The 56,475-nt window shown below is 71.7% G+C and carries 48 protein-coding genes (1 of these 48 only partly in view); 19 read left to right on the top strand and 29 right to left on the bottom strand.

Annotation, left to right across the window (positions count from 1 at the left end; translation table 11 throughout):
* On the bottom strand, positions 1-1,169 hold the 5' portion of the coding sequence (locus ACFOY6_RS06395) for an AI-2E family transporter (RefSeq protein WP_379649617.1). 628 nt of this gene lie to the left of the window's left edge; 1,169 of the gene's 1,797 nt are visible here — the first part of the coding sequence; it begins with the start codon at positions 1,167-1,169; the stop codon falls past the left edge of the window.
* A gap of 116 nt (positions 1,170-1,285) precedes the next feature.
* Here ACFOY6_RS06395 and ACFOY6_RS06390 point away from each other — a divergent pair, with 116 nt between their 5' ends.
* Together ACFOY6_RS06390 and ACFOY6_RS06385 are read left to right on the top strand one after the other, a co-directional pair.
* Positions 1,286-4,249 carry a response regulator gene (locus tag ACFOY6_RS06390; RefSeq protein ID WP_379649615.1) on the top strand — a complete coding sequence of 988 codons (2,964 nt, stop codon included), beginning with the start codon at positions 1,286-1,288 and terminating at the stop codon, positions 4,247-4,249.
* 2 nt (positions 4,250-4,251) lie between these two features.
* Complete coding sequence (locus ACFOY6_RS06385) at positions 4,252-4,638, top strand: response regulator (RefSeq protein ID WP_109518077.1); 387 nt, start codon at positions 4,252-4,254, stop codon at positions 4,636-4,638.
* Between the two features lie 51 nt (positions 4,639-4,689).
* On the opposite strand, the gene ACFOY6_RS06380 is transcribed toward ACFOY6_RS06385, so the two are convergent.
* A complete protein-coding gene (locus ACFOY6_RS06380) occupies positions 4,690-6,447 on the bottom strand; it encodes an SLC13 family permease (protein ID WP_379649613.1) in 1,758 nt (585 codons plus the stop codon).
* Between the two features lie 205 nt (positions 6,448-6,652).
* Here ACFOY6_RS06380 and ACFOY6_RS06375 point away from each other — a divergent pair, with 205 nt between their 5' ends.
* Positions 6,653-7,249, top strand: a complete 597-nt coding sequence (locus ACFOY6_RS06375; RefSeq protein ID WP_379636536.1) for a hypothetical protein — start codon at positions 6,653-6,655, stop codon at positions 7,247-7,249.
* On the opposite strand, the gene ACFOY6_RS06370 is transcribed toward ACFOY6_RS06375, so the two are convergent.
* The 5 genes from ACFOY6_RS06370 to ACFOY6_RS06350 form a co-directional block, all read right to left on the bottom strand.
* Complete coding sequence (locus ACFOY6_RS06370) at positions 7,230-7,655, bottom strand: CBS domain-containing protein (RefSeq protein WP_245906499.1); 426 nt, start codon at positions 7,653-7,655, stop codon at positions 7,230-7,232. The genes ACFOY6_RS06375 and ACFOY6_RS06370 overlap by 20 nt on opposite strands.
* A gap of 112 nt (positions 7,656-7,767) precedes the next feature.
* A complete protein-coding gene (locus ACFOY6_RS06365; protein ID WP_379636538.1) occupies positions 7,768-8,778 on the bottom strand; it encodes an SDR family oxidoreductase in 1,011 nt (336 codons plus the stop codon).
* A gap of 174 nt (positions 8,779-8,952) precedes the next feature.
* A complete protein-coding gene (gene upp, locus ACFOY6_RS06360) occupies positions 8,953-9,603 on the bottom strand; it encodes a uracil phosphoribosyltransferase (RefSeq protein WP_379649611.1) in 651 nt (216 codons plus the stop codon).
* 28 nt (positions 9,604-9,631) lie between these two features.
* Positions 9,632-10,852 carry a URC4/urg3 family protein gene (locus tag ACFOY6_RS06355; protein ID WP_379649609.1) on the bottom strand — a complete coding sequence of 407 codons (1,221 nt, stop codon included), beginning with the start codon at positions 10,850-10,852 and terminating at the stop codon, positions 9,632-9,634.
* The gene (locus ACFOY6_RS06350; RefSeq protein ID WP_379649607.1) at positions 10,849-12,120 is read right to left on the bottom strand and encodes a GTP cyclohydrolase II; all 1,272 of its coding nucleotides are present in this window, start codon (positions 12,118-12,120) and stop codon (positions 10,849-10,851) included. Before ACFOY6_RS06350 ends, ACFOY6_RS06355 begins: the two co-directional genes overlap by 4 nt.
* Before the next feature lie 163 nt (positions 12,121-12,283).
* Here ACFOY6_RS06350 and ACFOY6_RS06345 point away from each other — a divergent pair, with 163 nt between their 5' ends.
* The 3 genes from ACFOY6_RS06345 to ACFOY6_RS06335 all read left to right on the top strand — a co-directional run bounded on the left by ACFOY6_RS06345 (position 12,284) and on the right by ACFOY6_RS06335 (position 14,867).
* On the top strand, positions 12,284-12,934 hold the full coding sequence (locus ACFOY6_RS06345; RefSeq protein WP_379649605.1) for a TetR/AcrR family transcriptional regulator: 651 nt from the start codon (positions 12,284-12,286) through the stop codon (positions 12,932-12,934).
* A gap of 79 nt (positions 12,935-13,013) precedes the next feature.
* Complete coding sequence (locus ACFOY6_RS06340) at positions 13,014-13,781, top strand: SDR family oxidoreductase (RefSeq protein WP_379649603.1); 768 nt, start codon at positions 13,014-13,016, stop codon at positions 13,779-13,781.
* Between the two features lie 120 nt (positions 13,782-13,901).
* Positions 13,902-14,867, top strand: coding sequence for a 2-hydroxyacid dehydrogenase (locus ACFOY6_RS06335; protein ID WP_379649601.1), 966 nt, complete (start codon positions 13,902-13,904; stop codon positions 14,865-14,867).
* A gap of 10 nt (positions 14,868-14,877) precedes the next feature.
* Here the strand turns inward: ACFOY6_RS06335 and ACFOY6_RS06330 are convergent, their stop codons facing one another.
* Genes ACFOY6_RS06330 through ACFOY6_RS06315 form a run of 4 tightly spaced genes read right to left on the bottom strand, consistent with a single transcriptional unit; the run spans position 14,878 to position 19,989 of the window.
* Positions 14,878-17,067 (bottom strand): putative bifunctional diguanylate cyclase/phosphodiesterase, encoded by a 2,190-nt coding sequence (locus ACFOY6_RS06330; RefSeq protein ID WP_379649599.1) that lies wholly within the window; start codon positions 17,065-17,067, stop codon positions 14,878-14,880.
* Between the two features lie 59 nt (positions 17,068-17,126).
* The gene (locus ACFOY6_RS06325; protein WP_379636546.1) at positions 17,127-17,816 is read right to left on the bottom strand and encodes an ATP-binding cassette domain-containing protein; all 690 of its coding nucleotides are present in this window, start codon (positions 17,814-17,816) and stop codon (positions 17,127-17,129) included.
* Positions 17,816-18,994 (bottom strand): ABC transporter permease DevC, encoded by a 1,179-nt coding sequence (gene devC, locus ACFOY6_RS06320; RefSeq protein WP_379636548.1) that lies wholly within the window; start codon positions 18,992-18,994, stop codon positions 17,816-17,818. The genes ACFOY6_RS06325 and devC overlap by 1 nt, the downstream gene beginning before the upstream one ends.
* A complete protein-coding gene (locus tag ACFOY6_RS06315) occupies positions 18,991-19,989 on the bottom strand; it encodes an efflux RND transporter periplasmic adaptor subunit (protein WP_379649597.1) in 999 nt (332 codons plus the stop codon). The genes devC and ACFOY6_RS06315 overlap by 4 nt, the downstream gene beginning before the upstream one ends.
* 286 nt (positions 19,990-20,275) lie before the next feature.
* On the opposite strand from ACFOY6_RS06315, the gene repA reads away from it, so the two are divergent.
* From repA to ACFOY6_RS06295, 4 genes are all read left to right on the top strand, one after another.
* Positions 20,276-21,445: a plasmid partitioning protein RepA gene (gene repA / locus ACFOY6_RS06310; RefSeq protein ID WP_245906495.1), complete on the top strand. Its 1,170-nt coding sequence runs from the start codon at positions 20,276-20,278 to the stop codon at positions 21,443-21,445.
* Positions 21,442-22,431: a plasmid partitioning protein RepB gene (repB, locus tag ACFOY6_RS06305; protein ID WP_379636554.1), complete on the top strand. Its 990-nt coding sequence runs from the start codon at positions 21,442-21,444 to the stop codon at positions 22,429-22,431. Before repA ends, repB begins: the two co-directional genes overlap by 4 nt.
* Positions 22,432-22,796: 365 nt before the next feature.
* Positions 22,797-23,729 (top strand): replication protein RepA, encoded by a 933-nt coding sequence (locus ACFOY6_RS06300; RefSeq protein ID WP_367604220.1) that lies wholly within the window; start codon positions 22,797-22,799, stop codon positions 23,727-23,729.
* Positions 23,730-23,857: 128 nt separating this feature from the next.
* The gene (locus ACFOY6_RS06295) at positions 23,858-25,810 is read left to right on the top strand and encodes an AI-2E family transporter (RefSeq protein WP_379649594.1); all 1,953 of its coding nucleotides are present in this window, start codon (positions 23,858-23,860) and stop codon (positions 25,808-25,810) included.
* 21 nt (positions 25,811-25,831) lie between these two features.
* Here ACFOY6_RS06295 and ACFOY6_RS06290 read toward each other — a convergent pair whose 3' ends face one another.
* The 5 genes from ACFOY6_RS06290 to ACFOY6_RS06270 form a co-directional block, all read right to left on the bottom strand.
* Positions 25,832-26,833 (bottom strand): KpsF/GutQ family sugar-phosphate isomerase, encoded by a 1,002-nt coding sequence (locus ACFOY6_RS06290; protein ID WP_109518059.1) that lies wholly within the window; start codon positions 26,831-26,833, stop codon positions 25,832-25,834.
* 17 nt (positions 26,834-26,850) lie between these two features.
* Entirely contained in the window at positions 26,851-27,591 is a 741-nt protein-coding gene (locus tag ACFOY6_RS06285; protein ID WP_379649592.1) for a 3-deoxy-manno-octulosonate cytidylyltransferase, read from the bottom strand.
* On the bottom strand, positions 27,588-28,436 hold the full coding sequence (kdsA, locus tag ACFOY6_RS06280; RefSeq protein ID WP_109518057.1) for a 3-deoxy-8-phosphooctulonate synthase: 849 nt from the start codon (positions 28,434-28,436) through the stop codon (positions 27,588-27,590). Before kdsA ends, ACFOY6_RS06285 begins: the two co-directional genes overlap by 4 nt.
* A gap of 361 nt (positions 28,437-28,797) precedes the next feature.
* Positions 28,798-29,808 carry an NAD-dependent epimerase/dehydratase family protein gene (locus ACFOY6_RS06275; protein WP_379636562.1) on the bottom strand — a complete coding sequence of 337 codons (1,011 nt, stop codon included), beginning with the start codon at positions 29,806-29,808 and terminating at the stop codon, positions 28,798-28,800.
* A 366-nt stretch (positions 29,809-30,174) separates the two neighbouring features.
* Positions 30,175-31,314 carry a glycoside hydrolase family 5 protein gene (locus tag ACFOY6_RS06270; protein ID WP_379649590.1) on the bottom strand — a complete coding sequence of 380 codons (1,140 nt, stop codon included), beginning with the start codon at positions 31,312-31,314 and terminating at the stop codon, positions 30,175-30,177.
* Between the two features lie 152 nt (positions 31,315-31,466).
* Between ACFOY6_RS06270 and ACFOY6_RS06265 the strand changes: the two genes are divergently transcribed.
* The gene (locus tag ACFOY6_RS06265; protein WP_379649588.1) at positions 31,467-32,753 is read left to right on the top strand and encodes a family 16 glycosylhydrolase; all 1,287 of its coding nucleotides are present in this window, start codon (positions 31,467-31,469) and stop codon (positions 32,751-32,753) included.
* An 84-nt stretch (positions 32,754-32,837) separates the two neighbouring features.
* On the opposite strand, the gene ACFOY6_RS06260 is transcribed toward ACFOY6_RS06265, so the two are convergent.
* From ACFOY6_RS06260 to ACFOY6_RS06225, 8 genes are read right to left on the bottom strand one after another with little or no spacing between them, the layout of a single operon-like run.
* A complete protein-coding gene (locus tag ACFOY6_RS06260) occupies positions 32,838-34,382 on the bottom strand; it encodes a hypothetical protein (protein ID WP_379649586.1) in 1,545 nt (514 codons plus the stop codon).
* The gene (locus tag ACFOY6_RS06255) at positions 34,379-36,616 is read right to left on the bottom strand and encodes a GumC family protein (protein WP_379649584.1); all 2,238 of its coding nucleotides are present in this window, start codon (positions 36,614-36,616) and stop codon (positions 34,379-34,381) included. Before ACFOY6_RS06255 ends, ACFOY6_RS06260 begins: the two co-directional genes overlap by 4 nt.
* Positions 36,613-38,079, bottom strand: coding sequence for a glucosamine inositolphosphorylceramide transferase family protein (locus ACFOY6_RS06250; RefSeq protein WP_379649582.1), 1,467 nt, complete (start codon positions 38,077-38,079; stop codon positions 36,613-36,615). Before ACFOY6_RS06250 ends, ACFOY6_RS06255 begins: the two co-directional genes overlap by 4 nt.
* Positions 38,080-38,093: 14 nt before the next feature.
* The gene (locus tag ACFOY6_RS06245; protein ID WP_379649580.1) at positions 38,094-38,819 is read right to left on the bottom strand and encodes a glycosyltransferase family 32 protein; all 726 of its coding nucleotides are present in this window, start codon (positions 38,817-38,819) and stop codon (positions 38,094-38,096) included.
* Positions 38,816-40,003, bottom strand: coding sequence for a GNAT family N-acetyltransferase (locus tag ACFOY6_RS06240; protein WP_379649578.1), 1,188 nt, complete (start codon positions 40,001-40,003; stop codon positions 38,816-38,818). The genes ACFOY6_RS06245 and ACFOY6_RS06240 overlap by 4 nt, the downstream gene beginning before the upstream one ends.
* Positions 40,000-41,460: a lipopolysaccharide biosynthesis protein gene (locus tag ACFOY6_RS06235; protein ID WP_109518048.1), complete on the bottom strand. Its 1,461-nt coding sequence runs from the start codon at positions 41,458-41,460 to the stop codon at positions 40,000-40,002. The genes ACFOY6_RS06240 and ACFOY6_RS06235 overlap by 4 nt, the downstream gene beginning before the upstream one ends.
* Entirely contained in the window at positions 41,457-42,356 is a 900-nt protein-coding gene (locus ACFOY6_RS06230) for a WecB/TagA/CpsF family glycosyltransferase (RefSeq protein ID WP_379649575.1), read from the bottom strand. Before ACFOY6_RS06230 ends, ACFOY6_RS06235 begins: the two co-directional genes overlap by 4 nt.
* Before the next feature lie 11 nt (positions 42,357-42,367).
* A complete protein-coding gene (locus ACFOY6_RS06225; protein WP_379649573.1) occupies positions 42,368-43,876 on the bottom strand; it encodes an exopolysaccharide biosynthesis polyprenyl glycosylphosphotransferase in 1,509 nt (502 codons plus the stop codon).
* Between the two features lie 718 nt (positions 43,877-44,594).
* On the opposite strand from ACFOY6_RS06225, the gene ACFOY6_RS06220 reads away from it, so the two are divergent.
* The 3 genes from ACFOY6_RS06220 to ACFOY6_RS06210 all read left to right on the top strand — a co-directional run bounded on the left by ACFOY6_RS06220 (position 44,595) and on the right by ACFOY6_RS06210 (position 47,654).
* On the top strand, positions 44,595-45,587 hold the full coding sequence (locus ACFOY6_RS06220) for a tripartite tricarboxylate transporter substrate binding protein (protein WP_379649571.1): 993 nt from the start codon (positions 44,595-44,597) through the stop codon (positions 45,585-45,587).
* An 84-nt stretch (positions 45,588-45,671) separates the two neighbouring features.
* Positions 45,672-46,145 carry a tripartite tricarboxylate transporter TctB family protein gene (locus ACFOY6_RS06215; protein WP_379649569.1) on the top strand — a complete coding sequence of 158 codons (474 nt, stop codon included), beginning with the start codon at positions 45,672-45,674 and terminating at the stop codon, positions 46,143-46,145.
* A 12-nt stretch (positions 46,146-46,157) separates the two neighbouring features.
* Positions 46,158-47,654: a tripartite tricarboxylate transporter permease gene (locus ACFOY6_RS06210; RefSeq protein WP_379649567.1), complete on the top strand. Its 1,497-nt coding sequence runs from the start codon at positions 46,158-46,160 to the stop codon at positions 47,652-47,654.
* A gap of 19 nt (positions 47,655-47,673) precedes the next feature.
* On the opposite strand, the gene ACFOY6_RS06205 is transcribed toward ACFOY6_RS06210, so the two are convergent.
* The 4 genes from ACFOY6_RS06205 to nthA all read right to left on the bottom strand — a co-directional run bounded on the left by ACFOY6_RS06205 (position 47,674) and on the right by nthA (position 50,409).
* Complete coding sequence (locus ACFOY6_RS06205) at positions 47,674-48,609, bottom strand: diguanylate cyclase (RefSeq protein ID WP_379636588.1); 936 nt, start codon at positions 48,607-48,609, stop codon at positions 47,674-47,676.
* Positions 48,610-48,768: 159 nt separating this feature from the next.
* On the bottom strand, positions 48,769-49,101 hold the full coding sequence (locus ACFOY6_RS06200) for a nitrile hydratase accessory protein (protein ID WP_379649565.1): 333 nt from the start codon (positions 49,099-49,101) through the stop codon (positions 48,769-48,771).
* Positions 49,091-49,744 carry a nitrile hydratase subunit beta gene (nthB, locus tag ACFOY6_RS06195; RefSeq protein ID WP_109518041.1) on the bottom strand — a complete coding sequence of 218 codons (654 nt, stop codon included), beginning with the start codon at positions 49,742-49,744 and terminating at the stop codon, positions 49,091-49,093. Before nthB ends, ACFOY6_RS06200 begins: the two co-directional genes overlap by 11 nt.
* On the bottom strand, positions 49,741-50,409 hold the full coding sequence (nthA, locus tag ACFOY6_RS06190) for a nitrile hydratase subunit alpha (protein WP_379649562.1): 669 nt from the start codon (positions 50,407-50,409) through the stop codon (positions 49,741-49,743). Before nthA ends, nthB begins: the two co-directional genes overlap by 4 nt.
* A 166-nt stretch (positions 50,410-50,575) precedes the next feature.
* Here nthA and nikR point away from each other — a divergent pair, with 166 nt between their 5' ends.
* Positions 50,576-51,007 carry a nickel-responsive transcriptional regulator NikR gene (nikR, locus tag ACFOY6_RS06185; protein ID WP_109518039.1) on the top strand — a complete coding sequence of 144 codons (432 nt, stop codon included), beginning with the start codon at positions 50,576-50,578 and terminating at the stop codon, positions 51,005-51,007.
* Positions 51,008-51,064: 57 nt separating this feature from the next.
* Here nikR and ACFOY6_RS06180 read toward each other — a convergent pair whose 3' ends face one another.
* On the bottom strand, positions 51,065-51,361 hold the full coding sequence (locus tag ACFOY6_RS06180) for an HU family DNA-binding protein (protein ID WP_099097508.1): 297 nt from the start codon (positions 51,359-51,361) through the stop codon (positions 51,065-51,067).
* Positions 51,362-51,674: 313 nt separating this feature from the next.
* On the opposite strand from ACFOY6_RS06180, the gene rfbD reads away from it, so the two are divergent.
* From rfbD to ACFOY6_RS06160, 4 genes are all read left to right on the top strand, one after another.
* Complete coding sequence (gene rfbD / locus ACFOY6_RS06175) at positions 51,675-52,571, top strand: dTDP-4-dehydrorhamnose reductase (protein WP_379649560.1); 897 nt, start codon at positions 51,675-51,677, stop codon at positions 52,569-52,571.
* Between the two features lie 102 nt (positions 52,572-52,673).
* A complete protein-coding gene (locus ACFOY6_RS06170; RefSeq protein WP_379649558.1) occupies positions 52,674-53,702 on the top strand; it encodes an ABC transporter substrate-binding protein in 1,029 nt (342 codons plus the stop codon).
* The gene (locus tag ACFOY6_RS06165) at positions 53,699-55,189 is read left to right on the top strand and encodes an amidohydrolase family protein (RefSeq protein ID WP_379649556.1); all 1,491 of its coding nucleotides are present in this window, start codon (positions 53,699-53,701) and stop codon (positions 55,187-55,189) included. Before ACFOY6_RS06170 ends, ACFOY6_RS06165 begins: the two co-directional genes overlap by 4 nt.
* Positions 55,190-55,279: 90 nt before the next feature.
* A complete protein-coding gene (locus ACFOY6_RS06160) occupies positions 55,280-56,278 on the top strand; it encodes an asparaginase (protein ID WP_379649554.1) in 999 nt (332 codons plus the stop codon).
* Positions 56,279-56,475: the final 197 nt, after the last annotated feature.

The raw sequence follows: 56,475 nt of genomic DNA, 5'->3' as shown, positions 1-56,475 counted from the left end.
AAAGGCGGGCGGTCCCCCAGCATCACGTCGAGGAAGCCGAGGCTCGGCACATGCCGGCCGAGCACCACCAGACAGACGGTGAGCGGCGTGGCCAGCAGCAGGCCGATCGGCCCCCACAGGAAGGTCCAGAACGTGGCCGCCACGATGACCGCGACCGGCGAGAGGCCGGTGCTGTGGCCATAGACCGCGGGCTCCAGCACCTGCGCCATCAGCGGCTCGGCCACCAGGAAGAGCAGCAGCACCCACAGCGCCATCGACCAGCCCGGATCGACCGCGACCGCCAGCAGCAGGGGCGGCACCAGCGCGATGAAGGTGCCGATGAAGGGCACGAAGCGCATCAGCCCGGCCAGGATGCCCCAGAGCGCCGGGGCCGGCAGGCCGAGCAGCCACAGGATCAGCGCGATCGTCACGCCCATCAGGCTGTTCAGCGCCACCTGCGCCAGGAAGTAGCGCGACAGGCGCCGGGCCGCGTCGTCCAGCGCCAGGGTGGTGCGCTGCAGGTCGCTGCTGCCCGCCAGGCGGATCAGCCGGTCGCGCAGATCCTCGCGGTAGACCAGCACGAAGATGGCGAAGAGGAGGACGATGCCCGCGGTCGCCAGCGGCGCCAGCACCGGCCCGGCCAGGCTGCCGATGACGGCGAGCGGGCTGCCGCCCTCGGCGGCGGGCGCGGTGGTCACCGGCGGCGGCATCTCGGCGGCGCCCGGCGCGGCCCGGTCGGCGAGGCCGTCGCCCATCATCTGGCGCAGGTTGCGCAGCGCCGCGTCCGCCTCCTGCATCAGCTCGCCCAGCCGCAGCGATTGCAGCTTGGCCGCCATGGTCTGCTGGTAGGCGGGCAGGTCGGCCGTCAGCGAGCCGGCCTGGCGGCCCATCACCACGCCCAGGCCCAGGATCGCCGCCGCCGCCAGCAGCACCGCCGCCACCACGCCAAGGACCTGCGGCACCCGCAGCCGGTGCAGCACCACCACGACGGGCGCCAGCACGAAGGCCAGCAGCACCGCCAGCACGAGCGGCACGATCAGGTCCCGCCCCAGCGCCAGCACGGTGACGCTGAAGGCCGCTGCCAGCAGGCCGAAGATGGCCTGCAGCACGCGCAGCGTCTGCGCCTCCGGAGGGGTCTCCGGCCGCATGGCCGTGGCGTCGGCGGGGGAAGGGGGCGGCATTTCGGCCATGGCGACGTTCTCTTGGAGCGGGCTGCTGTAACGCCAGGCCATGGCAAAGGTTCAGCCCTCCCTTCAACCCGAGGCGTCGTGCGGCGTTATTCCCCGCCACCAACCGGATTCCGCCCTTGCCCAGCCTCGCCACGACGTCTTTCCTGCAACGCCAGGCTGAGCGCGCCCTGCCGCAAAACCCGCGCCCGGTTCTGATCGCCGCCTTCCTGCTTGTCCTGCTGGCGATCGGCGCCGGCGTGGCGCAATGGGCGCTCGCCGGCCGCGCCCGGGAGGCCAGCGCCGCCATCCACGCCCATGTGCTGCAGGCCGAGGCGCTGCTCTCCGCCGTGAAGGACGTGGAGACGGCGCAGCGGGGCTACGCGCTGACCGGCCAGGACGACTACCTCGCGCCCGACAGGGAGGCACGCCGTGCCATCGCGGCCCTGCTGCCGCAGCTGGAGGCCTCCGGGCTGCCGGCCGGGCGGCTGCGGCCGCTGGTGACGGCCAAGCTGGACTGGTCCGGCCAGGTGGTGGCGCTGCGCCGCGCCGGGAGCTCGGTGGAGGCGGCGCGTGCGGTCGAGACCGGGCAGGGCAAGGCGCTGATGGACGCGCTGCGCCAGGAGGTGGCGACGGCGCAGCAGGAGACGCGCGCCCTGGCCGCCCGGCAGGCCACCACGGCGGCGCGCCTCTCCGCCTGGCTGAGCGTGCTGATGCTGGCGGCGCTGCTGCTCTCGGGCCTGTCGCTCGGCCTCTACGCCATGGCACGGCGGCGGGCCGAGCAGCGTGCCACCGCCCTGCTGGACGGCGTGATGGAGCACGCGCCCATCGCCCTCGGCTTCCTCGACCGGCAGATGCGCCTGGCCCATGCCAACAAGGCGCTGACCATGCTGGGCGAGAAGGTGCTGGCCGACGGGCAATGGCCCGAGGCGGTGCGCGCGCAGCTGGCGCCGCGGCTGGAGGCGGTGCTGAAGAACGGTCAGGCGCAGTCCGACATCGCCGTGACGGTGCCACCCCCCGCCCCGGGCGGCGGGCTGGAGCGGCAGCTCCAGATCAGCCTGTTCCCGCTGGGCCGGATGGCGGAGGGCATCGGCGTCGCGGCCATGGATGTCACCGCCCGGCGCCGGATGGAGGCGCGGCTGCGCCGCAGCGAGGCCAGGCTGCGGCTGATCGTGGATTCCGTGCCGCAGATGGCCTGGATGACCGACCCCGAAGGCGAGATCCAGTGGTACAACCGCCGCTGGTACGAATACACCGGCGGCACGCCGGAGACGATGAAGGGCTCCGGCTGGAGAAGCGTGCACCACCCGGACCACCTGGAGCGGGCGGCCGAGCATTTCCGCGCCGCGATCACGGCCGGCGAGGCGTGGGAGGACACCTTCCCGCTGCGCGGCGCCGACGGGCAGTACCGCTGGTTCCTCTCCCGCGCCCTGCCGCTGCGCGACGCGCCGGACGAGGAGGCGCCGGAAGGCCGGCTCATCGGCTGGTTCGGCACCAACACCGACATCACCGAGATGCGCGAGGCGGAGGAGGCCCTGGCCGCCGCCAAGGCGGCCGCCGAGGACGCCAACATGGCCAAGAGCCAGTTCATCGCCAATATGAGCCACGAGCTGCGCACCCCGCTCTCCGCCGTCATCGGCTATTCCGAGATGCTCGAGGAGGAGGCGGAGGAGCTGGAGGGGGCGGAGGCCTTCCGCGAGGACCTCGCCAAGATCAACGCCAATGCCCGCCACCTGCTCTCCCTGATCAACGACGTGCTGGACCTCTCGAAGATCGAGGCCGGCAAGATGGAGGTGCAGCCGGAGGATTTCGCCCCGCAGGCGCTGCTGGAGGAGGTGGTGGCCACCGTGGGCGCGCTGGTGGCCAAGAAGGACAACACGCTCGAGGTCGCCATCGACCCGGCGCTGCCGCCGATGCACTCCGACCCGGTGAAGCTGCGGCAATGCCTGTTCAACCTGCTCGGCAACGCCGCCAAGTTCACCGAGGGCGGGCGGATCACCCTCTCCGCCGCCCCCGACCCGGAGGAGCCCGGCTGGGTGGTGCTGAAAGTGGCCGATACCGGCATCGGCATGACCGCCGAGCAGCTGGAGCGCCTGTTCCAGCGCTTCAGCCAGGCCGACAGCACCACCACGCGCCGCTTCGGCGGCACCGGCCTGGGGCTGGCCATCACCAAGGCGTTCAGCGCCATGCTGGGCGGCCGCATCGGGGTGGAGAGCCAGCCGGGCCAGGGCACCACCTTCACGCTGCACCTGCCGGCGGATCTGCGCCTGGTGCGGCCGGAGGCGGAGGATGCAGGGGTGCAGGCCGCCGAGGCGGTGCCGCAGCAGGATGCCCCCTCCCCCGCCGAGCGGCTGGGCGGCCTCGTGCTGGTGATCGACGACGACGCCGCCACGCGCGACCTGCTGGCCCGCTTCCTGACGCGCGAGGGCTTCGCGGTGCGTACCGCGCCGGACGGGCGGAGCGGCCTCCACCTGGCGCGCGAGATGCGCCCCGACGCCATCCTGCTGGACGTGATGATGCCGCGCCTCGATGGCTGGGGCGTGCTGTCGGCGCTGAAGGCCGAGCCAGACCTGGCCGCGATTCCCGTGGTGATGGTGACGGTGGTGCAGGAGCGCGGACTCGCCTTCTCGCTCGGCGCGGCCGACTACCTCAACAAGCCGGTGGAGTGGAGCCGGCTGAAGCATGTGCTGGAGCGCTACCGTGCGCAGCCCGCGCCCGGCCTGGCGCTGCTGTTGGACCCCGATGCCGAGCAGCGCGCCACGCTCCGCGCGCTGCTGGAGCGCGAGGGCTGGGCGGTGGAGGAGACGCCGGAGCCCGACGCGGCGCTGGCCCGCATGGAGCGCGGGCCGGCGCCCGACATGATGCTGGTCGAGGTGCAGGGCGGGGAGGACAGCGACGGCTTCGCGCTGATCCGCAAGCTGCGTTCGCGGCCGGAATGGGCCGCGCTGCCCATCATCGCCCTGACCGCCGCGCCGATGTCGGAGGAGGAGATGGCGCGGCTGCGCGGCAAGGTGCATGGCGTGATGCCGGCCGATGACGGCGTTCCGGAGGAGCTGCTGCGCGAGCTGCGGCAGATCGCCGCCACGGGTAGGAAAGGACACTGACGATGACGAAGATCCTGCTGGTCGAGGACCATGAGGAGCTGTGGGATTTCCTCTCCCGCCGCCTGCGCCGCCGCGGCTTCGATGTGGTGCTGGCGCATGACGGGCAGCAGGGCGTGGACATGGCGCAGGCCGAGCGGCCTGACATCATCCTGCTCGACATGAACCTGCCGGTGATGGATGGCTGGACCGCCGCACGCACCCTGCGCGGCATCGAGGGCACGGCGCGCATCCCGATCATCGCGCTGACCGCGCATGCCATGTCGGGCGACCGCAACAAGGTCATCGAGGCAGGCTGCGACGACTACCACCCCAAGCCGGTGGATTTCTCCCGCCTGCTGGGCCAGATCGACACCGCCCTGCTGCAGCGGGAGGAGGAGCCGCCGGCCTGAGGCCGGCGGGAAAGGCGGGGCGGGAGGAAGGCGGGGCGGCCGGCCGGCGCCCTAGCCGGGCGTCAGCCCCCATACCCAGGCGATCATCGGCACGCCGACCGCCAGCACGATCAGCGTCAGCGGCGCGCCCAGCCGGGCGTAGTCGCCGAAGCGGTAGCCGCCCGGCCCCATCACCAGCGTGTTGCACTGGTGGCCGATGGGGGTGAGGAAGTCGCAGGCGGCGCCGACGGCCACCGCCATCAGGAAGGCGTCCGGGCTGAGCCCCAGGCGCTGCGCCAGGCTGGCGGCGATCGGGCCCATCATCAGCACCGTGGCGGCGTTGTTCAGGAAGGGCGTGACGGCCATGGCGATGGCCATGATCAGACCCAGCGCACCGAGCGGCGGCAGCTGCCGCGTCGCGCTTTCCAGCCAGGCGGCGATCAGGTCGGTGCCGCCGGTGCTGCGCACCGCCTCGCTCACCGGGATCAGCGCGCCGAGCAGGATCAGCACGGGCCATTCCACCGCGCCATAGGCCTCCTGGTGGCTCAGGCTTCGCAGCATCAGCAGCAGCACCGCGGCGCCGAAGAAGGCGATGGCGACAGGCACCACATGCAGCGCCACCAGCAGCATGGCGCCAAGCAGCACTAGTATGGGCACCCAGCTGCGCCGGCTGCGGCCGAGGGCGATGCTGCGCTCCGTCAGCGGCAGCACGCGCAGCGCGGGCAGCGCGCCGCTGATGGCGGGCGCCGCGCCCCGCAGCAACAGCACGTCGCCGGCGCGCAGCCGCAGCCCGCCGAGGCGGCGGGCGATGCGCTGCCCGCTGCGGCTGACCGCCAGCAGGCCGATGCCGAAGCGCTCCGGCAGCCTCGCCCGCTCCGCCGTCTCCCCGGCGAGAGGGGATTCGGCGGTGACCACGCCCTCCGCCACGTTGGCCTCGCCCTCGGTGTGTGCGGCCACCAGCCGCAGCCCCGCGCGCGCGATGACGCGCTCCAGATCCTCCGGGTCCCCCTCCAGCAGCAGCGTGTCGCCGGCGCGGAGCCTGCCCTCGGGCGTCGGCACGAAGCGGCGGAAGCGCTCGCGGATGATGATGGCGACGCCGACGCGCCCCGGCTCCATGGCCAGCAGCTCCGCCACGCCCCGGTCCACCAGCGGGGAGCCGGGCGGCACCTGCACCTCCGTGGTGTAGTCCTCCACCGCGGGGGCGGCCTCGGCGGTGCCGCGCCGGCCGGTGGGCAGCAGGCGCCAGCCGAAGGCTAGGAAGGCCATGCCCGCCAGCGCGATGCCGAGGCCCACCGGCGTGTAGTCGAACATGCCGAAGGGCTCGCCCGTCACCTCCGCCCGCACCCGCGCCACGATGATGTTGGGCGAGGTGCCCGTGAGGGTGATCAGACCGCCGATCAGCGAGGCGAAGGCCATCGGCATCAGCAGGGCGGAGGGGCGGGTGCCGGTGCGCCGGGCCAGCTGCAGGGCGACCGGCATGAAGATGGCCAGCGCGCCGATGTTCTTGGTGAAGATGGAGGTGACCAGCACCGCCCCCGCCAGCGCCGGCACCTGGGTCGAGGCATGACCCAGATAGGGCAGCACCGGGCGCATCAGCGTCTCGATGGCGCCGGAGCGGGCGACGGCGGCGCTGACCAGCAGCGCGCAGGCGACGATCACCACCACATCGTCGGCGAAGCCCGCGAAGGCGCGGTCGATGGGGATGATGCCCACCAGCACGCCGGCCAGCAGGGCGAGCAGGGCCACCAGCTCGTAGGCGATGCGGCCCCAGAGGAACAGCCCCACCGTGGCGCCGAGGATGCCGAAGGCCAGGCCCTGGTCGAGCGTCACGGGCGGCCCTCGCGGCCGGGATGGGCGCGCGGGATGCGGAATGGCGGTGGCATGCGGGAATTCCTGTTTGGTCGCTTGGGTCGGTCGCTCGGGTCGGCTGCATGTGCCGGCCGCCCGGGCGCAACCGGCGGAAGCGCGGCGAGTTGCCAGGGAGGTTGCCCCTCGCGCCATCTCCCACCGCGCCCGTTGCAGGAACGCCGCTATCATGACGATCAGGACCCGGCGCCTACTGCAATGGCTCGGCCTCGCGGCGGATGGCCGCTCGGAGCTGATGGAGCGGCAGGCGCTGGAGCTGCCCGCCACCCTTTCCGCCGCGCCGGCGCCCGGGGCGATGCCGCCACGCCCGCTGCCCCCGCCGCCGCAGCTTCTGCTGCAGGAGCAGGTGGCCGCCAAGCTGCTGCACGGATGGCTGCAGAACCGCCATCAGACGCTGTTTCCGCTGGCCCTCAACGTGAACAACCTGCCACCGGCGCACCGGATCCTGCTCGTCCGCTGCATGCAGGCCACGGCCGCCATGACCGGCGCGCCCCCGCCCCTCGAGGCGCTGGCGGCGATCGGCGGGGGCACGGCCGAGAAGGCGGCGCTGGACGAGGCGCTCCCTCCTTTGCCCCTGCTCCTGGATTCGGTCCGGCGGGAGGAGCTCGGCGCCCATGCCTATACCGCCGCGCTGCTCTCGGCCGCCGATGGCCTGGCCGGGCAGGCCTGGCTGGACTACCTCGCGGCGGCCTTCGCGCTGCCCGCCACGGTGACGGCCGACCTGCGGCGGCGCGGCCGGCGGAGGCTCAGGCCGCGGACTCGGTGAGGCCGCGCAGCGCCTGTTGCAGGCGCGCATCCTCCACCAGCAGCCGCCGGGCGACATCGGCCAGCGTCACCCATCCCACCACCTTCCCCTGCGCATCCTGCACCGCCAGGCGGCGGAGGTTCTGTGCCGTCATCAGGTCCATGGCCTGACGCAGCGTGTCATTGGGGCGGCAGGCGATGGCGGGGCTGCTCATCACCTCCCGTACCCTGAGGCCCGCCGGGTCCCTGCCGGCCGCCACGACGCGGTAGAGGAGATCGCGGTCGGTCACCACGCCCCGCAGATCCTCGGCGCTCCCGACCGGCAGGGCACCGACGTCGAGCTCACCCATCAGCTCCGCCGCCTCCTGCGCCGTGGCCTCCGGTGCGATGAATTCGACCTCGGCACTCATGACTTCCGCGACGTCCATGCTGCTTCCCGCTGCTGAGGGATGATGTGACCGATGACGATGGGAGGGGAATCAGGGATGCCGGGATACCATCGGTCAGGGGCGGGGCCGGCCTCCCGCGGCTTTGGCCTCGTCAGCGCCCACGCCTCAGCAGCCGCCGCGAAGCGACCACCGCCGGAACCAGGAGGGCGGCGACCATGACGCCGCGCAGCAGCGCCGGGTTCACGGCGCTGACCCGTGGCTGCGCGACCGCCCCAAACCTGCCCTGCCCGGCGTGGCGCCCGGCAACGGGTGCGAACAGGTTGTCCGGCTGCCCGGGCGGACGAGCCTCGGGCGCCATCTGCCCGTCATAGCCCTGCCGGGCCAGCAGCCGGTCCAGAATACCGGGCGCCAGCATGGTGCCGATGATGGCGCGGATGCCCGACCAGCCCACCCACACTTCGCGCGGGGCGGTCTCCGCCGCCCGGCACACGGCTTCCGCCACGGCATCGGGCTGGAAAATGGGCGGCACGGGCTGGGCCCGGCGCGGCATGTGGCTGCGCGCCCAGTCGAATTGCGGCGTGTTCACGGCCGGCAGCTGCACCATGGTCAGGCGGACACGGCTTCCGTCGTGCCGCAATTCGCTGCGCAGCGCGTCGGTGAAGCCGCGAATGGCGAACTTCGCGCCACAATAGGCGGATTGCAGCGGAATGGCCCGGTAGGCGAGCGCGGAACCGACCTGCAGGATCGTGCCACGATCCTGCGCGCGCATCTGCCGGAGCGCCGCCATCGTCCCATGCACATAGCCGAGATAGGTGACCTCCGTCACGCGGCGGAACTCCTCGGGCGACAGGGCGGAGACCGGCCCGAAGACCGTGACCATCGCATTGTTCACCCAAAGCTCGATGCCGCCCAGCTCGCGCCCGAAACGCCCCGCCGCGTCGAAGACGGCGGAGGCATCGGCAACGTCGATGGCGGCCACACGGACCTGCGGCGCACCCGCCGCTTCCGCTTCACGGCGTACGGCCTCCAGCGCGCCAGCATCACGCGCGATCAGGCCCAGCTGCCAGCCGCGCCGGGCCAGGGCGTGGGCGACCGCCCGGCCAACACCTGCGGAAGCGCCTGTCACCACAGCGGTTCGTACCGGAATTTCGCCTGTTCTCACCGCCCCACCTCCGGCCCATAGAACATCCCGCCCCTCGCATGGTTTCGGGCGGGGCCGCGGCGCGCCCGTGGCGCGTGACCGTGCTTCAGGTCCGCTGGCGTGAGCGGGCGCTATCCGGCGCCTCATCCGGCGCTGCGGGGCGCGCCGCGAAGGCGCCCCCCGTCCGGCGAGATTCTACTTCGTCCCGTACAGACGGTCCCCGGCGTCGCCCAGGCCGGGGCGGATATAGGCGTGCTCGTCCAGCTCGCGGTCGATGGAGCAGGTGAAGACCGGCACGTCCGGATGGGCGCTGGTCACGACATCCACACCCTGCGGCGCCGCCAGCAGGCAGGCGAAGCGGAGCTGCTCCGCCCCGGCCTGCTTCAGCCGCGCCAGCGCCGCGGCGGCGGAATGGCCGGTGGCCAGCATCGGGTCCACCACGATCACCAGCCGCTCGGAGACATCGTCCGGCAGCTTCAGGTAGTACTCCACCGGCACCAGCGTCTCCGGGTCCCGGTACAGGCCGATATGGCCGACGCGGGCGGAGGGGACGAGGTCCAGCATCCCCTCCATCAGCCCGTCGCCGGCGCGCAGGATGGAGACGATGCAGAGCTTCTTGCCGGAGAGGATCGGCGCCTGCATCGGCTCCAGCGGCGTCTCGATGGCGGCGGTCTCCAGCGGCAGGTCGCGGGTCAGCTCATAGGCCATCAGCAGGCTGATCTCGCGCGCCAGGCGGCGGAACTCGCCGGTGGAGGTCGCCTTCTGCCGCATCAGGGTCAGCTTGTGTTGCACCAGCGGGTGCTGGATCACGGTCACGTCGCGGGGGCCGTTCGGCGCGTCGGTCATGGTCGGGCTTTCCGGGTCGGGCTTTCTGTCAGAACACGGTGCCATCGCTGGCGAGCGTCAGCGGCGGCCCGCCATCCGGCCGCATCGCGCGGGCGATGCGGCGGCCGGCGGCCCAGCTTCCCCCCTCCAGCACGCGGGCCAGCGGCAGGGCGGCGGCGTCGAGGCCGAGCCGCGCCCGCACCAGCTCCGCCAGCCGGTCGAGCAGCGCCACGGTCAGCGCCCGCCACTCGACGATGGCCGGATGGTCGGCGGGCAGGGTTTGCCGTGCCAGGGTGGGGTCGCGCAAGGCCAGCACGCCGAGATCGAGCAACAGCCCGCCATTGCGGTACTCTGGCAGGCCGGTCAGGGCGTCGAGGCCGGTGACGGGCAGGCCCGCCTCCTCCAGCACCTCGGCCAGCGAGTAGCTCAGCCATTGCGAGAGCTTGTGGAAGGGCACCAGCCCCGCCGCCGGCCCCTCCGGCGCGGCCAGCGGGTGGCGCCAGACATCGCCCAGGTTCTCGCCCTCCAGCGAGAGCCGGGCCGGCCAGACCGGCGCCAGCCCCTCCAGCAGCGCGGCGAGGATGGCGGCGGCGGGCAGCCCTTGGGGCGTGGCCCGGGCGCGCAGATAGTCGAACAACCGGCCCGGCCGTGCCGGCGCGGCGCCGAACAGCGCCGGCACCCGCAGCAGCGCGGCACCGAGGTTGCGCATCAGCGCGGCACGCCCCTCCAGCCCCTCCAGCGGGTTGCCCGGCGCGTGCTGGAAGGCGGCGCCCAGCTGTGCCGTGTCCAGCGCCAGCAGCGCCTCGGCATCCACGCGCAGCGGGTCGGCCGGGTCGCTGGAGAACAGGCCGGCGGCGAAGGCATGCAGGCTGGCCACGGCCAGCCCCTCGGAGCGGTTGGTGCGCGTGCCGTCCGGCTCGGTGAAGGACCAGGCCGGCCCCGCCCCCGCATCCAGCAGCACCGAGACGACGCAGAGGTCGATGCGACGGCGCGCGACCGCCTCCGTCCCCTCCCCCGCCAGCCGCGCCGCCAGCGCGCCCCAGCGGTCCACCCCGCCGGCTGCGAAGTGCCGCCAGCGGGCATGGTAGGGGATGCGCAGGTCCGGGTAGTTCTGCCGGATGGTCTCCGTCACGTAGTCGGCCGCCGCCGGCAGGCGGGCGGGGTGGAAGGTGAAGTGCGGCAGCGCGTCGCGCTCGGCCAGGACGAGGAGTGCGTGGCAGCGGGCGCGGATCGTCTCCGGCCGGCGCAGCAGGGCCAGCGCACCGCTCACAGCGCGCGGCCCTTGGCCACGGCCAGTTCCGCCGCGTCCGGCACGGCGGGGGAGAAATAGCCGGCCGCCTTCTTGGCATCCATCTCCACCCGCGCATCGGCCGGGATCAGTTCGTCGGGGATCGGGATGCGCTCCACCACATCGATGCCGCTGGCGGTGATCGGCGCGAACTTCATGTTGCTCATCGACACCAGCCGGTCGATGCGGGTGATGCCGAGCCAGTGCAGCACATCCGGCATCAGCTCCTGGAAGCGCATGTCCTGCACGCCGGCCACGCATTCGGTGCGCTGGAAGTACTGCTCCGCCCGGTCGCCACCCTCCTGCCGCTTGCGCGCGTTGTAGACAAGGAACTTCGTCACCTCGCCCAGCGCCCGCCCCTCCTTGCGGTTGTAGACGATGACGCCGACGCCGCCCTCCTGCGCCATGCCGATGCAGGCCTCGATGCCATGCGCCAGATAGGGCCGGCAGGTGCAGATGTCGGAGCCGAACACGTCGGAGCCGTTGCACTCGTCATGGATGCGGCAGGCGATGCGCGTCTCCGCCTGGCCGAGCTTCGCCGTGTCGCCGAAGAGATAGACCGACATGCTGCCGATGGGGGGCAGGAACACCCGCAGGTCGGGCCGCGTCACCAGCTCGGGGAACATGCCGCCGGTCTGCTCGAACAGGTTGCGTCGCAGCGCGGTCTCATCGATGCCGAAGCGGGCGGCGATACCGGGCAGCCACCACACCGGCTCGATGGCGATCTTGGTGACGCGCACATCGCCATTGCCCAGCAGCACCGCGCCATCCGGCGCCAGTCGCCCGGCCCGCACCGCATCGGCCAGTTCCGGCATGTTGATGTGCGCGCGGGTGACGGCGATGCTGGGGCGGATGTCCAGCCCCGCCGCGAGCTGCTCCGCGTAGAGTTCCGGCACCATGTGCCCGAAGGGGTCGAGCGAGACGATCCTCGCCGGGTCCCCCCAGGCCGGGAAGGGGCCGATCGGCTGGGCCGGGCGGGTGTCGCGGAAATCCGGCCGGTGGTCGGCGCGGAGCTGCCCCGAGGCCACCGCCAGCGCCCGGTACAGCGCATAGGAGCCCGCATGGGTGCCGATGGCGTTGCGCGCCGCGGGGTCCTGCGTGGTGGCGATGACGGGGCCACGCCGCGCCGGCTCGGCCGCGCCCCAGTGGAGCGGCAGGGCCTTGGCGCCGCCGCGCTGCGGATGGGAGGTCAGGATGATCGGGCGCGGGGCGGTGCCCTTGCCGTCGCGCAGTCGGTTCAGGCCGGTCATCGTCGCGCTACGCCTCGCTCTGTGCGGCACCGGCGGGCCGCGCCCGGCGGGGCGGCTTGGTGCGTCGGCGATATGACGCTAGAAGAAAGCTGACCAAATGGTCAATAATTTCCCAAGGCCCCCGATTGGCCCATTTGCAAGGCAGCAGGCCGGAATTCTGATCATGACGCAGGCAGGGAATGCACAGATCGGCCCGCGTGCCCGCCAGCGCCAGGCGCGCATCGCGCAGATCCTGGCCGGGGCCGAGCGCGTCTTCGCCGAGGCGGGCTTCGAGGGGGCCAGCATGTCGGAACTCGCCGCCGCCGCCGGCCTGCCCAAGGCCAACCTGCACTACTACTTCGGCACCAAGGAGGCACTCTATACCACCCTGCTCGACAGCATTCTCGCCCTCTGGCTCTCGGCCACGGACAGCATCCGCCCTGAGGCGGAACCGGCCGAGGCGCTCACTGCCTATATCCGCGCCAAGATGCGCTGGTCGCGCGAGCGGCCGCAGGCCTCCCGCGTCTTCGCCAACGAGGTGCTGCACGGCGCGCCCTATCTGCGCAGCCACCTGGCTGGGCCGCTGCGCGCGCTGGTGCGGGAGAAATCCACGGTGCTGGAGGGCTGGATCGCGGCGGGCCGCATGGCGCCGGTGGACCCGCCCCACCTGTTCTTCAGCATCTGGGCGATGACCCAGACCTATGCCGATTTCGGCGCCCAGATCGGCGCCGTGCTGGACCTGCCGGAGCCGGACGCCGACTGCTTCGCCCGCGGCACCGACACCATCCTGCAGCTGGTGTTGCGCGGCTGCGGACTGGAGCCGCCTGGACGCTGAGGGCGGCGCCCTGGCCTTGCCCTGCCGCGCTCCACCCGCCACCCTGGCCGCGAAACGAAATCCCCGGGGAGGGACCCAGATGACGGCAGGACTTTTCGACCTGACGGGGCGCCGCGCGCTGCTGACCGGCTCCAGCCAGGGCATCGGGCTCGCGCTGGCGCGCGGCCTGGCCGAGGCCGGCGCGCAGGTGGTGCTGAACGGCCGCGACCCGGCGAAGCTGGAGGCCGCCCGCGCGGGCCTCGCCGCTTCGGGGCTCGCCGCCGAGGTCGCGGCCTTCGACGTGACCGAGGCGGCGGCGGCCGAGGCGGCGCTGGCGGAGATCGAGGCGCGGCTCGGCCCGGTGGACATCCTGGTGAACAATGCCGGCATCACCCGCCGCATGCCGGCGCTCGACGTGCCGCCGGCGGTCTGGCACGAGATCCTGCGCACCAATCTCGACGGGGTGTTCTTCGTGGCCCAGGCCGCCGCGCGGCGCATGACGGCGCGCGGGCGCGGCAAGATCATCAACATCGCCTCGGTGCAGAGCGACCTGGCGCGGCCCGGCACCGCCCCCTACGCCACCAGCAAGGGCGGTGTGCGGATGCTGACCCGCGCCCTCTGCGCCGAGTGGGCGGCAAGGGGCGTGCAGGTGAACGCCATCGCCCCCGGCTACTTCGCCACGGAGCTGACGCGGCCGCTGGTGGAGGATGCGGAGTTCACCGCCTGGCTCGCCCGCCGCACGCCGGCCGGCCGCTGGGGCCGGGTGGAGGAGCTGGTGGGCGCCTGCGTCTTCCTGGCGGCGCCGGCCTCGGACTTCGTCAACGGGCAGATGCTCTACGTGGATGGCGGCATGACGGCGGTGGTCTGAGGAACGCCCCCGCCAGGGCCGGAAGGCCGCTGCATCCCGGCTTGCCGCCGGGATGATTTCTCCGCACGCTCCGGCGGATACGGCTTCCTGCCCTCTTCGTCCTCGCTCCCGGATCACCCGATGCCCCGCAAGATCATAGTGCTCGACCCGATCACGGCCGAAACCGCGCGGCGGATGCGTGCGCTGCTGCCGGCCGGCCTGGAACTCGACTACGCGCGCAGCCGCGACCCGGCCCATCTGCGGGAGATCGTGGCCGATGCCGAGTTCCTGGTCTCCGGCCAGATCGCGGTGGACGCCGCGCTGCTGGCCGCGGCGGGCCGGGCCAGGCTGCTGCACAAATGGGGCGTGGGCGTCGACAATTTCGATCTGGCGGCGGCCAGGGCGCGCGGCATCACCGTGGCCCGCACCACCGGCAGCAATGCCGTGCCGGTGGCCGAGTTCACCCTGGGCCTGATGATCGCCCTGCTGCGCAACCTGGCCTTCGGCCATGCCACGCTGCGCGCCGGCGCGTGGCGCACCACCACCCTGCCCAAGCCCAGCTTCATGCTCACCGGCAAGACGGTGGGAATCATCGGCTATGGCGCGATCGGGCAGAATGTCGCGCGCCTGCTGAAGCCTTTCGGCTGCCGCATCCTCTACAACAAGACCCGCCGCCTGGACCCCGCGGAGGAGGCCGCGCAGGATGTGCGCTTCGCCCGTGTTCCGGAGGTGCTGGCCGAGAGCGACGTCGTCTCGCTGCACTGCCCGATGACGCCGGAGACCGCCGGGATGATCGACCGGGCCGCGCTGCGGTCCATGAAGCGCAGCGCCGTGCTCATCAACGTCGCCCGTGGCGGGGTGGTGGTGGAGGCCGACCTCGTCGCCGCGCTCGAGGCCGGCGAGATCCTGGGCGCCGCGACCGATGTCTACGAGACGGAGCCGACGCCGGCGGAGAACCCGCTCCTGCGGTTCGACAACGTCGTGGCAACGCCGCACATCGCGGCCCTCGCCGCCGACAATTTCGAGAAGGGCATTCGCCAGATCTTTGGCAACATCGAGCGCGTCCTGCGCGGCGAGGCCGTGGCGGCGGCGGATTTCGTCTGCTGAAGCCGCCCTCTCATTCCGCCGCCAGCAGCGCCCGCACGGCGTCGGCGGGCATGGCCATGCCGTAATGGTGGCCCTGGCCTACGTCGCAGCCCAGCCTCTGCAGCAGCCGGTGCTGCGCGCCGCTCTCAACCCCTTCCGCCACCACCTCCAGGCCCAGCCCATGCGCCAGCTGGATCAGCATCTCGACGATCAGCCGGCTGCCGCCCTCCTGCTCGACATCGTCGATGAAGGATTTGTCGATCTTCAGGGAGTGGATGGGGAAGTCGCGCAGATGCACCAGCGAGGCATAGCCGGTGCCGAAATCATCCAGCGCGATCCGCAGGCCGGCATCGTGCAGGCGTTGCAGGATGTGAGTCACGGCGGGCCTCTGCGGGCCGAGGAACACGGTCTCGGTCACCTCGATCTCCAGCGCCTCGGGCGGCAGGTCGCAGGTGCGCAGCCGTTCCAGCACGCGCTCCACCAGCCCGTCCGACAGCACGTCGGCCTCGGTGACGTTCAGCCCGATCCGCGTGGGCGGAAGGCCGTCCAGCCGCCAGTTCGCCAGGTCGCGGGTGATGGCCGCCAGCATCCGCATGCCGATCAGCTCGGCCGTTCCCGGCTCCTGCAAGGCCGGCCAGAACTGCGCCGGGCCGCTGACCGTGCCATCCGGCTCCAGGACCCGCATCAGCGCCTCGAAGCCCATCAGCCGGCCGCTCGTGAGGCACAGCTTCGGCTGGTAGAACGGGCGTAGCCGGTCCTCCGCCAGGGCGCGCTGCACATGGTCGATGGCCGCGCGCCGCTGCTGGAACTGCGTGGCGATGGATGGCGAGAACAGGGTGATGCGCGCCTTGCCCTGCCGGCGCCCATCGGAGAGCGCCATGTCCGCCTGCCGCAGCAGCCCGATCGGGCTTGCGGCATCGTGCGGCCAGCGGGCCACGCCGATGCTGACGGAAAGCGGCCGCCAGCTCTTCTCGCCCGGCAGGCGGGTCTGCAGGGCGGCGACCATGCGCTGCGCCATCTCGCGGATTTCCGGCAGGGTGCCGGGGTTGGGCAGCAGCAGGGCGAACTCATCGCTGCCCGTGCGCGCCGCGAAGCCTGGCTCCGCGACCAGGCGGCGCAGCCGCTGCGCGACGCCGCTCAGCACCTGGTCACCTTCCTGATGACCGTGGCGGTCGTTCAGATCCTGAAAGCCATCCAGGTCGAGCACGTACAGCGCCGCCTCATGGCCCTCCGGCATCGCGCGGAGTGCCTCGAGCCGCTCGAACAGCGCGGTGCGGTTGCCCAGGCCTGTCAGGCTGTCGGTGTGCGCCAGCTTCCGGAGGCGGCCCATCATCCGCCAGCCTTCCGTCACATCCTGCACGATGCCGAGGACCCGCACCGGCACGCCCTGCTCCGTCTCGATTTCCGCCAATGCGCGCACACGCCGATGGCGGCCGCGGGCCGTGACGAAGTCCGCCTCGAAATCGAGCGGCCCTTCACCCTTGATGGTGGTGTCCATCATCTCCTGGATCCGGGCACGCTCATGCTCCGGATAGAACTTCAAGGCGCCCGCCAGGGAGATGGGCGTGCCGACCGGCAGGTCATGCAGCCGGTAGATGATCTCGGACCAGTAGACCTTCTGGCTTTGCAGGTCGATCTCCCAGGCGCCGAGCTGCGCCATCCGCGCCGCCTGGTGGAGCAGGCGGTTGTGCCGCCGCAATTGCAGGCCATGCTGGCGCAGCTCCATCAGCACGTCGCGCAGCCGCACCTCCTGCATCCGGTCGTGCAGCAGGGCCTGCGCGACCAGCGCGAAGCGCCGCATCGTCTCATGCTCCCCCGCTCCGGCCCGGCGCGGGCTGCCGTCCATCGCGCAGAGCACCCCGAGCGCCACGCCGTTCACGGTCAGTGGAATGCCGATATAGAAGCGTGTTCCTCCCGGCTGCACGGCCATCGGGTGATCATGGAACTGCGGATGGGACCAGGCGTCCTCGACAGCGAGCAGATCATGGCCGCGCAGCGTGGCGTCGCAGAGGGCATTCAGCCGCGGAATCTCCCCGACGCCCAGGCCCACCGAGGCACGCGGCACAAGGCGGTCCGGCCCGGCGAGGGACAGCATGGCCATGGGGCAGCGCATCGCCTCGGCGAACACGCGGATCAGGGCGTCGAACTCGGGCCCGGCGGCCTCCTCTCCGAGGCAGGGCATGCGCCGGGGATTCTCATCGGCGGCGTTCGGCGAGGCCATGGCTTCTCCCAGGACAGAGGCCGCCTGCGGCCCGGAGACACGCAGCCGCGTCGCCACTCTCACCCCGCCGGCAGGGCGGGCACGACCCGCCCATCTTCCATGGTCACGATCCTGTCCGCCATATCCAGAATGCGCGGATCATGGGTCACCATCAGGATGGGCACCTGACGCTGCCGCGCCATGCGCCGCAGCAGGACGGCCACCTCCTGGCCGCTGGCCTTGTCCAGCGCCGCCGTGGGCTCATCGGCCAGGATCAGCCCCGGATCGCCCACCAGCGCCCGCGCGATGGCGACACGCTGCCGCTGGCCGCCCGAAAGCTGGGAAGGAGGCTTGTGCCGGTGATCCTCCAGCCCCACGGAGGCCAGCATCGCATCGGCCCGGGAGAGGCGCTCGCGCTCGGTAAGGCCGGCCTGCAGCTCCAGCGCCATGGCGACATTCTGCCGGGCGTTGAGGAAGCCGAGCAGATTGTGGTTCTGGAAGATGAAGCCGATGCGCCGGCGCAGGGCGCGGCGCTGCCCCTCCCCCGCCCCGGCCAGCTCTGTCTCCAGGACCCTTGCGCGGCCGGCCTGCATGGCCCGCAGCGCGCCGATCAGGGTGAGCAGCGTCGTCTTGCCGGAACCGGAAGGTCCGGTCAGCAGCACGATCTCTCCCGGCATCACCCGCAACGCGACGTCACGCAGCACAGCCCGCCGCAGCTCGCCTTCGCCGAAGGCGTAGGAGACCTCCTCCAGCACCACGGGGTCGGCCATCAGAACATGTCCGCGGGCTGCGCATCCCGCAGCTTGCGCATGGCCAGCAGGCCGGCGGCGGCGCACATGCCGAAGATCAGGCCGAACACCAGCCCGGCCCGCGACCAGCTCATGCCCAGCGGCAGGAAGGTGGCGCTGCCGACCACGTCGTAGAGCACGGCCGAGACGACGGCCCCCGGCACAAAGCCCAGCACGGCGAGCAGCAGCGCGGCGCTGAGCACCACCCGCGCCAGATAGCCATTGCTGTAGCCGATCGCCTTCAGCGTGGCGTATTCGCGGAGATGGCCGGCAATGTCGCTGAACAGGATCTGGTAGACGATGACCATGCCGACGATCAGCCCCATCAGGCTGCCGAAGGTGAAGATGAAGCCGATCGGTGTCGCTTCCTCCCAGTAGCGGCGCTCCCAGGCCACCAGCTCGGGCTGCGTCAGCACCACGACATCCTCGGGCAGAAGGGCCTTCAACCGCGCCTGCGTCGCCACGGGATCGGCGCCCGGCTGCAGGCGCAGCGCCACGAGATCGACATTGGCGACCGAGCGGTTCGGCAGGAGGCGCCGGAAATTCGTCTCGCTCAGCACCAGGTTGCCATCCGCGCCGAAGGAGGGGCCGATATCGACCAGCCCCATCACGTTCATCTGCCGCCCGCCGATCTGCACCGGCAGCGGCGTGCCCGGTTGCGCCGCGAGCAGCCGCCCCACATCGCCGAATTCCGGCCGGGAGCGGCGGTCGAACGCCACGGCGTCGGGCTGTTTCAGCCGGTCGGCCAGGGCGGCGAGGCCGTTGAAGCCCATCGCATCGCTCTCGATGTCGAAGGCCACGAGCTGGATGGCCCGCCGCGTGCCGCTCTCCGGGTTCCGCCAGGTCACCTGCGCCATGTAGACCGGCACGGATTGCCGCACTTCAGCCAGGGCCAGCGCCTGCTGCGCCCGGATGCGTGGCAGCGGTTCCGGCCGGAAGCTCGCGGTGGTGAGCGGGTTCATCAGGAAAAGCTCGGCCCGCATGGCGGAAAGCAGGGCGGTGGCTGAGTCGAACAGCGCGGCGCGGAAGCCGATCTGCATGAACACCAGCACGCAGGCGAACATCACGCCGGCCATGGCCGCCAGCAGGCGTGCCCGCTCGGCGCGGAGCTGGCGCCAGGAGAGGCGCAACGGCAGGTAGAGCGACTGCAGGAGGCTCATGGCCGGATCGCCACCTGGACCTGCATGTTGGACCGCCGCCTCAGAAGCGCTGCGCCGGCCTCGTCCAGCCTCAGGCGCACCGAGACGGTGCGGGCGTCGACCGCAGCGACGGGATCGGTTCCGGCCTGGACGGTGCGGCGCACCTGCCAGCCGATCTCCGTCAGCAGGGCGGAGAGCCGCTGCGCCTCTCCGGGCACGATGATCTCGGCGGGCTGCCCGAGCCGCAGGCGCGGCAGATCGGTCTCATAGACATCCGCCACCACCTCCATCCGGCGGAGATCGGCCAGCTCCAGCAGCCCGTCCTCGCCGATGCGGTCGCCCGGCCGGGCGTGGATGCTGAGCACCGTCCCGGCGATCGGCGCGTAGAGGCGGCTCAGTGCCAGGTCTGCCTGGGCCACCCGCAGCCGGGCCTGCGCCGCCCAGATCTGGGCCTCGGCCACGGCGACGTCTTCCGGCCTGGCGCTGCGCAGGCGCGCGAGCACGGCTTCCGCCTCGGCCGCCTCGGCGCTGGCCCGGGCTGCCGCGAAACGGCGGCGCTCCGCCTCGGCCTGCCCGCCCGCGCCGCTGGGCACCAGCTGCTCGGCGCGGAGGGCGTCCCGACGGGCGCTGGCTTCCACCGCCCGCAGGGCTTCGAGCCGGGCGCGCTGGGCATCGATTTCCTCGGAACGGCCCGCCGCCTGGACCAGCGCCATCTGCCGCTCCGCCTCGGCCAGGGCGGCCTCGGCCTGGCGGAGCTGGGCGGCCTTCTGCTCGGCATCGGCCAGTTCGGCCAGAAGCTGGCCTTCTTCCACGGTGTCGCCCTCCACCACCAGGAGGCGGGCGAGCCGCGTGACGCTCATGCCGCCCGGCACGCCCAGGCGGCGGATGCGCGAGGCCGGCTCGACACGGCCCAGCGCTCCCACGCCCACGGGCGCTGGCGTGGTGGCCGGGGCGGGCGGCGGGTCTGCCGGCCACACCACCAGCGCCGCCAGCACCGCCGCCAGGCTGGCAGCCACGGGAACAATCCAGAAGCGTCGCTTCATACGGTGCGTCTCGACTTGGCCGATAGATACTCTGCCGTGGTCCGTACGCCAGCCCGGCAGGCCTCAGGCAAGCCGGCCGGGCCGCCCCGGTCATTGACAGCTGTCAATGACGCGCGTTGACAGCTGTCAATGAGGAAGGTGGGAAAGGCTTTGCGGCGGATCGACATTCCGATGATATACTAACGCTGAAATGCCTCTTTGCCGGAGAAAAGCGTCGGTCATGCATTCCCCTGAGGACAACGCCCCGGCGCCGGCGGCCATGGACACATTGATCAGCCAGGATGCCCAGGCTCTCAGTGCACAGCTGGCCCTGCTGCGCAACCGCATCTTCCCGCCCGTGGCCCAGAAATCGCTCCGGCGCTTCAGCAGCGGCGAGGCCGCGGCCCTCCTGCAGATCAGCGATTCCTATCTGCGGCAGCTGGCCCTTGCGGGGGAAGGCCCGGCCCCGGCCAAGAGCAGCGGCGGCCGGCGCGCCTACACGCTGGAACAGATCAACGAGCTGCGCGGGCTGCTGCGCGGCAAGGGGCGGCCGGCCCTGCCGCGCCGCCGGCCAGGAGACCATCTGCAGGTCCTGGCGGTGGCCAATTTCAAGGGCGGTTCGGGCAAGACCACCACCAGCGTCCATCTGGCCCAGTACCTGGCCTTCCAGGGGTACCGCGTGCTGGCGCTGGACCTCGACCCGCAGGCCAGCCTCTCCGCCCTGTTCGGCTACCAGCCCGAGCTGGATATCGGCGAGAACGAGACGATCTACGCGGCGCTGCGCTACGACCGGCAGCAGCGCCCGCTGCGCGAGGTGATCCGGCCCACCTATATCGACGGGCTGCACATCGTCCCTGCCAACCTCGAACTGCATGAGTTCGAGCACGACACGCCCCGGCTGCTCGCCCAGTCGGAACGCTCGCGGGAGACGCTGTTCTTCACCCGCCTGACCGAAGCGCTGGCGAGCGTGGAGGCGGATTACGACGTGGTGGTGATCGATTGCCCGCCGCAGCTCGGCTTCCTCACCCTCGCCGCCCTGTGCGCCGCCACGGGCGTGCTGATCACCGTGCATCCGCAGATGCTGGACATCGCCAGCATGTGCCAGTTCCTGCTGATGACGGCCGACCTGCTCGCGGTGGTGCGGCAGGCCGGCGGCAATCTCGACTATGACTTCCTGCGCTATCTCGTCACCCGGTACGAACCGCAGGACGGGCCGCAGACGCAGGTGGTGGGGTTCCTCCGCAGCCTGTTCGGCGCGCGGGTGCTGACCAATCCGATGGTCAAATCCACCGCCATCTCCGATGCCGGCCTCACCAAGCAGACCCTCTACGAGGTGGGGCCGCAGAATTTCAGCCGGGACACCTACAACCGGGCCGCCGAGGCCCTGGACGCGGTGAATGGCGAGATCCGGCAGCTGATGCTGCAGGCCTGGGGGAGGACCAGCCGATGAAACGCAAGAACACGTTGCGCGACCTGCTGAGTGCCGGGCCGGAGGCGGAGGCGGCGGCGCAGCCCACCACCGCCCGTGTGCCCTCCGGCGCGGTGCGCGCCATGGGCCTCAGCCTCGGCCACCTGCGGGAGGAGGCGCAGGCGCTGCGGGCCAGCATCGAAGCGGGCGACACGGTGGTGGAGCTGGACCCCGCCCTGGTGGAGGGCTCCTTCGTGAACGACCGCCTCGCCGCCGACAGCGAGGGGGAGTTGCGCGCGCTGGTGCAGAGCATCGCGGAATCCGGGCAGCAGGTTCCGGTGCTGGTGCGCCCCCACCCGGACAAGACAGGGCATTACCAGATCGCCTATGGCCACCGGCGGCTGATCGCGGTGCGGCGGCTGGGGGTGCGGCTGAAGGCGGTGGTCCGTGCCCTGAGCGATGCCGAGCTGGTCGTCGCCCAGGGCAAGGAGAACATCGAGCGGCGCAACCTGACCTTCATCGAGCGCGCCCTGTTCGCCGCGCATCTGGAGGCGCATGGCTTCGACCGCCCCACCCTGCACGCCGCCCTGGCCGTGCAATCGGCCGAGATGACGCGCTACCTCCAGGTGGCGCGGAGCATCCCGCGGGCCGTCATCCTGGCGATCGGCCCGGCGCCCCGGACCGGCCGGCCCCGGTGGCTGGAGTTGCAGCGCCTCTTCGCGCAACCGCAGGCGGAGGACATGGCGGCGCAGGTGGTGGCAGGCCCGGGCTTCCGCGCCCTGAGCAGCGATGCCCGCTTCCAGCGCGTCTTCGAAAGCCTGCGCCATGGCGGGGCAGCGCCGGAGGCAGGCCGCTTCTGGCACAATCCCCGGGGAGAGCCGGTGGTGCGGATCGAGCAGAGCGCCCAGGGAATGCGCCTGACCATCAATGAACGGCTGGAGCCGGAGTTCGGCACCTATGTGGCGGAGCAGCTGGAAGCCCTCTACCAGGGCTTCCGGTCCAGCCGCGAAGGACGCAAGGCGCGCTGAAGGGGTGTGGACTTTGCCGACCGGTCCTCCGGTGCAGCCCTCGTCCATCGCTGCAGGACTGTGGACTCTGCCGACCGGCGGTTCGCGGAACGCCGCGGGAAACAGGGATTTCCGGCGCCAGGAGCACCATCCGGAGTCGCAGCCCCCCTCCACAGGGCACAGCGTGGACTCTGCCGACCATACCGTGGACTCTGCCGACCCGCGGCCACCGCGATTCAAAGGTTTAGTCGGGTTATCCCGTGGACTCTGACGGCACAGAGCAAATAGAAGAATCAAATACTTCCAAATAGCTATGGTCGGCAGAGTCCACATCGACAGCGGCGCCCGATTGCGCCAGTTTGCCGGGCAATTCGCAGCGGATGGTCATGGGCAAGGTTCATCATCTCATCGAAGCCTATGGGCGGCAGGCCACCCGTGACCTGCTGGACGGCCGGCGTGCGCCCCGCATCGTGGAGGCAGCGGCGTCCTGGTCGTCTGATGAGGAGATGGGCACCGGCTACATCCATTCCGGATGGTGCCAGACAGCGCTGCCGCACCGCCGCCCGCAGGATGACAGCGCGATCTGGAAGCTCGAGACGGACAGCATGACGCTGCTGGTCGAACCGGGCGTCAGGCTGAAGGCGGACGGCACGCCTTGCCATGTCGGCGTGCCTTTCGGCGCCATCGCCCGGCTGATCCTGATCTACCTGCAATCCGAGGCGCTGCGGACGGGGTCGCGGGACATCCAGCTCGGCCGGTCGCTGCGCGACTTCCTGGGCCGGCTCGGGGTGTCCGTGGGCGGCAAGACCACGAAGCTGGTGCGGGAGCAGGCCGACCGCATCAGCCGCTGCCGCCTGTCCTTCCACTTCACGCGCAACGGCGCGACCGTGCTGGTCAACCAGAACATCGTCGACATCGCCATGTTCGTCGACGACCCGACGAACAGCGCGGCGGGGCAGGGGGATCTCTTCGTCGAGACGGCCCGCCTGTCGGAGAGCTTCTTCCACCAGCTGCGCCAGCACGCGGTGCCGCTGGACGAGGCGGCGATCCGGCACATCCGCAATTCCTCGATGGCGCTCGATGTCTATTGCTGGCTCGCCTACCGCCTGCATGCCCTGCAGGGCGACAAGATGGTGAGCTGGGGTGCCCTGGCAACGCAGTTCGGCGCCGGCATCCGGCTGCGCAAGCACTTCAAGGCCGCCTTCACCGAGAACCTGCAACTGGCCCAGGCGGTCTATCGCGACGCCCGGGTGACGCTGACCCCGGACGGGCTGCTGCTGCAGCCCTCGCCGCCGCCCGTGCGCAAGCTGACGCGCTGAGACGTACCGGGTCGGCAAAGTCCACACCCGGCCCGGGAAATTTCGCCTCCGACTCAGCCGTTAGCGCCACCATGGCGTTTACCGCGCAGGAGCTCCCGCTCCATACCCGAGCCGGAGGCACTGAGCGCATGCCCGACATCCGAATTTCCGACGCGGCACCATCGGCCAAGGTCGCGCCCGCCGAGGCTCCCGACATACGAAGCCTGACAACCCTGGCCGGAGCCGTCGTGGTGGTGGCGGGCCTCTACCTCGGGCGGGACGTGCTGATCCCGGTCACGCTGGCCATCCTGCTCAGCCTCGTCCTGTCTCCGCTGGTGCGGCTGCTGCGGCGGGCCAGGCTGGGTCGGGTCGGCTCGGTGATCCTGGCGGTGCTGGTCGCGATCGGTGTCCTGGTGGCGGCCGGGATCGTCATCGGCGCCCAGCTGGCGGAGCTGGCGCAGAGCCTGCCGCTCTACCAGCACAGCCTGCAGCAGAAGATCGACACCCTCCGGCAGATGACGGTGGGGCGCCTGGGCGAGGTGCTGGAACGGATCGGCGGGGAGGCCACGCGCACGGCCCCCTCCGTCGTGCCGCCCGTCACCCCGCAGGGGGGCACGGAACCGCCGCCGGTGCGGGTCGAGGTGCTGGAACCTGCCCTCACGCCGGGCCAGATGGCGACCAACCTGCTCTCGCCCCTGGCCGGGCCGCTGGCGCAGACCGGCATCGTCCTGGTGGTCACGGTGTTCATCCTGGTGCAGCGGGAAGACCTGCGCGACCGGTTGATCCGCCTGTTCGGCTCCACCGATCTGCACCGCACCACCGTGGCGATGGATGACGCCGCATACCGGCTCAGCCGCTTTTTCCTGGCGCAGCTTTCCATCAACCTGGGCTTCGGCGCCGTCATCGCCGCCGGGCTGCTGCTGATCGGCGTGCCGAGCCCGCTGCTCTGGGGGCTGCTCGCGGCGCTGCTGCGCTTCGTTCCCTATGTCGGCGCAGTGCTGGGCGCGGTGCTACCGATCGGGGTGGCCGCGGCGGTGGATCCTGGCTGGTCCATGGCGCTCTGGACCGCGGTGCTGTTCCTCGCCATCGAGCCCTTGATCGCCCATGTGGTGGAGCCGCTGGCCTATGGCCACAGCACGGGGATGTCCCCCGTCTCAGTCGTGGTGGCGGCGATCTTCTGGAGTTGGATCTGGGGCCCGATCGGGTTGATCATCGCGACCCCGCTGACGCTGTGCCTGGTGGTCCTGGGCCGGCATGTCGACCGGCTGGAATTCCTCGACGTGCTGCTGGGCGACCGCCCGGCCCTGACGCCGGTGGAGAATTTCTACCAGCGCGCCCTCGCCGGCGACCCGGACGAGGTGCAGGAGCAGGCGGAGCTGCTGCTGCGCGAGCGCTCGCTCTGCTCCTACTACGACGAGGTGGCGCTGAAGGGCCTGGCGCTCGCCGCCAGCGATGTGCGCCGCGGGCTGGTCACGCCCGGCCAGCTCGCCCGCATCCGCGAGGCGGTGCAGGATCTCGCGGAAGGGCTGGGCGAGCTGCCGGATGTCGACCCGCCGGCCGTGCCGCCCAGCGGCAATGGCGGGCGGATCCTGCGGCTCTCCTCGGCCGAGCAGCGCCTGCCCGCGCCTGTGCCGATGAAGCTGCCGGACGCGCGGGACATCCCGCCACCATGGCGGGCCGAGGGAGCGGTGCTGTGCGTGGCCGGCCGCGGGCCGCTGGACGAGATTTCCGCCCTGCTGCTGGCGCAGATCCTGGGCAAGCATGGCCTCGGCGCCCGGGTGGTGCCGCATGCGGCGGTGTCGCGGCGCGACATTGCGCGGCTGGACACCCGGGGCGCGCTGATGGTCTGCGTCTGTGTCGTGCAGATGCCGGGCGCGCCGTCGCATCTGCGCTACCTGCTGCGCCGCCTGCGGCAGGTCTTGCCGCAGACGCCGATTGTCGCCGGCATCTGGACGGGGCAGGAGGCCGGGCTTGACGAAAGGCTGCAGGACAACCTCGAAGCCCGGCACATCGTCAGGACGCTGCGGGATGCGGTGCTCGCCTGTGCCCGCGCCGCCGTGGAGGAAGCCGATCAGGACGCACGGCGTCCGGCATCTCCCTGACGGCGCGAGCCATGGCGGGCGTCAGACGACGCCGGCGCGCAGGAGGTCGTGGATGTGGACGATGCCGACCGGCACCCTGTCCTCGACCACGAAGGCGCTGGTGATGGCGCTGTTGCTGAGCTCGGCGAGCAGGGCGGATGCCAGCATGGCGGGGTGGATGGTGCGCGGCGACCGCGTCATGATGTCGTCCACTAGGCTGTCGACGAAGCCCTGGGTGAAGGCGCGGCGCAGATCGCCGTCGGTGACGACGCCGATGAGATGCCCTGCGCCATCGAGCACGCCGGTGACGCCGAAGCGCTTGGAGGTCATCTCGACGATGGCCTCCGAGAGCCTGACCCCGGAGCGGACCAGGGGCATGTTCTCTCCGCCATGCATCAGGTCGCGCGCCTTGCGCAGCTTGGCGCCCAGCTTGCCGCCCGGGTGGAACTGGCGGAAATCCTGCGCGCTGAAGCGCCGCAGCGAGAGCAGGGCGACGGCGATGGCGTCGCCCATCGCCATCTGCATGGTGGTGGAGGTGGTGGGAGCCAGGCCGTTGGGGCAGGCCTCCGGCATCGCCGGCAGGATCAGCGGCACGTCGGCGGCGCTGCCAAGGGCGCTGGCGGCGCGCGAGGTGATGGCGATCAGCGGCACCCCGAAGCGCTTGCAGTAGACGATGATGTCGGACAGCTCGGGCGCCTCGCCGGACCAGGAGAGGGCGAGGACGGCGTCCTCGTGCTGGATCATGCCGAGATCGCCATGGCTGGCCTCGGCGGGGTGGACGAAGTGCGAGGGCGTGCCGGTGGAAGCCAGCGTGGCCGCGATCTTGCGCCCGACATGGCCGGACTTGCCCATGCCGGTGACGATGACGCGGCCGCTCTTTGCCTGCGCCTTCTGGATGGTGCCGATGGCCTGGGTGAAGCTGTCGCCCAGCGGCCCGTCGAAGGCGGCACGCAGCGCCGCGAGGCCGCTGGTCTCGACCTCCAGCGTCTCGCGCGCGGCCTGCAAGGGGGAGGTGGCCTCCAGCGCGCTTTCCAGCGGTGCCATGTCGTCTCTCCTGCTGTTCAGGCCGTGGCCGGCCGCGCCAGGAGCGCGCGCGCGCGCTCGAGGTCATGGGGCGTGTCGACGCCGAGCGGCACCTCGGCCACCTGCATGGCGTCGATGCGCATGCCATCCTCCAGCGCGCGCAGCTGCTCGAGCTTCTCGCGCAACTCGAGCGTGGAGGGGGCGAGGGTGACGAAGCGCTCGAGCGCGGCGCGGCGCCAGGCATAGAGGCCGATGTGGTGGTAGAGCGGCCCCTCGCCCCAGGGCGCCGTGGCGCGGGTGAAGTAGAGGGCGCGGAAGCGACCGCCGCCCAGCGGGCTGCCGACCATCTTGACGACGCTGGAGGCGGTGCGCTCCTCCTCCAGCACGATCGGGGCGACGGCGGTGCCGATGGCCACCTCCCTGTCGGCCAGCGGGGCGGCCGCGGCGCGCAGCGTGGCCGCGGCCACGGTGGGCAGGTCGCCCTGCAGGTTGATCACGGCGTCGAAGCGGCGGTCGGGGTCGATGCGGCCCAGCGCCTCGCAGACGCGGTCGGAGCCGGAAGGATGGCCGGCGGCGGTCATCACCGCCTGGCCGCCGGCGGCCCGCACCGCCTCGGCGATGGCCGGCGTGTCGGTGGCCACCCAGATGGGCGCGAGATCCGCCTCGACGGCGCGGCGCCAGACATGGACGATCATCGCCTCGCCATGGATGTCGGCCAGGGGCTTGTCCGGCAGGCGGGTGGCGGCGAGGCGGGCCGGGATCAGGATGACGGGGTTCATGCGGCCGTCTGCTCCGGCCGGGCCTTGGTCAGTCGGTCGATCGCCTGCAGCTCGCGCAGCAGCCCCTCGAACTGGCGCAGCGGCACCATGTTGGGGCCGTCGGAGGGCGCGCGATCGGGGTCCTGGTGGGTCTCGATGAAGAGGCCGGCGACACCGACGGCGACGGCGGCGCGCGCCAGGACGGGGACGAACTCGCGCTGCCCGCCGGAGGAGCCGCCGAGGCCGCCGGGCTGCTGCACCGAATGCGTGGCATCGAAGATGACGGGCGCGCCGGTGCGGGCCATGATCGGCAGGCCGCGGAAGTCGGAGACCAGGGTGTTGTAGCCGAAGCTGGTGCCGCGGTCGGTGAGCAGCACGTTCGGGTTGCCGGCGCCGGTCAGCTTCTCGACCACGTTCACCATGTCCCACGGCGCCAGGAACTGGCCCTTCTTGACGTTGACGGCGCGCCCCGTGGCGGCGGCGGCCAGCAGCAGGTCGGTCTGGCGGCACAGGAAGGCCGGGATCTGCAGGATGTCCACCGCCTCGGCGACGGGCGCACACTGGGCCGCGTCATGCACGTCGGTCAGCACGGGCAGGCCCAGGCTTTCGCGGATCTCGGCGAAGATGGGGAGGGACCTCTCCATGCCCAGGCCACGCTGCGCACTGGCGCTGGTGCGGTTGGCCTTGTCGAAGCTGGTCTTGTAGACGAGGCCGATGCCGAGCCGCGTGGAGATCTCCTTCAGAGCGGAAGCCATTTCCAGTGCATGCGCCCGGCTCTCCAGCTGGCAGGGACCAGCGATCAGGGCAATCGGCAGCCTGTTGCCGAACCGCACGGAACCGGCTTCAACAATGCTGTTGGTATCCATCAGGAAATCCTCTCCGGGCGCGAAGCGCCTATCCATCCGTGCATTATAAAGCAGAATGCTGCTCACGCCGCGACCGGAGCCCGGCAACTGCATTGCTTCCATGCGGGGTTTGTGAACTTATTCCTAACTTTTGCTCGGCTCCGGCTCATTGGCGGGTTCCGATAGCCGACTCCATCCCGCGTCGGTGCCGGGATGATGGATCAGGCGCGTTATGCGGCAGGGCGCTCCGGCCTCGCGGAACAGGTCAGCCATGGCAGCAGGATCGTAGCATAAGAGGCACCCATGCCGGCCCTGAGCCCGACACCCCAGGGTGCCGCTTATGGTCTCCGGGCCCGCACCAGCCCGGCCGGCAGGCTCCGGCTCAGTTCAGGCGATTATAGCCGCGGTACCAGCTGACGAACCGTGCCAGCCCTTCCTCGATCGGGGTGACCGGCGCGAAGCGTACCGCCGCCTGCAAGGCGGAGACATCGGCGTAAGTCCGTTCCACATCGCCAGGCTGCATCGGCAGCATCCGCCGCTCTGCCTTGCGACCGATGATGTTCTCCAGCACGTCGATGAAACGATCCAGCTTCACCGGCGTGTGGTTGCCGATGTTGAAGATGCGATGGGGCACGCCAGGATCGATCCGCCCCGGCTCGCCGGCCGTGGCGACACGGTCGGCGGGCGGCTGCACCACCAGGCGCCGGATCGCCTCCACCACCTCATCGATATAGGTGAAATCGCGTTCCATCCGGCCATGATTGTAGATGTCGATGGAGCGCCCGGCAAAGATCGCGTCGGTGAACTTGTAATAAGCCATGTCCGGCCTGCCCCAGGGTCCATAGACCGTGAAGAAGCGCAAGCCGGAGGCGGGAATGCGGAACAGGTGGCTGTAGGTTTGCGCCATCAGCTCGTTCGCGCGCTTGGTCGCGGCGTAGAGCGAGACCGGCCGATCCACCGGGTCGCTTTCGGAGAATGGCACCTTGCTGTTGCTGCCGTAGACTGAGGAGGAGGACGCGTAGACCAGGTGGCGCACCGGAAAAGCCCGGCAGGCTTCCAGGACCGACAGGAAGCCGTCGATGTTGGAGGATGTGTAGGCGGCAGGATTTTCAAGCGAGTAGCGCACGCCCGCCTGGGCCGCCAGATGCACCACGGCATCCGGTGCGAACCGCTCGAATGCCGCGCGGGTTGCCGCCGCGCCGGCGAGGTCGATGCGCTCGAAGGCGAAGCCCGGCCGGCCGGCCAGATCCTGCAGGCGCGCTTCCTTCAGCCGCGTATCGTAGTAGGGGGTCAGATTGTCGAGGCCCAGAACCTCGAACCCATCCTGCAGGAGCTGCACGCTCACTGCACGGCCGACGAAGCCCGCAGCGCCGGTGACGAGAATGCGCTTCATGTCCTCCCCTCAGGGTCGGCCGCTGGAACAATGATGGAACCGGGTGCCATGTATGTCGTCCGTGCTGGGCTTGAAGCCCACGCCTAGCACGGCGATGGTCCTGCCCTCCACCGGGCCGCCGCAGGTGGCGATGGCGCGCCGGCCATCCGCCCGCCGCGGGATTCTTCGGCGGCCTACCCGATCCCCGCCTTGATCACTGCGCCGCCGGCTTCTTCATCCCCTGCATCGGGGATCCCGCGCCCAGGCTCCAAGGCCCCTCCGGCACATCCCCGCGAGAACGCCTCAGCAGAGCTGAACGGACGCTGAGCGCAAGCGTCCACGCTCATCATCCTGCGCAGGACTGGCAGGTTTCGGCTCCGCACGATGTCAGGCCAGGCCGAGGGCACGCAGCATGGCGTGGTCGACCCGCAAACCGTGCCGGCCCCGGCGCACCACGCCGAACCCTCCACTGTAGTCCCACACCGTCCAGCCCTGCACGTGGCGGGACAGGGCGGCCTGGATGTCCGCGAGGTAGCGCAGGCGGTCGGCCAGGTTCACGCCCCCATCGCGGAAGACGCCGAACTCCGTGCATACCAGCGGCACGCCGTGCTGGCTGGCCCACTCGCCGGCTTCCGCGAGCAGGGCCTCGAGCGCGGCGCCGTCCCATCCCGCACCTTCCCGCGCCTCTGCCGCGATTGCCTGCCGGTCCGCCGCGGGCGCGGCCGCCCCGGCCGCCCTGACATCTGCGGCGCGCAGGGGATAGGGCACGCCCTTGATACGCGCATAGGGCTGCGCCCACGCCGCGCCCTGATGCGTGAACAGCATCGGCGTATAGCAGTGGAAGCTGTAGATCAGATTGCCGTCCTGCAGCGGATCGAGCTGGCGGAGGTCGCCCACCGTGGAGAAATTCCCGCCGGTGACAAGGATCGTGTGTCCGGGGGCTTCCGCGCGGATCGCCTGGACCAGCACGGCCTGCAGCCGGGGCCATCGCGGCCCGAGGGCTTCGCCCGGTTCGTTGAGCACCTCAAGGACAAGGCTTTCCGGGTCGAGCGGCGCCAGTAAGCGGGCGATGACCGCCCAGGTCTCGGCGAACCGTTCCGGCTCGCCGGGCACGGCCACGAGGCGCTCACGGAACATGTCCGGCGGGTGCATGTCCAGGATGACCGCCAGCCCGCGCGCCTGCGCCGCCGCGATGTCGCCCGCCAGCCGGTTCGCCAGGCGCCGCGCGGCCTCCGGCCGGCGCGGCATTCCGGCGACGGCGGGAGACATGTCGATCGGCAGCCGCACATGGCGAAAACCGAGCGCCGCGATCTCAGCCAAGGTCTCGCGGCCTTCCGCCTCACCCTTCGGGGCTGCCAGCGGATCGCGCCAAAGGCTGAGATTCACCCCCCGCCCCAGCCGCCTGGCACGGCGCCACGGCACATCGCCGGTATCCGGCACGAAGGCCGCACGGGGCGCTCCCGGCTTGGGCAGGGATGCGCCGAGAGCCGCGCCCAGCAAGGCCCGGCGTTGGACGGAACGGTACATCGTCTTCCCCACCCCCTCACTCGGCCTGCGCAACAGGACATTACTAAACAATAACGTGTAAGTCAGAATTTATTTCTGGTGGGGAACAGAGTCCAAAGTGCAAGTAAATTCTGTTGCACTCACGCAATCGAGATTCAGCTTGCGAGTGCTGGGTGTGCCCTGTAAGCGTTCGTTGCTCCGGATTCGCAATCCGGAGTTGCAACGAACTGCTTACGGAGTATTTTGTGGCCACTGTCCCCAGCACCACACCGAAACTGACCTTCCAAGAGGATTTCAGCAACCCGATTGACATTAGTCCCAACGGACGAGACTCGACAGGCCAAGGAACTTGGAAATCGCAGTGGTTCTGGGATTCGAGATACTCGGACGACAAAACGGATGGAGTCTATTTTTCTGACTCGTCCACCGGGTACAATCCATTCTCGCAATCGAACGGCGTTCTCAAGATTACTGCGAAGCCGATCGACCAGACCGGGGTGCCGAACGAGCCCGACTGGGTGACCCATGCATCCGGCATGCTGCACACGGACGAGATGTTCTCGCAGCAATACGGGTATTTCGAGTTCCGTGCGAAAAATGCCCCGGGCGACGGCTTTCTCAGCGCGCTGTGGATGATCCCCTCCGACCATTCCTGGCCGCCCGAGATCGACGTCTCCGAGGTCAGCGGGGGCGAGCCCAACACGGTCATCAACACCGTCCATACCCAGACGGGCAATGCCCGTTCCGACTGGACCGACGCCGCGACCTCCACCACGGCCGAGTTCCACACCTATGGCGTGGACTGGGGCCCGAACGAGATCGTCTACTATCTGGACGGCCAGGAAACCTTCCGGACGCCGACGCCCTCCGACGCCAACAAGCCCATGTACCTCACCCTGTCGCTGCATGTCGGCGCCGATGGCGCCTGGCACGGCAATGCCGATGACGGGGCGACGGCTTCCATGGAGATCGACTACGTGAAGGCGTGGGAGTGGGGCGGCGGCATTCCGGCCGGCGCGGTCGGCTCTGCCGAGCCGGACAGCGCCACGCCCGTCCCCCCGCCGGTCGCGCCGGTGGAGGAACCCGCTCCGGCGCCGAGCGTGCCCGGGCGCGTCATCGACGGCAACGGCCGCAGCAACACCCTCACCGGCACCGACGGCGATGACCAGATCTATGCCGGTGCGGGCAACGACACCATCACCGGCGGCAAGGGCAACGACCAGATCTGGAACGGCCCGGGCCGCGACACCAACGTGTTCCACAAGGGTGACGGCAACGACATCATCCAGGACTTCGCCAACGGCACCGACAAGCTGAAGCTCGTCGGGCTGCAGCGCGGTGACGTGGACTGGGCGCAGGAGAGCCATGACGGCGTCTCCGGCACCCTGCTGCATGCCGGTGCCGATGAGATCTGGATGCCGAACGCGGCGGTCACCGCCGCGGACCTGATCTTCGCCTGAGCCGGCCCGGAGGCCCCGGCGACCGGGGCCTCCCCCTGCCGCCCGGGGCGTTCCCGGTGCGGGGAGCCATCGGCCGGCCCGGCGTCACGCCCGGGCCGGCCGCCCGCCCGGCGGCTGATTGGCCACCAGCGCCCCCGCGAACAGCATCGCGACCCCGAGCGCGTAGACCGTGTAGGCCTCCTCCTGGAACAGGCCGTTCACGATCGTCATGGCCACCCCAATGAAGATGGCGTCCGTTGCCTGGGGCCGGGCGTGCCGCCATCCACGCCGCGGCCTGGCCGCCGCCAGAAGCGCGGCGAAGGCCGCGAGGTGGAGAAGCAGGCCCAGGCCCAGCTGGTAGAGCAGCACGCCGATGGCGCTCTCCAGCGCGAAATCCGCCCCGTTGTTCTGGAGGTCGATCATGTCGACGCCGGCGCGCGCCGTGTCCGACAGGTTGCCGCCCACGCCGATGCCGTGCCCCAGCGGGTTGCGCAGGAATCCATCGACGCCGCCGATCAGCCCGATGACATGGAAATCCCCGCTCTGCAGGCCGACATGGATCACCGCCGCCGAATACGTCACGACGGACACCGCCATGACCGCCAGCAGCAGGCGCGCCCGGCCAGCCCAGTGCCAGAAGAGCCACAGGCCCAGTGTCATGACCAGGGTGAGCATGGCGCCCTTCACGCCCATTGCGGCCAGGACCGCCGCCGCCAGCACCACGCTGCCGTACCACCGCAGGGCCAGCGCGGCGATGCCGCCCATGGCGATCACATAGGCATAGCTGATCGGGTGGATGTTCGGGCCGCCGAAGCGGAAGGACAGCGCGGTCGCCTCGCTGCCCGTCACGTTGAACAGGACGCTGGTGCGGGTCGCGATCAGGTCGCGCGCGGTGTGGAAGGGCCAGTCCAGCTCCGCGGCGGTGTATTTGAGGTTCATGAAGGGGATGCCCCCCGTCATCTCGTAGAACCAGGCCGGATCGGCCACCTCCAGCGCGCTGTAGCCGAGCCCCGCGGCAAGCGAGACCAGATAGCCGATGGCGAGGCTGCGGAAGCCCCAGACGCGGCCGGCATCCAGCCCCACCAGCAGCATCAGCAGCATCCCGGTGGCCGCGCGCAGGTACACGGCGGCCGAGGCGGGGGAGGAGAGCAGGGCGCCGTAGGCGGCATAGGCGGTGGACAGGGCGATGGCGGCGCAGGCCAGCAGGACGATGCGCCGCGCCGGCGCCGCCGCCCCGCGGCGCGAGAGCAGCAGGCGGGCCGCGGCAAGGGCGCCCAGCAGCCCCGTCGCCATGAACCCGGTCCCGAGCAGGACCTGGAAGGAGCCCGGCTGCATGCCGTCGCAGAAGAAGGCGACCATGGCGTTCTGGTAGAGCGCCAGCTGCCAGTACACGACCAGCCCGGCGAGCGGCAGCCACGCGTAGAGCAGCAGCAGGCCGCCCAGGGCCACGGCCGAGGCGAGCGGCCCCAGCTCCCGCACCAGCAGCACATGCGCCGCCAGCAGCGCCAGCCCCGCCGCCTGCCAGCCGAGCGCGTGGGCGATGGCCAGCCCCAGCGGCATGGCGCCCGGCGTGGCGCTTGGCGTGGCGCCCGTGACCGGCCGCGCCGCCGGGTCCGGGCGGAGGCCGGCGGGGGCGAGGGTGGCGCTCATCCGCGCGCCAGATAGTAGCGGCGCATGCGGCGGGAGAAGAAGCTGGCATCGCCGTGCCGGTACTGCTCGTTGTAGCGGGTATCGACCATGCTCATGGCGACTCCCGCCAGCGCGGCGCCGGCGATCCGCAGGCTGCGCAGCGCCGCGGCGGCCTCATCGGCGCGGGTGTGCTCCCAGCGGACCAGCAGCACGGATTGGGAAGCCATACGCGCCAGGGCCGGCACGTCGCCGCCGATGGGAACGGGCGGCGCGTCGATGATCACCAGCTCGGCCTCCGCCTCCATCTGCCGCAGGAGCCGCTCCATGGCCCCCGAGGCCAGGAGCTGCGTCGGGTTCGGCGGCCGGGGCCCGGGGGGCAGCCAGCGGTAGTCCCCGTCCGGCACGGGCCGCAATGCGGCGTGCAGGGTCGTGTCCGCGCGGAGCACGTCGGAGAGGCCGGCCTCGGCCGGGCCGCGGCGGCGCTGGCCGCGCAGGTCGGCGTCCACCAGGATGACCCGCATGCCCCTTCCCGCCGCCTCGGCCGCCAGGGCGCGCGCGACCGTACTCTTGCCTTCGCCCGGATTGGCCGAGGTGACGAGCAGGCTGCGCGGCGCCACCCCGCCGGGCCGGGGGCGCACCAGATGGGCGCAGAGGCCGGCGATGGCCTCGCGGAACATCGCCTGTCCCAGCCGGTCCCAGCGGCGGCGCCAGAGCGGGATGACGCCGAGCGGCACGACGCCCGCATCGCCGAGATCCTCCACGCTGCGCATGCCCCGCGCCATGGCTTCCCGGGCAAGCGCGGCCACGCCGCCGGCGCCGAGGGAGACGAAGGCCAGCAGGGGGAGCAGCAGCCGGAGGTTCGGCGCGTAGGGCAGGCGGGGCACCGTTGCCTCCGAGACCACCCGCGCGCCGGTGTCGCGGAGCCGTGCCTCCGCCCCGAGCTCCCGCGCGCGGACCAGGAAGTTCTCCGCCACGAGGCGGTCCGCCGAGACGTCGCGCTGCAGCTCCTGCAGCCTCACCTCCACGCCATCCGCCTGCGCCACCTCGCCGCGCAGCGCCCTCAGCCGTTCCGTGAGTGCCCGGTAGTGCGTCTCCGCGACGCCCGCCTCGTTGCGCGTGCTCTGGAGGATCCTGTCGGCCTCCCGGGCGATGTTGCGCCGGATATCGGCCAACTCCGCGTTGACTGCCTGCAGGGCGGGGTGGGAGCGCCCGTACTGCGAGGCGAGATCCGCCAGCCGGGCCGCCGACTGCGCCTCCTGCACGCGGAACTGCTGGATGGTGCGGGAGTCGAGGACGCTCGCCAGGCCATCCATGTTCCGCGCCGCCATCGCCGCCTCGGCGTCGCGCAGCCGTGCCGCCAGCTCGGAGCGGCGGAGGCGGAGGGCGGTGATCTGGCTGGCGACCTCGGAAATCTCCTGCTGCACGAGGTTGGCGCTGAGATCGGTGCGGGAGAGGCCGTTGACCACGCCGTTGGTGGCGCGGAACTCGACCACCGCGCGGGCCGAGGTGTCGATGCGGGCGCGCAGCGCGGCCAGCTCCGAATTCATCCAGGCGCTGATGGACCGCAGCTCCGCCGCCCGCAGCTCGGCCCGCATTTCCAGATAGGCCTCCGCCACGCCATTGGCGATCGCGGCCGCCCGCTCCGGCACCCGTGCCGTCGCCGTGATCTCGATGGCGCGGCTGCGCCCGATGGGGCCGACGGTGACGTTGCGGTCCAGGCTCTGCACGGTCGCGTCGAGGCCGCCCGCCTCCGCGCGCTGCACGCCGAGGAGCGCCAGGAGCCGGTGCACCGGTTCCTCGGACCAGCGGCCCAGCAGCCCGATGAGACTGTCGGCCGCCGCCAGCAGGCGGGAGGGGCGCAGCAGCGGGTTGAAGTCCGGGTCGGCCTCCAGCCCCAGCCTGGCCACGACGCGCCGCAGCAGCTCCCGCGAGCGCAGCACCTCGAGCTCGTCCGCCAGCATCTCCGTGGCCGGCGGCGTACTGGCGGTGACGCCCGGGCGCTGGAAGACCACGGTCTTCGGCGCCTCCAGCAGCACGGTGCCCGAGGCCCGGTAGGCCGGGGGAAGCGCCAGGAGGCCGACGAAGCCGCCGGTGAAGACCAGAAGCGTGACGGAGAGGATCAGCCATTTGCGGCGCCGCGCGGCCGCCCATGCGCTGGCGGCGACGTTGCGCTCGCGCTCGACCGCCCAGGACGGTTCGGGCGGTGCGGCCGCATCGGCGCTGAGGCGCAGGGTGTAGGGGGCTTTGGTGCTCATCCTCTCAATCCTGCTGCGGGCTTCCGGATCGGGCGGGCGCCGGGGCGCCGGAGCCAGTCCGCGGACGGCAGCCGGCGCGCCAGCCGGCGGAGCAGGATGCCGGGGCTCAGGGAAATGCGCTTTCCATCCACCAGGAAGCGGCCATCGGCCATGGCGGCGATGGTGTGCAGCCCGTGCGGGAACGGCCCTTCCGGGTCCGGCGACAGCACGGCCACCGGCTTCTCGCGGTAGGAGGAGGGCGTGCATTCAAGGATCTCGTTGACCACCAGCGCGGCGCCGTAGGAGGCGGCGCAATCCTGCGCAGGGCGCAGCAGCCGGCCGCCCACCGCCAGCAACGGGCCGGCCGGGCGCGAGGACCTGATGTCGATCTTCACCGGATTCGCCGGATGCGGTGTCCACGGCCCCTCGAGGCTCTCCGCGAACATCAGGCAGAGATTGTCGTGCGGGCCGAAGGAGACATCCGTGTAGGCCAGCCAGCAGAGGCCGCCATGGCGGAAGAAGGTCGGGTCCGCCATCTCCACCTCCTCGGCGACGGTGGCCACGGCGCGCGGCGGCGCGTCCGGCGAGAGCTCGAAGATCACCTGCCGGCGGCTCGCCGCCATTTCGGGGGTGCAGAACACCCGCCCATCCTCCTCCCAGCAGAACGGGTAGGAGAGATGGCCCCTGACCTGCACGGGGAGTTCCTCGGCCAGCACCGCGCCGGCCTCGGCCCCGAGCCGCAGCGCGCGGAGGCGCCCGAGGCCGGTCGCGTGGTCGAAATACTCGCACAGCGCCATGCCCAGGCGTCCCGGCCAGGGAAACGGGTCGGCGTGGTAGCCCTCCGCGCTGGGCGGCACGGTCCAGCGGATGCCGGGCATGATCCGGCTCCTCCCCAGCTCCTCCGGCGCGACCTCGGTGACGCCGACCGCCCAGTTCTCGCTGGTCAGCTTGTCGCGTGCCCGCTTCAGCCCGTAGGCGAGACGCCAGCGCCCCGGCCAGTCGGCGGCCTTGCGGGGGAGGGGCGCCCAGGGCCGCGTGGCCCGGCCAGGATGGCGGATGGCCTCGGCCACCAGCGCCGCCGCCGCCTTCATCGCCGCTTCCCTGAGCTCGGGATGGGGGCGCCAGGCGCCGAGATGCGCCTCGGCCAGGACCCTCCCCGGTGCGCCCGCGCGGGAATCCTCCACGAGATGCAGGGACAGCAGGCCCGGCGCCCGGCAGCATTGCCGCAGGCCGAAGCGGGGGGAGCACAGGAACTCCCCATGCTCGTCGACGATCCGCCATGCCCGCCCGCCGGCAGCGGCCAGCTTCCCGGGCGCGACCCGCAGCAGCACGGTTTCGGCACCATCGGCGTCCGGCGGTGCGGAGGCCGGCTCCGCCTCGACCGCCACCCGGACTGCCGGGCCGAGCGAGCGTTGGAGCTTCTCGGCGAAGGCAGCCACCGCCGCCCCGCCTGCTATCCGGAGTTCACGCTGCCAGGGCGACATGCTCGGCTTCCTCCTCAGGTGTGAAGGCTATGCAGGACGCGGGAGACCCGGCTGCGCGCCGCCTGGGCGAGCCGGATGTGACGGGGCAGGCTCGCGCTCCAGGAGCGCTCCCAGTGATGCACCGCCAGGGTGTCCTCGGTGATGCAGTCGGGGGTGAACTCGCCGCCGTGGGGATAGGGGAAGAACACCCGCCACGGATAAATCCGGATGTCGCCGATCCAGGCCTCCGCCTGCACATCGGCCGTCTCCGCGCGCAGCCCGTGGCGCCGCATCAGCCGGGTGACGAGCTTCGGGCCGGAGCGCGTCGGCCGGTCGAGGCCGAAGGGCAGGCTGCGCAGGCGCAGCGCGGCCTCCAGCGCCTCGCCGATGAACCAGTGGCCCGGCACGGCGCCGAGGCACCCGTTGGCGAGCAGGTCGCTGGGCTTGGGGGAATCCTGGAAGCTCAGGAAGCACTGGTTGTCGAGCAGCGGGTCCAGCGGCTTCAGGACCTTGAAATCGGTGTCGAGGTAGATGCCGCCATGGCGGTGCACCGCCAACAGCCGCGCGATGTCGGACACCCTTGCCCATTGCCGCCGCCGATAGGCCTCCCGCAGCGGCGCGTGGGAGAAGTCGATGTTGCGCTCGCTCCAGTGCACGAGCTCCCAGTCCGGATGCAGGTGCCGCCAGTGGTCGACGAGGACGCGGTAGCGGTCCGGCATCGGGCCGCCTACCCAGACGTAATGGATGCGTTTCGGGATCATGTTCTGGGCACCCTGGAGAAGGCCACGGAGAAACCCGGGAAGGCGCCGAGCCGGGCGCGCAGGCGTGCCATCACCAGGATGCAGGCATCGGAGGCGAGGGCGGCCAGCCCGAGCGGCGTGCGCGCGTGCACCAGCGTGCCGAGGTGAAGGCAGGTGCTGGCCAGGCGCTGCTTGTAGGCCTCGTCGCCGCAAAGGAAGTCGACCTCGGTGAAGCCGTGGTCGATGGCCCAGGCAATCTCATCGATCATGGCCAGCGTGCCGGGCGAGGCGCGGTGCAGGCTCTGCTCATAGGCGCTGCCAAAGCCGAGCAGGCGGCCGCCCTCGGCGATGGAAAGCGTGACGGCGGCGATGCTGTCCCCGGCCTCCAGCACGAAGACGCGCAGGCATCCGCGCGCCTCCAGCGCCGTGGCCAGGCTGCGCAGCATGGTGCCGTCGTCGCTGAACAGCGGGGAAGCGAGGCCGGTGCGCCGCAGCCAGTCCAGCTTCATCTGCCGCAGCCTCTCGACCGCCGGCCACAACTCTGCCCCGCGCAGCACGCGGAAGCGGACCGGCCCGCTCTGCGCCAGGACCCTGCGGCGTCGCCGGTAGTTCTGTCGCTCCCGGGGGGCAAGGAATTCCACGAACCCCGCGCCGCTGCTCCAGGCGCCGAGGCGGAGCGCCGACGCGACGGTGGAGCGGTGGCCCGGCCACAGCCGCAGCCGGCCCTGCCCGAAGCGCACCAGCACGCCGCCGGGCCGCAGATGGCTGAGATAGGCGACATCGAAGCCGCCCTGCGCGCGCGCCGCGCGCCACAGGGGAAGGATGAGGTCCTCGCGGGAAGGGGCCAGGAGCGCGTCGCAATAGTCGCTGACATCCTTCGCCGCCCATTCCAGCACCCGCAGCCCGTGGCGGCGGCGGACCGCCAGCGGCAGCACGCCGACCAGCTCGTCGCCATCCCATGCCAGGGCGATGTGGAGCCGGAACCCGGAGCGGGCGGCGCCGCCATGCCACCACGCCGAGATCCAGTCATGGGACTGGAAGGTGCCGGCGCCCGCCTGGGTCTCCAGCGCGCGCCACGCCGGGCCCAGCGCCGCGAGGCGGTCCGGGTCGCGCAGGATCTCGATCAGGGCGCCGCCGCCGCCCGCCGGACCCGCCGGGGGGGAAGCGGCGGCCCGCCCGGCCCGCAGCCTCGGGAATGCCATCATCGGCTGCCTCCGTGCGCGAAGAAGGCCAGGCGGGCGGAGCGTATCCCGCCGCTCACGTAGCGGGGGAGCAGCACCGTCTCCAGCAGGGCCAGGTAGACCAGGCCGCCGGCCATGCCGGCCAGCCAGGAACTGCCGCCGGACAGCCGGTCGCCGGCGAGCATCGCGGCCACCATGCCCGCCCCCGCGGCGGCGAGGCGCAGCGCGTTGCCGACCAGCGGCATGAGGCTCCTGCCCGAGATCTGCTCCAGCACGTACAGGTGGATGGGCACCAGCAGCGCCGAGACCACGGCCCAGGCGACGCCCACCGCGACGATGCCGAAGGGCGAGGCCAGCGCGTAGGCGATGGCGGCGAGGACCAGCTGCCCGCCGGCCAGCCAGGCATAGGCGCTGGGGCGGCCAAGTGCGGAGAGCGCCTGGCCGGTGAAGGCCCAGAGCGGCACGGTGGCGCCGCCCAGGGCCATGGCCTGCAGAACCGGCACGGCATCCATCCATTGCGGACCGAAGGTGAAGGGCACCACCGCCGGCGCCAGGAAGCCGAGGCCGATCGCCAGCGGCAGCCAGATGGACAGCGAGGCGGTGACGAGGCGGACATACTCGTCCCGGAAGGCCGCCTGGTCGTGCGCGAGCCGCGCCAGCACCGGCATCATCAGCAGGGCGAGCGGCGACATGGCGATGAACCCAAGCGCCTGCATCATCTTGAGCGCGAGATTGTAGTGGCCCACAGCCACGACATCGAGCATCACGCCGATGATCAGGTTGTCGACCTTGTCGGCGATGGCGGTGAAGATGCCGGCCATCATGAAGGGGCTGCTGAAGCCGGCGAGCCGCTTCAGCGACCGGCGCGAGAAGCGCAGCCGGGGAGTCCAGCGGATCGTCGTCCACATCACGACGAGGATGACGACGGCCTGGATGAGCTGGCACGCCACCAGCGCCCAGACGCCCCACCCCGCCATCGCCAGCGCGATGCCGCACAGCCCGCCGATCACGTAGCCGCTGATGGCGCGCAGGGCGAAGATGGCCATGCGCATCTCCCGCCGGCAGAGCGCCGAATGGACGCTGACCAGCGCGCGCAGCAGGCACAGCACGGACATGGCCTGGAGGACGGGCGAGAGGGAGGCGTCGCCGAAAGCCGCCGAGAGGGTGTGCGCGCTCAGCACGAGGAGGATGGTCAGCACCGCGCCCAGCGCCAGGTTCGTCCAGAAGGCGGTGCTGCGGTCATCCTCGTCCGGCGCCTCGCGCTGGATCAGCGCGTCGGCGAAGCCCTGGAACAGCACCGTGTTGGCCATCGCGGTGATGGCGAGGGCGAGGGCGAAGACGCCATACTCGCCCGGCGTCAGGATCCGGGTGAGGATGACGTAGAGCAGCAGCGCGAGGCCCTGGCTGCCGCCCACATCGAGCATCGTCCAGAACAGGGCGCGCAGCGTGCGGCCATTGGCGTCGCTCCGCCCACCGCTCATCGGCCAGCTCCGCGGCCCGCAGGCCCGGGGCGGGCACGGTCCCTGGCGGCTCTGCCGAAGCGGAGGGCGAAGCGCCCGTAATCCACCAGGTAGCGGCGCCAGAGACGCCTCGGCTCGCGGGCGAGGCGGTAGAGCCAGCGGAGATTCGTCCTGTCGATCCAGGCCGGATAGTATTCGAGGCCGCCGGCGGTCTGGTCGAGATAGCCGCCGCAGGTGAAGCCGACGCCGTGCCACCCCGCGGCCCTGAGGCGCAGCAGGAACTCCTCCTGCGGCCCGCTGCCCATGCCGCAGATGACGATGTCGGGTGCCGTGTCGTGCACCGCCCGGACGGACGCCGCCATGTCGCCGTAGCCATGCCACGTTCCCAGGATGCGCAGCCCGGGAAACCGTTCGGCGATGCGGTCCGCGGCGCGCCGGGCGACACCCTCCCGGCCGCCGACCAGGACGACGCCGCTGCCGTATTCGGCCGCAAGGTGCAGGACCGGCAGGGCGAGGGAGGTCGTGTCGAAGCTGATACGCGCCGCGCTGGAGCCGGAGAGGTATCCGGTCGCCAGCGCCATGGCGATTCCGTCCGGCAGCACCAGGTCGAAATTCTGCAGCGCGACGCGCAGCCAGATGCTCCGCTCCGTCGCGGCCACGGTGGCCGGGTTGACGAAGGTGACCAGGAAGGCCTGGCTTCTCGCCCGCGCCGGCAGCCGCATCTGCCTGCGAACGGCCTCCACGGCGGTGGAGAGATCGCGGCAGGCATCGACGACGACACCCAGTGTCAGCGTGCGGTGCACGGCGTGCCGGGTGGGCGCATGGATCTCGCTCTCGGCGTTGGCCGGGCTGGAGGCGCCGGCCGTTCCGTCGGCGGAGCGCGTCGTCCAGGGGGGAAGCTCCGGGGCTGTCCGCACCACGGCTTTCCTCAATCGGCCCGGAAGCTGGCGAAGCCGCCGAGCACGGTGCGCAGCAGCACCTGGAAATCCAGGGCAAGCGACCAGTGATCGACGTACCAGAGGTCGAGCATGATCCGTCTCTGCGCCCGCTCCAGCGTGTCCACCTCGCCGCGCGCGCCATTGACCTGGGCCCATCCGGTGATGCCGGGCCGCACCCTGTGGCGCAGGCGGTACTGGCTCACCACCTCCGCATAGGGCCTGCCTTCCACCTGCATGGCCAGCGCGTGCGGGCGCGGCCCGACCAGGGACATGTCGCCCCGGAGCACGTTCCAGAGCTGGGGCAGCTCGTCCATGCTGGTGCGCCGCAGGAAGCGGCCCACATGCGTCACGCGCGGGTCGCGGGCCCGGGTGCGCGTGGCGCCCGATGCGTCGCATCCCTTTATGTACATGGACCGGAACTTCAGGACCTGTATGGGCCTGCCGCCCAGGCCGACCCGCCACTGGCGGAACAGGACCGGCCCTGGCGATTCCAGACGGATGGCCATCGCGATCAGCAGCAGGAGCGGCGCCATGAAGGCCAGGGCCATCAGGGCGAATGCCACGTCGAGGCCGCGCTTGACCGACCACTCGGCGCTGCGGACCGGATGGGGCAGGATCTCCACCACGCCGAGGCCGGACCAGCGGAACGCTTCCTCGAGCGTGGGGTCGAAGGACATCGGATCGGCGAGGAAGCAGAGCCGCGCGGGCGCCTCGGCCAGGGCCCGGCCCACATCGGAAAGGCGGTTCGCGTCAAGCCCGCCCGTGGCCAGCACCACGACGTCGACCTGCTGGCCGAGGATGAGGTGCCGCAGCTGCTCGATCTCGGCATCGACCGCGCCGCCCACCCGGGCGACCACGACCGCGCCCTGCCCGGACCGGTGCCTCAGCCCTGCCTCGAAGGTGGCGAACCGCGCCGCCGGGCCGACCAGGGCCAGGCGCATCGGCACTGTCTGCCGCAGCCCTATCAGATAGGCCGTCATGGCATGGGCCGTGGCGCTGAGCGGCATGAAGCCGCCCAGCAGCCAGAGGAATTCCGCGGTGGCATCCGCCCGAAGCAGGACATGCTCCGAGAGGGCGATGATGAGCGACGTCGCGGCCGCGGCAAGCGCCGCCCGGAAGAACAGCCGCCGCGTCGTGGCGCCGGAGGATTGCTCGAGATCCGCCAGTGCGACCCGGTTGAGCAGGGCGGAGAGCAGGGTGCCGCCCAGCACCAGGAGCGCATGATGCGCGACCGGGAATGGCGCGCCCGGTTCCCAGCCCGGAACAGGCACGGAAAAAAGAATGAGGAGCAGAAAATCGACGCACCACGGGAACAGCCTGCAGAAGGGAAGGTCCGCCCAGCCCTGCGCGGCGCGAAGGGCATCGATGGCCCCCGGCCTGCCGCCTCGCAGGCCGGATGCCGGCACCATCCTCGGAAGTTCCTGATGCGAAGGCGTTTCCACCCCTGCGACGCTGGGCTCGGGCAGAACGTAGGAGGGGGCGCGCGGGGTGCGTGTCATTGCTGAGCCTCGATCACCTTCGCTGTGCTGCATGCTCCAACGAGATTACATTTGCTTACCATAACGAAATAAGTTCCGACAACGAAACTTTTAGTTTCTTTTCTTCGCCGGAATATAAATTTTGAATTTTTCAGTGTGACTGGTGGAAACCGGACAACCTCGGCGTGTGCTGTGTTCAGGGTCTGTCCGGCGGGCTTCTTGCGCTTTGATCCGGCCGTATTTCCCGGCTGCGGGAGGTGCTGCCGCGGCTGACCGGTTCCGGCACGGGCGGGGGCAGGTCCGGCGGATCTCGTCCTGCTTTCCGCTCTCCCACGGAGTGCCGCGGGCCGGCGATCAGCGCGTCGTCGGCGGCTTCATCCGCTGGAGCCGCAGGGGCGCCTGCAGCCGCATCTTCGCGGGACCGCCCGGAGGCACGCACAGCCGCCAGCCTGCTCCGAAAGGGGCTGCCCCCTCCCGCATCGGCCCTGCCAGGGGCGGCTGAACGCCAGGCTGCGCCTCTCCGTCTCTCTGCCTGCGCGCGCGGCGGAGGGGGGGCCGTTCCTGCCCGGCCATGCCGGCGCGCAGATTGGCCCGGGCTTTACAGCCGGCCGGCCGGCCATGCCGTTGGCGTCCGGATCCTGCGATCCCGCTGCATGCTTGCCCAGACCGCGCGCCGCCCCTTAGTCTATCATCGTACAAGGAGAACGACCCGCCGAAGCGGGCGTTGGGGAGAATGTCCATGAATGAAGTGTCTCGCCGCGGCCTGATGGCCTTCGGTGTGGCGGCGGGTGCCGCCGGCCTGCTGGCGCGTCCCGCCCTGGCCCAGTCCCGCTACCCGACCCGCCCCATCACCCTGCTCTGCCCATGGGGCGCCGGCGGCGGCACCGATGCCACGGCCCGCATCATCGGCGCGCTGCTGGAGAAGGATCTCGGCCAGCCGATCAATGTGGTGAACCGCACCGGCGGCAACGGGGTGGTCGGCCATTCCGCCATCGCCACGGCGCAGCCCGATGGCTACACCATCGGCATCATCACGGTGGAGATCGCCATGCTCCATCATGCCGGGCTGACCAACCTCACCTACAAGGACTACCGGCCGCTCGCGCTGATGAACGAGGACCCGCCGGGCGTGCAGGTCAGCGCCTCCTCGCCCTACAAGGACATCAAGGAACTGGCCGACGCCATCAAGGCGGCGCCGGCGGGCAAGATGAAGGCCTCCGGCACCGGCCAGGGCGGCATCTGGCACCTGGCGCTGATCGGCTGGCTGCAGGCGATGGGGCTGAAGCCCGACCATGTGCGCTGGGTGCCCTCGAACGGCGCCGCGCCCGCCATGCAGGACCTGGCCGCGGGCGGCGTGGACATCGTCACCTGCTCCGTGCCCGAGGCGCGGGCCATGCTCGACGCGGGCCGGGCGCGCAGCCTCGCCATCATGGCGCCGCAGCGCAACCCGCAATTCGACACGGTGCCGACGCTGAACGAGAAGCTCGGCATCAGCTACTCCACGGGCGCGTGGCGTGGCATCGCGGCGCCGCGCGGCCTGCCGGACGAGATGGCCAAGACCATCACCGCGGCGCTGGAGCGCGCCTACAAGGCCAAGGAGTTCACCGACTTCATGAACGCCCGCGGCTTCGGCACGGTCTGGGCGGACCCGGACGGGTTCGCCACCTTCATGGGCCGCTCCGACGCGGCGATGGGCGAGGCGATGCGCGCCGCCGGGCTGGCGCGCGGCTGACGGCCCCGTGCCGCGCAACTGCCCTGAGCCACGCTTTTCCTGCCCCGCGCGGCCTCCGGCCGCGCCTTGCGGAGCGCATGCGCGATGCGGGTGAACGATGCCGTGCTCGGACTGGCCCTGCTGCTGCTGGCCGGCACGATGATCTGGCTGACGACCTACTTCCCCTCCTTCCCGGGCCAGGATTACGGCCCGGAGCTGTTCCCGCGGCTGCTCGGCGGCGGGCTGGTCCTGTGCGGGCTGCTGCTGGTGGGGCGCGGCCTGGCGGCGCGGCGGCGCGGCGAGGCCTGGGTCGAGCTGGCGCCCTGGTGGTTCCGGGGAGGGCAGGCCCTGTCCTTCCTCAGCATGCCGCTGGCGGTGGTGGCCTATCTTCTCTTCGCCGAGACGCTGGGCTTCATCCTGCTCGCCTTCGCCCTGCTGCTGGCGCTGTTCCTGTGGTTCGGCGAGCGCCCGGTACGGGCCCTGCCGGTCGCGCTGGTGGCGACGCTGGTGGTGCACTGGTTCTTCAGCGGGATGATGCGCGTGCCCCTGCCGCGCGGCCTGCTGAATGACATCCTCTGAGGAAGGGCGGCAATGGACCCGATCCTGACGGCCTTCGGCCTGGTCTTCGACCCCTCGGTGATGCTGGTCATCCTGGGCGCGGCGGTGTTCGGCATGTTCGTCGGCGCCATGCCGGGGCTGACGGCGACGATGGCCACGGCGCTGCTGGTGCCGGTCACCTTCTTCATGGACCCGGTGCCCGCGCTGGGCGCCATCGTCACCGCGACCGCCATGGCGATCTTCGCCGGCGACATCCCGGCGGCCATGCTGCGCATGCCGGGCACGCCCGCCTCCGCCGCCTATGCCGACGAATCCTACCTGATGGCCAGGAAGGGCCAGCTCGACCTCAACCTCGGCGTCAACGTGGTGTTCTCGGCGCTGGGCGGCATCGTCGGCGTGTTCTTCCTGGTGCTCTGCGCCCCCTCGCTCGCCGAGATGGCGCTGAACTTCTCCTCCTTCGAGTATTTCTGGCTGGCCTGCCTCGGCCTCACCTGTGCGGTGTTCATCGGCACAGGCGACCCGCTGAAGGGCTTCGTCTCGCTGCTGCTGGGCCTGGCGATCGTCTGCATCGGCATCGACCCCGCGGCGGGGGTGCCGCGCTTCACCTTCGGCAATGTCGACCTGATGTCGGGGGTCAACTTCATCGCCGTGATGATCGGCGCCTTCGCCGTGTCGGAGCTGCTGCGGGGCGCGGTGGACCTGCACCGGCAGGGCCATGTCATTGTGCCGCAGGTCGGCAACGTGTTCCGCGGCGTGGGCGGGGTGATGCGGCGCTACTGGCTGAACTTCATCCGCGGCTCGCTCATGGGCACGCTGATCGGCGCGCTGCCGGGGGCGGGGGCGGATATCGCCGCCTGGGTCTCCTACGCCATGGCCAAGCGCTTCTCGCGCACGCCGGAGAAGTTCGGCACCGGCCATGTGGAGGGGGTGGTGGAAGCCGGCGCCTCCAACAACTCCGCCGTGGCGGGCGCCTGGATCCCGGCCCTGGTCTTCGGCATCCCGGGGGATTCCATCACCGCCATCGTCATCGGCGTGCTCTACATGAAGGGGATGAACCCCGGCCCCACGGTGTTCACCGAGAACCCGCAGTTCATCTATGCGGTGTTCATCATCTTCATCCTGGCGAACATCATTATGGTTCCGCTCGGCTGGGCGGCGATCAAGAGCATGAAGCAGGTGCTGCGCATCCCGCGCACCATCCTGCTGCCGCTGATCCTGCTGTTCTGCATCGTCGGCGCCTTCGCCATGACCAACAGCAACTACGGCATCGTGCTGATGCTGATCTTCGGCGTGCTGGGCTGGTTCATGGAGGAGAACGGCGTGCCCGTGGCGCCGATGATCCTCGGCCTGGTGCTCGGCGAGATGCTCGAGCAGAACTTCATGACCTCGATGATCAAGTCGGACGGCCTCTGGCTGGCCTTCTTCGAGCGGCCGATCGCCGGCGCGCTCGGGGCGCTGACTCTGCTGATCTGGCTGCTGATGCTGGGCCGCGGCGCCCTCACCGCCCTGCGCCGGCCGGCGCAGGCGTGAGCCGGTGCAGGGGCGGGCCTCAGCCCGCCTCGGCCATGGGATTGGCGAGGGCAGAGGGGAGCGGGCCGGGGCTCATGCGCACTTGGTTCCTGCCGCCCCGCTTGGCGGCGTAGAGCGCCTGGTCGGCCCGGCGCAGCAGGCTCTCGCCGCTTTCCGCCAGGCCCAGGGTGGCGACGCCAAGGCTGATGGTGACGGGGATGGGCCGCCCCTCCTCATCCTGCAGCGCCAGGCCAGCGATACCCTGGCGCAGCGCCTCGGAGAGCTGCACGGCCTGGGTCAGGCCGGCGGCTGGCAGCAGGGCGGCGAATTCCTCGCCGCCGAGGCGGCCCACCAGGTCCGTCTGCCGCAGCAATCCGCCGCAGGCCGTGCCCAGGCCATGCAGCACCCGGTCCCCCGCCGGGTGGCCGAAACCGTCATTGATGCGCTTGAAGTGGTCCACGTCGAACACCGCCAGCGAGAGCGGCGTCCGCTCCTCCCGGGCCCGTTCCACCGCCTCGTCCAGGCAGGCCAGGAAGTGGCGGCGGTTGGCCAGGCCGGTCAGCGAGTCGAAATGCGCCAGCTCGTACAATTCGCGCTCGACGGCGCGCAGCTTCAGCATGTTGCGCAGCCGGGCGAGCAGCTCCACCTCGTCGGCCGGCTTGGTCAGGAAGTCGCTGGCACCGGCCTCCAGCGCCTCGTACAGCGCGCTGCGCTGCTCGAGCGCCGTGATCATGACGGCCGGCACCGTCTGGCAGCGCGGCAGCTGCCGGAAGGCGCGCAGGAAGGCCACGCCATCCATCTCCGGCATCAGGTAGTCGACGAACAGCACGTCCGGCGGCTGCGCGGCGGCATCCTCCAGCGCCAGGGTCGGCGAGGCATGCGTGACCGAGACCGTCTCCGCCACCCGCGCCACCAGGGCGGCCAGCCGCAGCCGGTTGGTTACGCTGTCATCGACGATCATGATGCGGAACGGCATGGCGATCTGCCTTTCTGGCCAGATGGGAAGCGCGGGGGGAGGAAAGGCGCGGAGAACCTGCCCCGCACGGCCGTGGCCCGGCGGAAATAGTGGCGCCCAGGCTGCGCCGCAATGGCCGGCAGGGCCGGAGCGCGCCTTGACCCCGCGGCGGCGCGCCGCTCAACCCGGCAGCAGGATGGGCTGGCCGTGCGGCGTGGCGGCGGCGGCGCGTGCCCAGGCTTCCTGGCGCTCCGCCAGCTCGGCCGTGGAGAGAATGCCCTTCTCAGCCAGCAATTCCTCGAGCGCCGCCAGCCAGTGCGCATAGTAGGGCGCCTCGCAGGCGGCGAGGTGGCGGCCGAGCGCCGCCGTCCATTCCGCCCAGGTGAAGCAGCCGGCCTGATGCGCGGCCACCGCCATGGCGAAGGCCTGCGCCTCCCAGGGCTCGCGGAACACCGGCCCCGCCACGTCGCGCGGCAGGCCGGGGGCCTCGGCGGGCATGGCTTCAGGCTTCAAGGTAGGACTCCCAGGCATCGATGGAGACGGTCAGGTCCGGGTCCGCCCCTTCGCCCCACAGTTCGGCGGCGGCGAAGCGGACGGTGTAGAGCCATTGCGGCGCCTCACCACGGCCATGCGCGTTGCTGTCGGGGAAGACGAAGACGCCCTGCACCCGGTCGACCACGCCCCGCCGGCCGCGCGCGTAGCGGGGCAGGCGGGTATGCTCCGGGGTGTGGAAGTGGCGGGTGCGCACCGCCGCGCCCACCGCGAAGCGCGCCGGCGCCGTGGCCGGGCGGTCATAGGGCGAGCCGCGCATCAGCGCCGGCTCCACCGCCTCGGCCCGCAGCGGTGGCAGCGCCGGGCCGGGCGCCCGCATCCGCCCCTCGCGCAGCTCCTCCGCCGTCACCAGGCCGCGCGCCAGCAGCAGCTTCTCCAGCCCCTTGATCCAGATCTCGTAGTAGCCGGAGGTAAGATACTCGCCGGGCGGCAGGGTCTCGCGCGCATGGCGGCTGGCATCGATGTTCCATTGCCCCAGCGCCCCGGCGGCAAGCGTCACGGCCAGGGCGCGCTTCTCCCAGGCGGCGTGGAAGCGCAGATGCTCCGGCTCCGGCCGCACCGGGCCGAAGCCCATCATGCCGCCCAGGTCCTGCGCGCCGTTCATGCGCGGGCTTCTGCCGCGGTTGCCTCGGCGGGCGGGCGCGCCAGGGCGGTGCCGATCATGGAATCGCGGCTCACCAGCGCGGCCAGCCGTTCCTCGCTCCAGCCCTCGGTGCCGGCGGGGCGCATCGGGATGACGAGGTAGCGCGTCTCGGCGGTGGAATCCCAGACGCGGATGCGCGTCCCCTCCGGCAGCGCCACGCCGAACTCGGCCAGCACGCCGCGCGGGTCCATGACCGCGCGGGAGCGGTAGGCAGGCGCCTTGTACCAGGCCGGCGGCAGCCCCAGCACCGGCCAGGGGTAGCAGGAGCAGAGGGTGCAGACGACGAGGTTGTGCTCCTCCGGCGTGTTCTCCACCGCCACCATGTGCTCGCCCTGCCGGCCGGTGAAGCCCATGCCGTGGATGGCCGCCGTGGCGTCCCGCCGCAGATGGTCGCGGAACGCCGGGTCGGCCCAGGCGCGCGCCACCACCCGGGCGCCGTTGCGCGGGCCGATGCGCGTCTCGTAGGTCTCGATCAGCGCGTCCAGCGCGGCCGGGTCGGCATAGCCCTTCTCGACCAGCAGGGATTCCAGGGCGCGCACCCGCAGCGCCATGCCGGAAAGCTCGCTGCCCTCATGCTCATGCTCATGCTCATGCACGTGCGCGTGGCCATGGTGATGCCCGGTCATGCTGGCGCTGGTCCCTCGCTGCGTTCGGCCGGCGCAGGGTGCGTCCTTCCACCCGGTCCGGTCAAGCAAGGCCCGGGCGCCGGAGACCCCCCTCGCGCGAGGCATGGCTGGCGGTGGGGCCGGCGGCCGCGATACGGTCCGGCGGAAGCGGGATGAGGGAGTTGCGATGCAACGGGTGACTGTCACCCTGGACGACGCGCTGGCGGCCGAGCTGGATGCGGTGGTGCGCCGGCGCGGCTACCAGAACCGCTCGGAGGCGATGCGCGACCTGCTGCGGAGCGGCCTGCAGCAGAGCGCCGGCGCGGAGGGCGCGGCCGGGCCGAGCCTGGGGGCGCTGGTCTACACCTATGCCCATGAGCAGCGGGACCTGGCGCGGCGGCTGACCGGCGCCTTCCACGACCATCACGGCCTGTCGGTGTCGTCGCTGCACCTCCACCTGGACCACGAGATGTGCCTGGAAGTGGCGGTGCTGCGGGGCGAGGCCGGCGCGCTGCGCCACTTCGCCGAGCATGTGATGGCCGAGCGCGGGGTCCGCCACGGCCGTCTGGTGCTGTTGCCGGACGATGCCGGCGAGACGCCCGTCCTTCGGAGAGGGTGAGGGCGGGCAGGGGAGTGGCGCGGCCGGGGCGGGTGCCGCCGGCCGCGCCGGTTCGGGTCAGTCGCCCAGGCGCTGCTTCAGGTCCTTGGCGGGCTTGAACTTGACGGACTTGCTGGCGGCGATCTCCACCACTTCACCCGTGGCGGGGTTACGCCCCTGGCGCGCGGCGCGCTGGCTGACGGCGAAGCTGCCGAAGCCGGCCAGGCGAACCTCGCGGCCAGCGCCGAGGGCGTCGCCCACCGTGGCCAGAACGGCCTTCAGCAGGGCATCAGCCTGGGTCTTGGGCAGGCTGGTCGCGGCGGCGGCGGCGTCGACCAGGTCCTGGCGGCTGAGCGGGCGGGTTTCTTCGGTCAAAAGGCAAACTCCGGCAGTAATGAGGTAACGCGCGCAGGAGAGACACACTCCGCCGGGGGTGGTCAAGCGCGTGCCGCTGGGCTGGGGGGGCGTCAGCCCCCACCTTCACGCCTTTTTTGTGTATCGGGGCGGAAAGCGGCCCACAGGATTGCATCCTGTTCATCCAGGCCGGTCTCCCGTGCCGCCGGATCTCACGGAGCCGAGGGCTACCAGGGCCGGGAGCCATTCCCTAAAAGAGCCCTCCGCAAACGGGGAGCCCTGCCATGCCCAGCATCACCGACCGCCGCCGCGCCACCCAGATGCGGGTGGCCTGATGCGCGTCCTCGTCGCCGGGCGGACCGGCCAGCTCGCCCTCGCCCTCGCCCGCCGGCTGCCGCAGGATGGCCATGCCGTCACCGCCCTCGAGGCGCCGGAGCTGGACCTGACCGACGCGGCCTCGATCGCCCGCGCGGTGGAGCAGGCGGCGCCGGAGGCCATCATCAACGCCGCCGCCTACACCGCCGTGGACCGCGCCGAGGACGAGCCGGAGCTGGCCCTGGCCATCAACGCGACCGGCGCCGGGCTGCTGGCCGCCGCCGCCGCGGCGCGTGGCCTGCCCTTCCTGCACGTCTCGACCGACTACGTGTTCGACGGCACGAAGGGCGCCCCTTACGTCGAGACCGACCCGACGGCGCCGGCCAGCGTCTATGGCCGCACCAAGCAGGCCGGCGAGGCGGCGGTGATGGCGGCCAACCCGCGCTCGGCCATCCTGCGCACCGCCTGGGTGTGCAGTGCCGACGGCAACAATTTCCTCAAGACCATGCTGCGCCTCGGCGCCGAGCGCCCCGCCCTCTCGGTGGTGGCCGACCAGCACGGCGCCCCCACATTCGCCGCCGACCTGGCCGACGCCATCGCCCGCATGCTGCCGCGCCTGGCGGCGGCGCCGGCGGGCGACCCGGCCTTCGGCCTCTTCCACCTGACCGGCGCGCCCTGGACCACCTGGCACGGCTTCGCCGCCGAGATCTTCGCCCAGGCCGAGAAGCGCGGCGCGAAGGTGCCGGCGCTCTCCGCCATCACCACCGACCAGTACCCGACCAAGGCGCGCCGCCCGGCCGATGGGCGGCTCGACTGCAGCCGCATCACCGCCGTGCACGGCATCCAGCCCGCCGACTGGCGGCAATCCCTGGCACGCTGCCTGGAGCAGCTGCTCCCCGCTACGCCGGGGCGCTGAGGGCCCGGGCGAGGGGCTGAGGCAAGGGGGCGGGGCCGGGCGCGGCCCCGTGGCCCGGCTCTTGCTGGTCCTGCGGCACCCTTGGAACCGGGAGCCCCGCCGATGACCGCCTCGCCGAAGCCCTCTCTGCCGCGCCGCCTGATCCTGGGTGCCGCACTCGCCCTGCCGGCGCTGCGCACCGCCCGCGCCCAGGCGCCGCTGCGCTTCGCGCTCGACTGGGCGCTGCAGGGCAACCACGCCATGTTCTCCCTGGCCGAGGACCGGGGCCTGTTCCGGCGCGAGGGGCTGGCCGTGCGGATGGACCGCGGCTTCGGCTCCGGCGACACGCTGGTGAAGGTGGGCTCCGGCGCCTACGACATCGGCTTCGCCGATTTCTCCGGCGCGGTGAAGTTCAACGCCGAATACCCGCAGAACCGGCTGGTGATGATCTACCCGGTGTTCGACCGCACGGCGGCGGCCATCGTCACGCTGCGCGGGCGTGGCATCGAGAAGCCGCAGGACGTGGCGGGCCGCCATCTCGGCGCGCCGGAAGGCGAGGGCAGCCGCCTGCTCTTCCCCGCCTTCGCCCGCGCCGCGGGCATCGACACGGGCCGCATCCGCTGGACCTCGATGGCCGCCAACCTGCGCGACACCATGCTGCGCACCAACCAGGTGGACGCGGTGAGCGGCTTCCTCTTCACCGTGCACTTCAACCTGGTGGGCCTCGGCATCCCGGAGGAGCAGATCCTCGGCTGGCCCTATGCCGAGCACGGGCTGGACCTGCCGGGCTCCGGCCTGTTCGCCCGCGCCGAGTGGCTGGAGCGCAATGGCGAGAGTGCCGCGCGCTTCGTGAAGGCCTCCATGGAGGGTCTGAAGCTGCTGCTGAACGATGTGCCCGCCGGCATGGCCTCGCTGAAGAAGCGCGAGGCGCTGTTCGACGAGGCGCTGGAGACGCGGCGCTTCGCCATGACGCGGGACCGGTCCATCATCACCCCCAACAGCCGCGCCCAGGGGCTGGGCTCGCTCGAGATGGCGCGGGCCGAGGCGCTGGTGCGCGTCAACGCCGAGGCCTATGGCATCGGCACCCCGCCGGAGGCCGCCAGCATGTTCACCGACCGCTACCTGCCCCCCCGCTCGGAGCGGATGCTGTGACGGCGCGGCTGCTGGTCCGCGGCGCGCGGGTCCTGGCGCCGGACGCGCTCTCCGCCCCCTTGGCCGAGATCCTGGTGGAGGGGGGCCGCGTCGCCGCCCTGCTGCCGCCCGGCAGCGCGGTGGAGGATGCGGAAGCCTTCGACGCCACGGGACGGCTGGTCATCCCCGGCCTGGTGAACGGCCACACCCATGGCCATGGCGGCCTGGCCAAGGGGGTGGGCGACAAGTGGGACCTGGCGCTGCTGCTGGCCCATGCCCCCTGGGTGGGCGGCGGCCGCGGCGTGGCCGAGCTGAAGCTCTCCACCCAGCTCACCGCCGTGGAGATGCTGAAGAAGGGCTGCACCGCCGCCTTCGACCTGCCGGCCGAGTTCCCCGGCCCCACCCCGGAGGGGCTGGAGGCGATGGCCGAGGCCTATGCCAGCGTCGGCCTGCGCGCCGTGCTGGCGCCGATGGTGGCCGACCTCACCTTCTTCCAGGCGACGCCCGGCCTGGTGGAGGCGCTGCCCGAACCGCTTCGGGCCCGCGCCGAGGCCATGCGCATGGCGCCGGCCGAGGCGACGCTCGCCACGCTGCGCGCCGCGGCGAAGGGCTGGCGGCACGGCGCCGCCGGCATTGCGCTCGGGCTCGGCCCCACCATCCCGCTGCACGGCTCGGAGGCCTTCCTGCGCGGCTGCGCGGCGCTGGCCGACGAGTTCGGCCTGCGGGTGCAGACCCATGTGGCCGAGGCGCGCTACCAGGCCGCCGCCGGCGCGGTGCGCTATGGCGCCACCCTGCTGGAGCACATGGACCGGATGGGGCTGGTCGGGCCGCGCTTCTCCGTGGCGCACGGCGTCTGGCTGACGCAATCCGACCTGGAGCTGCTGGCGGCGCGGGGGGCCGGGCTCTCGCACAATCCGGGCGCCAACATGCGGCTGGCCTCCGGCATCGCGCCGGCGCGGGCGGCGCTGCGGGCGGGGGTGGCGCTGGGCATCGGCACGGACGGCTCCTCCTCCTCCGACAACCAGAACATGTTCGAGGCGATGCGCCTCGCCGCCTTCGCCTCCCGGCTGTGGGAGGAGGCGGAGGAGGAGGACTGGCTCGGCACCGCCGAGACCGTCCGGCTGGCCACCGCCGGCTCCGCCCGGCTGCTGGGGCTGGAGGCGGGAGAGATCGCGCCCGGCCGGCTGGCGGATCTGGTGCTGCTCGACCTCGCGCACATCAACTGGGCGCCGTTCAACGACGCCGCCAACCAGCTCGTCTGGACCGAGGATGGCAGCGCGGTGACCGATGTGATGGTGGGCGGCGCCTGGAAGCTGCGCGACCGCCGCGTGCTGGGGCTGGACGAGGCGCGCCTCGCCGCCGAGGCCAATGCCGCCGCCGAGCGGCTGCGCGGCGTGAATGCCGGGGTGCGGGAATGGTGCGAGGCCATTGCCCCGCATGTCGCCTGCCACTGCCGCGCCCTGGCGCGGGGCTGGACGCGCTCCCGCCGCCTGCTGCGCGCGGAGTGAAGGGTGGCTTGACCGCCGGCGGCCCGCATGGTGCAGCCAGGAGAAATGCACGCCCCCGCCCGGGGCGCGCGAGCCATGGGAGGAAGGGCGATGCTGGACCCGGTTCTGGTGGAAGTGACGCGCGGCGGCCGGGTGGAATCCCGCCATGCCGGCGCCTTCGCGGTGGTCGATGCCGAGGGCGGGGTGGTGCTCTCCGCCGGTGATATCGAGCGGCCCATCTTCCCGCGTTCCGCCGTGAAGGTGATCCAGGCCCTGCCGCTGGTGGAAAGCGGCGCGGCGGACCGTTTCGGGCTGGACGATGAGGCGCTGGCCCTGGCTTGCGCCTCGCATGGCGGGGAGCCGCGCCATGCCGCCGTCGCCGCCCGGATGCTGGCGGCCGCGGGGCAGGGCGTGGCGCAGCTCGAATGCGGTGCCCACTGGCCGAGCCATGCCGGCGCCGCCCGCGCCCTGGCCTGCACCGGCGCCGAGCCCAGCGCGCTGCACAACAACTGCTCGGGCAAGCATGCCGGCTTCGTCTGCCTGGCCTGCGGCACGGACACCGCCCCGGCGGGCTACATCCAGCCGGGCCATGCCGTGCAGCGCCAGGTGAAGGCGGCACTGGAAGGGGTGACCGGCTTCCGCCTGGAGGAGGGCAGCCACGGCATCGATGGCTGCTCCATCCCGACCTACGCCATTCCGCTGCGCGCCCTGGCGCTGGGCTTCGCGCGGATCGGCACCGGGCACGGGCTGGAGCCCGTGCGGGCGGCCGCCGCGGCCCGGCTGCGCGCCGCCGTGGCCGCGCACCCCTTCATGGTGGCGGGCAGCGAGCGGTTCGACACCCGGGTGATGGAGGCGCTGGGCGCGCGGGCCTTCGTGAAGGTGGGGGCGGAGGGCGTCTTCTGCGCCGCGCTGCCGGAACTCGGCCTCGGCGTGGCGCTGAAATGCGACGATGGCGCCTCGCGCGCCGCCGAGGTGGTGATGGCGGGCCTGCTGCGCCGTCTGCTGTCCCTGGGCGAGGCGGAGGAGGCGGTGCTGGCCCCATTGGCCGCGCCTGTGCTGCGCAACTGGAATGGGCTTGAGGTGGGCCGCATGCGGCTGGCGGAGGGCTGAGCCGCCGGATCATGCGTCAGCCGCCGGGCTGGGCTGCGGGCAGCCGGCTCGGAAATCGCCGGCGGGGCGCCGAATCCTGTTTGACAGGGTACCGCCCAGGGCCTAGAAGGCGCGCCCTGCTGTGTTGTTGGTTTGTGGCGCGGCGGGTTTTCGGAAGAAAGCTTCAGTTCTGGCATTGACGGGCGAAGTAATCGCCA

The organism is Teichococcus aestuarii, from assembly GCF_042651065.1.
GTDB lineage: Bacteria > Pseudomonadota > Alphaproteobacteria > Acetobacterales > Acetobacteraceae > Pseudoroseomonas > Pseudoroseomonas aestuarii.
The sequence above is the reverse complement of the archived record's forward strand: the minus strand, read 5'-3'. Positions and strand labels throughout refer to the sequence as shown.

Excerpts from the sequence above, each read along its gene's own strand:
- ACFOY6_RS06385 (WP_109518077.1), top strand. The coding sequence starts at position 4,252 with ATGACGAAGATCCTGCTGGTCGAGGACCATGAGGAGCTGTGGGATTTC.
- ACFOY6_RS06375 (WP_379636536.1), top strand. The coding sequence starts at position 6,653 with ATGACGATCAGGACCCGGCGCCTACTGCAATGGCTCGGCCTCGCGGCG.
- ACFOY6_RS06370 (WP_245906499.1), bottom strand. The coding sequence starts at position 7,655 with ATGGACGTCGCGGAAGTCATGAGTGCCGAGGTCGAATTCATCGCACCG.
- upp (WP_379649611.1), bottom strand. The coding sequence starts at position 9,603 with ATGACCGACGCGCCGAACGGCCCCCGCGACGTGACCGTGATCCAGCAC.
- ACFOY6_RS06350 (WP_379649607.1), bottom strand. The coding sequence starts at position 12,120 with ATGACCGGCCTGAACCGACTGCGCGACGGCAAGGGCACCGCCCCGCGC.
- ACFOY6_RS06345 (WP_379649605.1), top strand. The coding sequence starts at position 12,284 with ATGACGCAGGCAGGGAATGCACAGATCGGCCCGCGTGCCCGCCAGCGC.
- ACFOY6_RS06340 (WP_379649603.1), top strand. The coding sequence starts at position 13,014 with ATGACGGCAGGACTTTTCGACCTGACGGGGCGCCGCGCGCTGCTGACC.
- ACFOY6_RS06335 (WP_379649601.1), top strand. The coding sequence starts at position 13,902 with ATGCCCCGCAAGATCATAGTGCTCGACCCGATCACGGCCGAAACCGCG.
- ACFOY6_RS06330 (WP_379649599.1), bottom strand. The coding sequence starts at position 17,067 with ATGGCCTCGCCGAACGCCGCCGATGAGAATCCCCGGCGCATGCCCTGC.
- ACFOY6_RS06325 (WP_379636546.1), bottom strand. The coding sequence starts at position 17,816 with ATGGCCGACCCCGTGGTGCTGGAGGAGGTCTCCTACGCCTTCGGCGAA.
- devC (WP_379636548.1), bottom strand. The coding sequence starts at position 18,994 with ATGAGCCTCCTGCAGTCGCTCTACCTGCCGTTGCGCCTCTCCTGGCGC.
- repA (WP_245906495.1), top strand. The coding sequence starts at position 20,276 with ATGGACACATTGATCAGCCAGGATGCCCAGGCTCTCAGTGCACAGCTG.
- repB (WP_379636554.1), top strand. The coding sequence starts at position 21,442 with ATGAAACGCAAGAACACGTTGCGCGACCTGCTGAGTGCCGGGCCGGAG.
- ACFOY6_RS06300 (WP_367604220.1), top strand. The coding sequence starts at position 22,797 with ATGGGCAAGGTTCATCATCTCATCGAAGCCTATGGGCGGCAGGCCACC.
- ACFOY6_RS06295 (WP_379649594.1), top strand. The coding sequence starts at position 23,858 with ATGCCCGACATCCGAATTTCCGACGCGGCACCATCGGCCAAGGTCGCG.
- ACFOY6_RS06290 (WP_109518059.1), bottom strand. The coding sequence starts at position 26,833 with ATGGCACCGCTGGAAAGCGCGCTGGAGGCCACCTCCCCCTTGCAGGCC.
- ACFOY6_RS06285 (WP_379649592.1), bottom strand. The coding sequence starts at position 27,591 with ATGAACCCCGTCATCCTGATCCCGGCCCGCCTCGCCGCCACCCGCCTG.
- kdsA (WP_109518057.1), bottom strand. The coding sequence starts at position 28,436 with ATGGATACCAACAGCATTGTTGAAGCCGGTTCCGTGCGGTTCGGCAAC.
- ACFOY6_RS06275 (WP_379636562.1), bottom strand. The coding sequence starts at position 29,808 with ATGAAGCGCATTCTCGTCACCGGCGCTGCGGGCTTCGTCGGCCGTGCA.
- ACFOY6_RS06270 (WP_379649590.1), bottom strand. The coding sequence starts at position 31,314 with ATGTACCGTTCCGTCCAACGCCGGGCCTTGCTGGGCGCGGCTCTCGGC.
- ACFOY6_RS06260 (WP_379649586.1), bottom strand. The coding sequence starts at position 34,382 with ATGAGCGCCACCCTCGCCCCCGCCGGCCTCCGCCCGGACCCGGCGGCG.
- ACFOY6_RS06255 (WP_379649584.1), bottom strand. The coding sequence starts at position 36,616 with ATGAGCACCAAAGCCCCCTACACCCTGCGCCTCAGCGCCGATGCGGCC.
- ACFOY6_RS06250 (WP_379649582.1), bottom strand. The coding sequence starts at position 38,079 with ATGTCGCCCTGGCAGCGTGAACTCCGGATAGCAGGCGGGGCGGCGGTG.
- ACFOY6_RS06245 (WP_379649580.1), bottom strand. The coding sequence starts at position 38,819 with ATGATCCCGAAACGCATCCATTACGTCTGGGTAGGCGGCCCGATGCCG.
- ACFOY6_RS06240 (WP_379649578.1), bottom strand. The coding sequence starts at position 40,003 with ATGATGGCATTCCCGAGGCTGCGGGCCGGGCGGGCCGCCGCTTCCCCC.
- ACFOY6_RS06235 (WP_109518048.1), bottom strand. The coding sequence starts at position 41,460 with ATGAGCGGTGGGCGGAGCGACGCCAATGGCCGCACGCTGCGCGCCCTG.
- ACFOY6_RS06225 (WP_379649573.1), bottom strand. The coding sequence starts at position 43,876 with ATGACACGCACCCCGCGCGCCCCCTCCTACGTTCTGCCCGAGCCCAGC.
- ACFOY6_RS06220 (WP_379649571.1), top strand. The coding sequence starts at position 44,595 with ATGAATGAAGTGTCTCGCCGCGGCCTGATGGCCTTCGGTGTGGCGGCG.
- ACFOY6_RS06215 (WP_379649569.1), top strand. The coding sequence starts at position 45,672 with ATGCGGGTGAACGATGCCGTGCTCGGACTGGCCCTGCTGCTGCTGGCC.
- ACFOY6_RS06210 (WP_379649567.1), top strand. The coding sequence starts at position 46,158 with ATGGACCCGATCCTGACGGCCTTCGGCCTGGTCTTCGACCCCTCGGTG.
- ACFOY6_RS06205 (WP_379636588.1), bottom strand. The coding sequence starts at position 48,609 with ATGCCGTTCCGCATCATGATCGTCGATGACAGCGTAACCAACCGGCTG.
- nthB (WP_109518041.1), bottom strand. The coding sequence starts at position 49,744 with ATGAACGGCGCGCAGGACCTGGGCGGCATGATGGGCTTCGGCCCGGTG.
- nthA (WP_379649562.1), bottom strand. The coding sequence starts at position 50,409 with ATGACCGGGCATCACCATGGCCACGCGCACGTGCATGAGCATGAGCAT.
- nikR (WP_109518039.1), top strand. The coding sequence starts at position 50,576 with ATGCAACGGGTGACTGTCACCCTGGACGACGCGCTGGCGGCCGAGCTG.
- rfbD (WP_379649560.1), top strand. The coding sequence starts at position 51,675 with ATGCGCGTCCTCGTCGCCGGGCGGACCGGCCAGCTCGCCCTCGCCCTC.
- ACFOY6_RS06170 (WP_379649558.1), top strand. The coding sequence starts at position 52,674 with ATGACCGCCTCGCCGAAGCCCTCTCTGCCGCGCCGCCTGATCCTGGGT.
- ACFOY6_RS06160 (WP_379649554.1), top strand. The coding sequence starts at position 55,280 with ATGCTGGACCCGGTTCTGGTGGAAGTGACGCGCGGCGGCCGGGTGGAA.